Here is a 57,671-nt window from a genome sequence, read left to right as displayed (position 1 = left end):
GCTGATGGTTGGGCAAAAGCGTTCTTATGTGAAACATATCAAATGACCGGGGATCTGGCATCTTCGCTTTCTTCCCTTATGTTTATAGGTATGGGAGCTGGATCATTCTTTTTAGCTTACTTGCTCGAGAAATATCCAGACAAACATTATGAAGTGATTATTGCGTGTTCTTTTGCTATGATTGCTAGCTTCCTCTTACTTTTCACGCAAGCTGGTGGTTTATATATTGCACTACCTGCACTTCTTGTTATCGGCTTTGCGTCTGGTTATCAGGTAATTACTATTTACAAAGCAATAAGTTATGTGAACAGTAACTTGGTAGGCTTAGCCACAGCCATATCAAACATGATAGTTATGGTTTTTGGCTGTTTTTTTCATACAGGAATTGCAAAAATAATAGATTTATGTTGGAATGGAATGGTAGTACAAGGAAATCCTGTGTATGGTACTGAGTTACTAGTAAAAGCAATATCAATTATTCCTGTATGTTTGCTTTTAGCTGTTTTTGGATTTATGTGGTTAAAGAAAAGTTCTTATGACAAGTGTTTCAGAAAGGATTTGTGACTCTAAAAGTAGTCTGAAGTCTTTTGATAATGAAGTTTATCAATCTATAGAGAAAGAACTGCGGCGGCAAAAATCACAGTTGCAACTGATTGCATCAGAAAATTTTGCGAGTAAAGCAGTGATGGAAGCACAAGGTTCTTTTCTGACCAATAAATATGCAGAAGGTTATCCAGGTAAGAGATATTATTGTGGTTGTGAGTATGTGGATGAAATTGAAAATCTAGCTATAGATAGGCTTTGTAAGCTATTTGGTGTTAAATTTGCAAATGTTCAACCTCATTCTGGTTCTCAGGCAAATCAAGCGGTGTTTGCTTCATTACTTACTCCGGGTGATACAATACTTGGATTGTCACTGAACTGTGGTGGACATTTAACTCATGGTGCAGCACCAAACCTTTCTGGTAAGTGGTTTAAGTCGATTCAGTATACAGTTAATAGAGATACTTATCTACTCGATATGGACGAGGTAGAAAAGCTAGCGCTGGAGCATAAACCGAAGCTAATCATTGTTGGTGCTTCTGCTTATCCAAGAGAAATAGATTTCGAGCGCTTTCGCAAAATTGCGAATAAAGTTGGTGCATATCTGCTTGCAGATATTGCTCACTATTCAGGGCTTATTGCTGCAGATTGTTACCCATCCCCTGCTGAATATGCGCATGTTATGACTTCTACAACTCACAAAACTCTACGCGGTCCTCGCGGTGGAGTGATAATGACAAATGATGAAGCATTACATAAAAAAATTAAGTCTGCGGTTTTTCCAGGGTTGCAAGGTGGGCCCCTTATGCATGTGATAGCTGCAAAAGCTGTTGCATTTAAGGAAGCATTAGAGCCGGAGTTTAAAATTTATAGTAAAAAAGTTGTAGAGAATGCAAAAGTTTTAGCTCAAGCACTGCAAGAACATGGAATAAACGTTATAACTGGTGGAACTGATTCTCATATAGTACTAGTTGACTTAAGATCACAGAAATTAACAGGAAAAGACGTTGTGGATAGTCTTGAAAGGGCTGGCATTACCTGTAATAAAAATTCTGTGCCATTTGACACAGAAAAACCAACCATCACCTCAGGGCTCCGTTTTGGTACTGCTGCTGAAACAACGCGAGGACTTGAGGCAGAAGATTTTAGGGAAATAGCTAATCTAATAAATGAAGTAATTCAGGGATTAATTGATGGAAATAGTCTTGATATTGAAAGAGTAGTAAAAAATAAAGTTGAAAAGATTTGTAGTAATTTTTCTATTTATTAATTTATTTAGTATTCAAATTTCCTTTCTTTACTTTGGACTAAACTATTGTATAGTGATTTTATAGCTCCTTAATTGTATGATAAGTGTACCTAGCATAGAGAGTTGTGATTTTCACAATAAAAATGTTCTGCTCAGGGTTGACTTCAACGTTCCTATAAAAAATGAAAGAATTTGTGATACTACTCGTATTTTGAGAGCTCTACCTACCATTCAGTATTTGGCAAATGTAGGTGCAAAAGTTATTATTATCTCACATTTTGGGCGTCCAAAAGCAAAAGATAATAACCTATCGCTAAAAAACGTATTTGAAACTTTATCGCAGCTGCTGAGTAAAGAAGTGAAATTTATTGATGATTGTATTGGTGAGAAAGTACAAAGAACAGTAAATGCGATGAGTGGGGGAGATATAATATTACTAGAGAATCTGAGGTTTTATAAAGAAGAAGAACGGAATGATTCAAATTTTGCTAAAAAATTAGCATCTCTAGCAGATATATATGTAAATGATGCATTTTCTTGCTCTCACAGAGCTCATGCTTCTATTTCACGCATTACAGAATTTTTACCTTCTTATGCAGGATTTTGCTTGCAAGATGAGCTAAAGTATCTTGAGCAAGCCATATCGTTTGACGCTAAACCTATTACTGCGATAGTTGGTGGAGCTAAAATATCCACTAAAATAAAAATGCTTATAAAACTAGCAGAAAAGGTTGATTACCTTATTCTGGGTGGCGCAATTGCTAATAATTTTTTGTTATTTAATAAAGTTAATATAGGCAAGTCTTTTTTTCAAAATGGTGTTGATGATCTTCTGCACAATATTGTTGAGACGGCAAATAAAAACAATTGCAAAATAGTTGTGCCAGAAGACGTTTTGGTTGCAGTAAATTCTGATTATAGCACTGGTATTTTAAGAAAAACTGAATCCATTTTGGACGGTGATATAATTTTAGATATCGGACCTCAAACTTTAAGCACAATAAGCAGTATAATAGCAAGCAGTAAAACTCTACTGTGGAATGGACCTATTGGTGTTTTTGAACATTCAGCTTTTGCAAATGGTACAGTAGAGGTGATGAGATTAGTAAGTAATTTAACGCACAAAGGAAAATTAACCAGCGTAATAGGAGGAGGGGATAGCCTATCTGCAGTAAATGCTGCAGGTCTTACTGATAAAGATTTTACATATATTTCAACTGGTGGGGGAGCATTTTTAAGTTGGCTCAGTGGTGATAAAATGCCGGGACTGAGATTAACATCTAATTAAAACTTTTTTAAGCTGTTACTTGTACCTTAGCTTTTTTATACGTTGTGTTGTGGTTATGTCGAAAGTAGCTAAATTAATCTTATGCTTAATAATACCAGTAATAGGATTTGTTTTTTACATTAAGGAGCATTACCTCAACGATACGAGTTCACGAATTAAATTTGAGCCATTTTTCAAAACAGATTCTACAAGTCCAGACTACATTCCACCACTTCCAGAGCTGACTGATTTTGATAGAGGAGTATTAAGGGTTTGTGGAGATTGGGGAACACAGCCTGATGAAGAAGATTTCAGAATTTTGCTTGATTGTCCGCAGCATCAAGAAGTGGTGAAAAAGATATACGATAAGCTTGATCATCAGGTGATTACACCTAGTGCAGACTTGGGGTTGTTTAAAGATGAATTGACTAAGATTTGGTTTACAAATAGCGGAACTGAAAAAGAAACTATAGGGTTTGGGCATATTTTTTGTGGTGAACCAGATAGATTGGGGCTTGGTGGTATGCATTTTGTAGGTAGATATGTTGAGGCTCAAGAAGATAAGTGGGCGGGTGCGATTTGGGATAATGAATCTCTGTGCAATAAATTAGATATTAAGCCACCTGTTTACACATTTGGAATGAAATATCTAGGTAAGGATGGAGAAGTGAAAGTTAAGTGCCCAAGTGGGTACGCGTATAACCTTCATGCTGATGATATTTTAGTTTCTGCGACTAAGGCGTTTAAGGAGCTGGGAAAAGATGGAATGTGTCTATATAAAATGGAAGATGACAATTATCAATCAGTATTTGTGAGAAAGAAAGACGCTATACTCACATTCTATCCTGACTTAACACCAAAATGTAATGATAAGAGTATTAATTGTAGCTGTAGCAAGTCTTGATTGGCTGAAAAAAAAAGTAAACATTTTATGTGTATTATGCTAATTTAGTTATATTGAGGCAATTTGTAGAGCTACATGAAACTTATAGTAAAAAAATGTTTGTCTGTTTTATTTCTGTTGCTGCTTGTAGCGCCTCTTGTACATGGACAACAATCTTGTTTAAGTGATATTGAGAACGATTTTCAAGATTTGAAAACATCATTAAAAAATCCAATATTTTTAGATCCTGCACCGAATTTAAATTATGATGATAGAGAAGGCAAAAAAGTGTTGATGGTGGTGGTGCACCATACCGAATCACCAACATTAAAAAGTACAAAATACGCATTAAATTCTTCAGGGATATCAGTACAGCTTATTGTTGATAGAGATGGTAGCATTACTCTGATGGTTCCACTTGAAAAACGAGCATGGCATGCTGGTATAAGTTATGCGAAAGTTCAAGTAGATAATGTGGTTGAAGAGCTACGAAAACTGAATGATTATTCTATAGGTATAGAGATTGTAAACACAGGGCTTGAGCCTTTTCCAGAAGAGCAAATGAAATCTGTCAAAGATCTGATTTTGTACCTCATGAAGCGCTTTAAGATTAGAAAAGATATGATATTTAGTCACGCTGAGATAGGCACTATAGTATACAACTCAGCAATTGAAGGTTACGCAATGCGTAAGCCTGATCCACATAAGTTATTTGATTGGGAGTTATTAGAGAAAAGTGGTATCGGATTGCATATAGGTGATAGAATCAGTCCTCAAGACGCAAAACAAAAAGTAAATGAGATTTTGTATAAGGTAGGCGATAAGAGTGAAAATATTTTGAAATTAAAAAAAAGGTTAAACGGTTTTTTTTATAAAATACTGCCTTGGAATGATAGGGAAGGTAATATGATTTTTCCTGACAATAATGCTAATTACTCAAATGAGTTTGATGAAAATTTTGCGTGGGTTATCAATCAGTTTTCAATTCATCACTTGCCGAAAGAGATTAGAAAAGACTTGCCTCTAAAATTAGAACAGGAAGATATTTTGCCTGAATTTTTAAGCGAATATAGCAATTGTATTTTCAACAGATTCACATCTTTTAATAATAAAATTGAATCAAGTTTACAATCACCATTTTTGAATGAAGAGGATTACAAGCGTTTATTATCTTCTTTTGCAGAATATGAAAATAATATTTCTTCTACTGCATTTGCTATGCTCATGTACAAGATTAAGCTATATTACGACTCTTATCTAAGGTATAATATAAGATCCTCGCTTTATATTCCATTTAAGCTTAATGCATTTGAAAAGCTAGATATTTTAAAGAATGAAATATTATCTTTTAAGTCTATAAGCCCTGAAAAGGCTATAGAAGTCTCGAATTTGATTAATGAGTTTAGGTCGCAAGTTTTATCTAATTTCCAAAATTTTGAGAAGCAGTGGTTTCAAGAATTTAAGGACACTTGGAAACAAAAATTTATACCGAATATGGAAAAGCAAATGTCTTGGACTGCGCTGCATGAAACTGTGTTGGAATATTTAGAAAAGGCGAAGAAAGAAGTCTAATGAGTATTACAATGACCAGATGCATGGGCAGAGAAAAATAAAGGCACATGCATCTGGAAGTATACAAAAATTTCTAAATGAGATTAATATAGTATTGGGATGACAGAGTTTAAAAAATAAGTTACTTTTTTTATTTTTGGTAAAAAGTAGTCTATGGGTATTAAAATTGCACCTTCTATACTTTCAGCAGACTTTGCAAAATTAGGGGAGGAAGTAAAAAGAATTAGCGACTTGAATGTAGATTATATACACATAGACGTTATGGATGGAAATTTTGTTCCAAATATTACAATAGGTCCGAATGTTATCTCTGCGATACGTAAATATAGCAACCTTCCTTTTGATGTGCACTTAATGATTAAATCTCCTGGTGACCATATTGAAAGTTTTATAAATGCTGGTGCTGATATTATCACTATACATGCAGAAGCAGAGATACATCTTGAGAGGCTAGTAAGAAAGATAAAATCATATAAAAACAATACAAAAAAAATAATACAAGTTGGAGTTTCAATTGTTCCTTCAACTTCTCCAAGCGTGCTTGAGTATATAATAGATGAGCTAGATATTGTGCTAATTATGACAGTCAATCCTGGATTTGGAGGACAGGAGTTTATTCATTCGCAGTTGAATAAGATATCTACCGTGAGGAAAATGATACAGGACCGTAATCTTAAAACACAAGTTTCAGTAGATGGTGGAGTTAACTTTTCTAACGCAGCTGATATAATAAAAGCAGGTGCAAATATATTAGTTGCTGGATCAGCAATATTTAAAGCTGAAGACATGAAAAAGGCTATAAACGATCTTAAAAATCTTTCGTTATAACCCTACAGATAACACAAACCATTTTTGTTATCTTGTCAGTTTTAAAAATTCCTATTATCTCAGTGCTTCGACACTGAGATAATAGAAAGTAAGTTCAACCTCAATAGAAACCTGATGATGAGTCATTATTACCAGATTTTGGTCTGTTTCTATTGCTAAAACCAGAACGAGGACGAGTAGGTCTATTACTATGATAATTATCTCCAGGTTTTTTATTAAACGAGTTGTTATAATAATTATCCCTATTATTTAAACCATCTCTCCTTTCTTCATTGTAAAGCTTACCTTCAAAAAATTCACCTGTTTCTTGATCAACACGACGTCTTGATAATTTTGGACATCCACCTTTTTCAAAGTCAATTATCAAAGCTTTGAAGGTATCACCCTGTTTAAGTATATCCTCAATGGACTCTACATGTTGATTAGCTACCTCGCTTATATGCATTTTTCCTTTTCTTCCATTAAGAAATTCTAGCTCTACAATAGACTTCTCTATCTTTACAACTTTAGCATCAATTATAGAACCTTGTTCTAGCTCTGTTATTGAATCAATCATCATATTCTTTGCAGCTTCAGCTTCAGTACTACTAATGGCAAAAACAGAAACTTTACCGTCATCCCCTATTTCAATTTTTGCATTACTTCTTTCACATACACTGCGTATATTTTTTCCTTTAGCACCAATAGCTGCAGAAATTTTATCTTTATCTATATAAAATGATAACACTCTTGGTACATGATCTTTTATATCCTTACGATGTTCTGAAATTACTGCATTCATTTTTTCTAAGATATGTAATCTTCCGACTTTTGCTTGTTCTAAAGATTTTTCAACAATTTCAAAGCTTATACCAGGAATTTTCATATCCATCTGCAGTGCTGTAATCCCTTCGCTAGTTCCTGCTACTTTGAAGTCCATATCACCAAGATAGTCTTCATCGCCCAGTATATCAGAAAGTATTATATGCTCATTTTTGTCTTTGATGAGACCCATAGCAATTCCTGCAACGGGAGCCTTTATTGGCACACCTGTATCCATTAATGCAATGGAAGTGCCACAAACTGTTGCCATAGAAGAAGAACCATCAGATTCCATAATCTCAGATACTACCCTTATTGTATAAGGAAATTCAGATTTATCAGGTAAAACAGGATGAAGTGCTTTCCAAGCAAGTTTACCATGACCAATTTCTCTCCTTCCTGGTGCGCGTATAGCAGAAGCCTCTCCAACAGCAAATGGAGGAAAATTATAATGCAACATAAAATGTTCACGTCTATCCCCTTCAATGTCATCCACAATTTGCTCATCTTGTGTAGTACCAAGAGCAGTAACAACTAGTGCCTGAGTGGTGCCCCTTGTAAATAGCGCAGAACCGTGAGTCTTGGGTAGAATGTCAGCCTCAATTTCTATCTGGCGTATTTCATCATACTTACGGTTGTCTATCCTCACACTTTTCCTTCTAATCATTTCACGCACTAAAGATCTTTCAAAGCTTTTTACTGCATAAGTAATTAACTTTTCGTCTTTTTCAGCCTCTTTAAGAGTATTCAATATATTATTCCTGACTACTTCTAGAGCTTGAACTCGCTCTTGTTTTACTGTTTTTGAATATGCTTCTTCAAAGTCTTTTCGATATTTTTCAAGTCCTTGAGTTATATCTGATATATCAACAGGAGCAAAGCTTTCAGGTTTATTGCCTACTGTATCAGCAAATTCTTTTATAAGCTTAATAATAGGTTGAAGATGTTCATGGCCGAATTTTATTGCACTCAAAACATTTTCTTCAGAGAGCTCTTTGACTTCCGATTCGACCATTAAGATCGAATTTTCATCACCAGACAAAAACAGATCCAAGTTGCTTGCTTTCATTTCTTGAACGGAAGGATTGAGTATATAATTGTTATTTTCATCACAACCGACCATAACTCCAGCTATAGTAAAGTGGAAAGGAACACCAGAAATTGCAAGAGCTGCGACGGTACCTATCAATGCTGGTACTTCAGGAGAATTGACCGTATCGTAAGTTAATAGATTACATACTACACTAATTTCATCATGAAAACCTTCAGGAAATAACGGCCTTATACTTCTATCTATTACTCTTGAAATTAAAGTTTCTCTATCAGATGGTTTTCCTTCTCTTTTAAAAAAACCACCAGGAATCTTACCCATGGCATAACTTTTTGCAATAAACTGCACATTTAAAGGGAGAAAATCAACACTTTCTTCCTTCTTTTTTCGTACAACAGTGACTAAGATAGAAGTATCTCCATAATTTACAACTACTGAACCATCAGCTTGACGTGCTATTTTCCCAGTTTCTAAAGATAAGGTACGCCCCTCCCAATCTATAGATTTTTTTATAATTTCAAACATACAAAATTCCTCGATTATTTTCTAATGCCTAACTTCTCTATTAACTCTTGATAGGCTTCATTACCAAATTTACGTTTTATATAATTTAAGTGCTTGCGCCTTCTACCTATCAATATAAGTAAACCGCGCTTAGAATTATGGTCATGCTTATGCGTTTTAAAATGCTCAGTTAAATTACTGATTCTCTCGGTTAAAATTGCACACTGTACAAAAGATGAACCTGTATCATCTTCTTTAATTGCATATGTACTAATCAAACTTTTTTTCTTTTGGGATGTTATTGACATCTAAACCTCATTTCAAAATATTAAAAACACGAATAGGCTTCACATAACCATGAGTAAAACTGCAAATTGCAATAGGTACATTACCCACTATCGTACAAAAAATATCATAATTCTTTAAACCACGCAAGTTATTTAATATAATTCCTTGACCTTTTCTGATTTTCTCCGCCTCCTCTAGGGAAATTTCAATTTTGAACATCGATTTTAAAGCCGATTCAATGGGGATGATGAAACTTTTTGTATTACCTCCATCATCTTCTGCCATCCCACCTCCCTCTGTCATCCCAGTGTCAAGCACTGGGATCAAGCCTATTTCATCACGAACATTGTTTTTGACATATGCTCCTAGAATCTTTTGTCCATTACATGATTTGTAAGTATTTGTATATCTGGATCCCAGTGTCAAGCACTGGGATGACATCGGAGAGTAAGTTGTTGTGTTTTTTTTAGTAAGTTGCTCAATTGTCACTGATTCATCTTCCTTAAAATCACCTACCATCGTTCTTCTTAATTGTGTAATATGTCCAAAACAATTTAATTCAATTCCAAGATCTCTTGCAATTGATCTTACATATACGCCGCTACCGCAGATCATAGAAAAATCGGCACTATTATTTATGGTGTCCAAAAGTATCATCTTCAGTTCATGTATTTTGACTTGCCGGGGCTTTATATTCACCCTTTGCCCACTTCTTGCTAATTTATATGCTCTTGCTCCCTTGATTTTCACCGCTGAAAATTGAGGAGGAGTTTGTGTTATCTCACCAATAAAATCCTTAATTGCATAGTTTATTTGATTATATTCAGGTTTTATAGTGCTAGTTCTAATAATATCACCATCTAAATCGTCTGTAGTTGTTTGCTTTCCCCATTTGATTGTGAAATTGTATGCCTTTAAGTCACAAGATAAATACGGTATAGTTTTTGTTGCTTCACCAAGAGCGATCGGTAATACACCTGAAGCCAAAGGGTCAAGTGTTCCCAGATGGCCGGCTTTTTTTATTCCAAAAATCCTTTTAATTTGAGTTACAGCTTGTGCAGAGCTAATTCCTATTGGTTTATCAAGATTTAGCCAACCATTTACCATGTATCAATCTTATATAATTAGTTACAATTTAGGAAGTAGATAAAACATCAAGTTATTAATGAAAATACTTGATTAGTTTACATTTTTAATATACAATTAACTTTTTATAAACCTTAATTAAGGAGGAAGTTATTATGCCTACTATATGGAAATTGAAAAATATAGCACCCATAACAAAAATGAGTATTGAAAGTACAGTTGCAACTGCATCTTTAGCAGCAGCAATAACAACATTATTGATTGCTACTAAAGTAATTGCCGGACCTGCATCTTTAGCACTTATTGCTAGCCCTGTTGGAATTGCAGTTCTATTTATTGCCGCTGTATATTTTGCTGCAGCAGCTTATGCTTCATATCAGCAAATGAATGCAATAGAAAATGCTAAGGGTGAAAAAGGCGATAAGGGTGACCAAGGACCAGTTAGTGATAAAGGTGACCAAGGACTTCAAGGTACAATTAATGAAGAAGAGCTTGAAACTATGTTAAAAAATCCTAAATTTACAGAAATAATTAAAAATGCAGCTCAAGGAAAAGCAGAATAATAAATTAGCATAACCAGAGGTAGATTTTCTACCTCTTTTTATTCCTTTCATCTGAATATGTAAAAGTTACAATAGCCTATCCCACAATTCAACTACATCTTCATCAAAGTCTATTATCTCTACTTTTTTGAATTGGTAGCAGTTGTTTATGGATTGAATCCCTAGATCTCCTATAAAAGGAGTGGCATCATTACCTAAAATTTTACCACTGCGGCAGATTATCAACCTGTCGATTAAATCGTGCTTCAATAACTCTGTAACTAACACTCCTCCACCTTCAACTAATAACCTTGTTATACCAATTTCTGAAACAAGTTTTGATGCCATGTCTTTTAGGCAGACTTTTCGATCTGATGTCATTCCAGTGCTTGAAACTGGAATCCAGTTTTCACTACGCAATTGCTTGAAGTTTTCTGGATCCCAGTGTCTGGGCACTGGGATGACAGGAGGTGTATTAACTATCAAATAATTAATGTCTTTTATTTTTCTCTCTACTTCCTTATTTGTGATTACCCAAGTTATTACTTTGTCTGCAGTCTTTGCAATATTATGCTCTTTCTTCAATTTCCCTTGGCTATCGATAATTAGCCTTATTGGCGACCTGTCTTCGAGTCTTGGTAATCTGCAAGTTAAGAGAGGATCGTCATTGATAAGGGTACTACTGCCAATCATAATTGCATCATATTTTGCTCTGAGCTCATGTACCCAATTTCTCGTATCTTCACTTGTTATCCATTTGCTATCACCTGTAAATGTTGCGATTTTTCCGTCAAGAGTTGTTGCGATTTTGCAAGCTATAAATGGTCTATGGAGTTTCTTAGTGGTAAAAAAGCCAACATTTAGTTTCTCTGCTTCTTTCTGCATAATCCCTTGTTTTACTTCAATTCCTGCATCTGCTAAAGCTTTTATCCCTCCACCTGAAACTCTACTATCTGGATCAATTGCTGCAATCACTACCTTTCTTATTCCTGATTTTATGATTTCTGCAGTGCAAGGTTCTGTAACTCCAAAGTGGCAACATGGCTCAAGAGTGACGTACATAGTTGCACCATGAGTTAAGTCTTGAGCATTTTGCAAAGCAACTACTTCTGCATGTGGACGTCCACCGATTCCTGTGTAGCCTTCACCGATCACCATACCGTCTTTTACAATAACACATCCAACAGCGGGATTTGGTGCAACACTTCCAAGACTTTTTTCTGCAAGTTTTAATGCGATCGACATGAAATAATCATCGGTCATTAGAAAGAAGTCATTTCGTATGAGGTATCAAAAATTCTTCTGTGCTCGTGTATGGCAAATCTATCTGTCATACCTGAGATATAATCACATATTATTACTGAACGCTGAGATTCACAAGCAAGCTTGTTCCACTCTATAGGTAATAACCCTGGGTTTTCATAAAAGCATTGAAAAAGCTCCTGTACTATACGTTTTGCTTTGTTCATTGTTCTATTCAATTTATAGCTTCTGTATATTTTTTCCATGTTAAATTTTTTCATCTCTTTTGTGGCATTTGCAATTTCTGGTGAAAATGTGACTAGCATTGTATTTAGACCTCTTACATCTTCTACGCTTTTTATTTTGTAGTCTTTAATATTTTTTTCAGCCTGAAAAACGACATCATTTATCATAATCCCTATAGTTCTACTCAGTGATTCATGTATGAGTTTGCTCTGAGACAAATCTGAATATTCACTCCTTACGTTTTTAAACATTTTGCCAATTAAGGGAACATTAAGCAAATCTTCAATAGTTACTAAATTTGCTCTGAGTGCATCATCAAGATCATGCACACTGTAAGCGATGTCATCGGCAATTGAAGCAACTTGTGCTTCAATGCTTGAAAATTCCTCAAGTTTTAGATCATATTTTTCATTGTATTCTAATAATAGCTGATTATTTGTGTGAGATGCTGCATTTTGACCGAGTAAAGGACCGTTATGCTTTGCAACGCCTTCAATCACTTCCCAACTTAGATTCATGCCATTAAAGTCGGCATGTTTTTGTTCAAGATAAGTTAAAATCCTTATAGCTTGAACGTTATGATCAAACTTATACTTCTCCTTATCAACTTGAACTAGAGCATTCTCACCTGTGTGACCAAATGGAGGATGACCAAGGTCATGTGCAAGCGCTATGCATTCAGTGATGTCCTCATCTAATCTGAGCCTGCGTGCGATGGATCTTGCAATCTGTGCAACTTCAAGGCTATGAGTTAGCCTAGTGCGATAGTAGTCATGCTCATAATTGATAAAAACTTGTGTTTTGTACCCCAATTTCCTAAACGCATTAGAGTGAATAATGCGGTCCCTATCACGCTGAAAGCAGCTGCGATTTTCATCTTCTGGCTCTTTAAAATTTCTTCCTTTTGTTTTATTTGGAAAGCACGCGTAACTTAATAGAAAATTATTGTTTGACATGTAAAATTTGCAGTATAATAAGTTATCAATAATGAAGGGTGGTTGTTATGTCAACAGATTACAATATTAACTTAACTGACAATGCATTAAGAAAAATCCACTCCCTTGTAGAACAAGAAGGAGATCAGAGTTCTGTTTTGCGGGTTGCAGTTTCAGGTGGTGGATGCTCTGGCTTCAAGTATAATTTTCTTATGGATCAAATAAATAAAAAGATGTCTTTGGATGACGATTTTGAAGATGACGAAGATAGCGAGGATTATAGAAGCCACTCCAGTTTTAGTGAAAAAGGTAAAGATATAGTAATTAATGATGAGAATGGAAACCCTGTGTTAATGGTTGATAATTGTTCAGCGAAATTTTTAAATAATTCAACTATAGATTATACTGAAGATCTAAGTGGTTCTGGTTTTCAAATCAAGAATTCTCTCGCTAAGTCTCGATGTGGGTGTGGTAACAGTTTCTCGGTCTAATTCTCCCTCCTGGATCTTTTTATAATATGGGTAGTGGTGTAACACTAGAGCTAGCTTCTGTAAGTAAGAGCTTCAAAAAAAGTCCTACTATTGTAGAAGACATCAATCTGAGTCTTACAAGAGGGCAAGTAGTTGCATTGATTGGTAATTCGGGATCAGGAAAAACAACTATACTACAAATTGCGGGCCTATTGGATAAGCCAACTTTAGGTGTAGTGACAATAGATGGAGTAAATTGCACGCAAGCCAGCAATAAATATAAAACTCATGTAAGAAGAAATTTTCTTAGCTTTGTTTATCAATTTCACTATTTATTACAGGAGTTATCAGTGTTGGAAAATGTTATGCTTCCTCAGCTCATTGCAGGAAAAAGTAAAGCTGAAGCAGAAAAAAAATCGCAAGCAATATTGGAAAAATTTGGTCTGGAAAGTAAAGCAAGTAGTATGGTATCTGAAATTTCTGGTGGAGAAAGGCAGAGGGTTGCAATTGCAAGGAGCATTGTAAACTCTCCAAAGCTTTTACTTGCAGATGAGCCAACGGGAAATTTAGACCCAACAAATTCTTTGAATGTATTTTTGCTGTTACATTCATATGTAAAGGAAAATAACAGCTCTATGCTTATAGTAACACACAACTATATTCTTGCAGAAGAAGCAGATCACATTTTTCAGCTAAAAAACCGATCATTAGTAAAGCTGTGAATGGAAGAAACAGTACAATACAAAGCTACCTATAACTTGTACTTATTTAACCAATGATCATTAACGGAGTATAATTCGCATGAAATGCCTTCATTGCTTTTTATACACGGACTCTTTAACTTACGCTGTTTACTTAGAAAGCATCCTGACAGCATAAACATCGCTAAAACGAGAAATAATAATTGCCTAAACATAACAAGACTTTTTTTATTTATATTAATACATTCATTTCTCTCATTTGTAAAGTTAGGCATATTCTTTTACCCTTATCTCTTTTTTTACTTTTTTGGAAGAAGTGACTGCACTATTTAAGCGTAGTTTTATATAATTATCTATAATTTGAGCTACTTCCTCTTCTTTATCCCTTAAAAAGTGGTTGGTATCGTCTACTATATGGTATTCCATATGGTTATTTTTTACCGAATTTATTAACCTTTGTGCTAATTCTGTTACATCGCTTTCTTCTGAAATTGTATCATTATTACTTTGTATTATAAGTCCAGGAACTGGGCAAGGAGAGAGAAAAGAGAAATCGTACTTAGTTGCTGGAAGAGAAAGGGCAACAAAACTTACTATCTCTGGACGGCGCATTGTCAACTGCATAGCTACCCATGCTCCAAAAGAAAAACCGACTATCCAAATTGGAACGTTGTTAGAGTTATGTTCCTGAAGCCAATCAATAGCTACTGCAGCATCAGTTAATTCTCCTATACCCTTATCAAAAGTTCCGGTAGATTTTTCGACGCCACGAAAATTAATTGTCAATGCAGAAAAGTTATTATCGATAAAAGATTCATATATACTATGTATAATCTTACTATCCATACTACCGCCATATTGGGGATGGTGATGTAAAATTAGCACAACCGGTGCATTGGTATCTTTGCTTTGATGGTATCTACCTTCTATTTTTTTTGTTGAATTATTTAAAAAGACTTCTACCATGATGACTCCTAATAAAAACCTGTTTCGACAGGGATTGATAATGTAAATTGTTTATTAATTATGTATTAATTTTGCTGTTTTTGCAATAAATTTTTATTGTGTTAAAGTTAACATACATAATTGGTTGATGGTAAGTGACAAATAAGCCTGTGAGTTTATTCTCCCTGGAAGATAGTAATTACGTGTATGCTGATTATAATGCAACTGCTCCAGTGAGTAAAAATGTAAAAAAAAGTATACTTGAGATTTTGTCAAAACAAACACTAAATCCATCGTCGCTGCATAAAAGAGGACAAGAAGCGAGGAAGATTCTTAAAGAGGTAAGAGATAACGTACGTGATGCTCTTAGCATTCCAGATGATAAAGAAATAGTTTTTACGTCTGGTGCAACTGAAGCAAACAATCTCGTCATGAGAGGAATGAAAGGCTATCTGCATGTAATTTCAGCTACAGAGCATCCTTCAATTCTTAATTCTGCATATAATCCACATATAATACCCGTTAATCAAGAGGGTATTGTTGACTTTTTAGAGCTAGAAAAAATTCTAAGCGAACTTGAAGGGAATAAAGTAATAATTTCAGTGATGATGGCTAATAACGAAACTGGAGTTATCCAGCCTGTTAAGGAAATAGCTAAAATGGCACATAAATTCGGGGCAATCTGTCACACTGACGCTGCTCAAAGTGTTGGGAAAATCGAATTAAATATGGAAGATTTAGAAGTGGATTTACTTACTTTATCTGCTCACAAATTTGGTGGTATAGCAGGTAGTGGAGTTTTAATATTTGACAAAAAGCTTGTAATAGAACCTACTATAATAGGTGGTGGGCAAGAAAAAGGATTGCGTGGTGGTACAGAAAATATTATTGCAATAGTAGGTCTTTCTGCTGCATTGCAAAACATTCCAGATCTTCTATCAAAGATGGATGAAGTAGAGAAGCTGCGTGATCAATTGGAGTGTGGGTTATTAAGTCTTGTCAGTGATATCAAGATCTTTGGCAGAAATTCTAAAAGATTGCCAAATACAAGTTTCATTTATATGCCGAGAGTGAAGAATGATCTGCAGCTCATGCACTTTGACTTAAATAATATTGCAGTCAGCAATGGTTCTGCATGTTCTTCTGGAAAAGTTGGACCTTCTCATGTTTTGCTTGCAATGGGAGCAACAAAAGAGCAAGCAGAATGTTCAATTAGAATCAGTATAGGTCCAGAGGTTAAACCGCGAGACATAGAAAAAATAGTGGATTGTTGGTATAGTGTCTATAAGAAGAATGCTTTAGTAAATGCAAAAACTACTTTCACCATTCCCCTTAAATCATGATAGAGGGGATGGTGAAAGTAGTTTCTATTGCCAGAGGTTGTTATAATAGTTACATGCTGCTGAAAACCGATTTGCTTATAGTTATGGAAGAAATTCTCTAATTGCATACCACACCATTCAATTATAGTATGTCATTTTATACTTGATAAAAACGCTGTATTGTATTATAATATATCATCAAGAGATAATAAGGAGTTACATATGTCTTATATGAAAAACGAACAGGATATTCGCTCTCAGGGCGTTTATTATAGCGCTGGACTCAGGAGTTACCTAACTAAAGTATACAATTATATGGCTTTAGCTTTAGGTGTTACAGGGCTTGTTGCGTTTTTAACAGTATTTTCTGGTCTTTTCCAGGTGATTTATTCCAATCCTGTTCTATCGCTTGTGGTAATGCTATCTCCAGTTGCATTGGTGTTTTATATGTCTTTTAGGCTTCAACACCTAAGTGCTCAGTCAACACTTACTGTATTTTTTCTATTCTCAGTTTTAATGGGAATTTCTTTATCTCATATCTTTATAATTTATACTGCAGAAAATATAGCGAGAGCATTTTTCATTACATCGATCATGTTTGGTTCTATGGCTTTATATGGTAATACTACAAAAAAAGATCTGACCAGTATGGGTTCTTTTTTGATTATGGGAATCTGGGGATTAATCATTGCATCTATAGTTAATCTGTTCCTTGGGAGTAGTCCACTCTATTTTGCAATATCATTTGTGTCAGTAATAGTGTTTACTTTAATGACCGCGTACGATGCTCAGAGAATCAAAGATGTTTATTATAGGTATAATGATGGCTCAGAGGTTGCAACTACTAAGCTGGCAGTACTTGGTGCAACTAATCTTTACTTTGACTTCATCAATATATTCCTCAATTTACTCAGGTTACTTAATTTATTCAACAATAAGGATTAGATGATTTCCTTTTTAAGAGGAAACAATAAAAATTCTATAGTTTTTCTCCTAGGATCTTTAGTGGTATTGATGCTATGTCTTGCATATGCTTCGGTGCCATTGTATAGCATCTTTTGCAAAGCTACTGGATATGGTGGCACAACGAGAAAAGCAACTAATACGACAATAAATGCAACTGACCAAAAAATCAGGGTTTACTTCAATGCTGATGTAATGTCCGGTCTGCCTTGGGAATTTAAATCAGAAACTAACTACATTGATACGAATATAGGGCAAAAAAGTTTAGTATTTTATTATGCAGAAAATTTATCTGATCAATCTTCATTTGGAATGGCAGTATATAATGTCACACCTTTTAAAGCAGGTAAATATTTCAATAAAGTTGCATGCTTCTGTTTTGAAGAGCAAATGTTGCTACCAAAACAAAAAGCAGCTATGCCTGTATCCTTTTACGTAGACCCTGAAATAATGCGTGACAATAGTACAAAAGATTTAAGTGAAATAACACTATCATATACGTTTTTTAAGCTTAAATAACAAACCTTTTCCTATTGTTGATTTAAATAATAGTTATGCGACAGATCTATTTAATTGGGCAAAAGCGCTTATTTGTTTTTTGCACACTAAGTACTTGTATTGCGGTTTTTGGTATTGCGAATTCCCATTCTTCACTATTTGCTTTACAGGCATTCCAGTACTCAGTTAACTCTTTATTACTTTTTATAGAGTCTGGCATTTTACTGTGAGGTTTTTTTTCTAATGTATGCTCAATTAGAATTTTACAGCAATCCTTGCATTTCGTTGACTTATCTCTACCATATAATTTAGCAACATAGTCTAAAGCGGTATTTCCACCATAGTTTTCATTTGGGTTATCATTTACTCCCGCTTTTATGAGAGCTTTTAATATATCTGGAGAACGAGCCAAAACGCAGGCATGTAAATATCCTTTTTCATTTTGCACATTAGCTCCTGCTTTTATTAAAACTTGCGCTAAATTTGTTAAAGTGTATAATTTATAATTAATGGCAATAGAAAAAAGACTATCTATTGGAAAGCCATCATAATCTTTCAAGTCAAATTGGTGATTAATATCAAATCCTTTTTTTTCCCAAGAAGTATATAAATATTTACAATAATCTCTTTTTTTATCTAATTTTTGTATTCTATATTCTAACCTTTCTTTTATTTTTTTTATTACGTTGTTAACATCCAAATCATTATCTTCATCCACTTTGCACAACACGTTGAATAAAACACCATAAAGCCAAATTTCTCTGTTCATGATAATTTGTGCCTCAAAACTATTAACAATACGCTTATGTAGTGTATAAACTCTAAATAACATTTTGCAAAATATTAATTGCTAGATAACATAATTAAAGTTTTTGTCTTACATTTATCATGGTTAGAGCTATACAAATTAAAAAAACTGGGGGGCCAGAAGTATTAGAATTTGTAGATAAGAGCATAGGTGAGCCAAAAGATGAGGAAGTCTTAATACGTCATACAACTATCGGCTTAAATCGTTATGATTTAGAACATAGAAAAGGTATACGCAAAATTAAAGATCTGCCATCAGTACTTGGAGTAGAGGCAGTAGGAGTTGTTGAAAAGCTTGGTAAAAAAATTAGTGATGGACTTAAGGTTGGAGATAGAGTTGGATATTGCACAGCTCCTCCAGGGGCATATTGTGAAAAGCGCATTGTACACCAGAAATATTTGATAAAAATTCTGAATGATATACCTGATGAAGTTGCTGCTGCAGTGTTGTTTAAAGGTATGACAGCTCACTATTTAGTTAATCAATCTTATAAAATCAGGCCTGGTGCTTTTGTACTAGTTCATGGAGCTAATGGTGGTTTGGGGCAAATAATATGCCAATGGGCAAAGGATAAAAAAGGTATAGTGATAGGTTCTATAAGCTCTGACGAAAAAATGAAGATAGCTTTACAAAGTGGCTGCACATACGCAATAAACTACAATGATAAAGACTTCGTTTCTAAAATCATGGAGATTACGAAAAATAGAGGAGTAGGTGCAGTGTATGACCCTATAGGTTACGCTACAAGCAAGCTCTCTTTTGAATCTTTGGGTAAGTTTGGCATATATGTTTCCTATGGGCAGATATCAGGTAATGCTCCTATTAATTTCTCTTTACTTAGTTCGCGTTCGTTATTTGCAGCTGGAACTTCGATATATCACTATAAGCATGATAAATTTACATTAGTGCTTACTGCAATGGAAATTTTTGAAATGATAAGAAAAAAACTTTTAATTGTACGAATTAATAAAAAATATAAATTTGATGAAATAATAGAGGCTCATTGTGACATGGAAAATAGAAAAGTAAGTGGGATAAATATTATCAAAGTTTCTTAAATAAATTGGTAACTTAAAATAGTTATTCATTAAGTCATATCAACAGGGATTTTACATGATTGATTCTGTCATAACCAGTAAATTCATTTGATGCAGGTATGGAAGTTGATGATGTGTAGTTTGTGTTTCTAGTCCTAGCCATTAGTCAATTCTTTCCACCTAAGAATCATTTTATTAGCTTGCCTCAATGTTTCAATAGAAGGCAAATCTTCTGCGCTGAGTGGTAGGCGGACAGTTTTGTGTTTTATAAGCCCAATATCATGCAAGAGTGCTTTAGTAGGTATTGGGTTACTGGCGGTAAATAAGGCTTCACAAGTCTGTTTCCACACATCTACCTGAGAGTTTTTACTACTCAGACATTGCTTAACATATTCATGTACTATATGTGGCCAAGTGTTAGCAGCAACAGAAACCAGACCAGCCGCACCCTTAGCAGCCATATCGGGTATCATATTATCATCTCCACAAAACACCTCAATATTTGGTGCAACTTTCTTATACTGAGTTAAAGTATCAACGGTGCCACTTGAATCTTTGATAGCCCAAAATTTTTCATGACTGGATAAGTTGTGTACAGTTTCAACGTGAAGACTCACTCCTGCTCTTGATGGAATATTGTAAAGCATGGCTGGCACATGTGCTTTTTTAAGCAGCTTTTCAAACCATAAAATCTGTCCCATGATTCCGGGCTTTGTATAAATGGGAGTTGTCATTAAATAACCAGAAATAGGCATATCCTTGCAAAAATCAAGCCATTCAAGAGTCTGATATAGATTCACTCCTGGCACACCAATTATAATTTTGGTGTTTAATTTTAGCTTGCATACAAATTTAACTAATGTACGCTTTTCATACTCAGAAAGTGATAAACTTTCACCGGTGCTACCGAGCAACACTACACCATTTTTAGCTTGAGCCTGCATTGCAAGCAAGCACTGCAAACTTTGGTAATCTACGCTATCTCCATTAGAATTAAAAGGAGTAACACAAGCAGTCCATAAAAATGTAGGTTTCAATTGAAGTTATTAAAATGGTATTTCATCATCGATTAGTTCGTCTTTTATATCGTTGTCAAAACTTCCGTGTTTATCTTTTTGTTCTGTTTCATTTTGTTTGTATTCACTTGGCTTGTAATCAGAGTTTGACATACTGTTTCGTGAATCTAAAAGGGTAAGGGCACTATTAAAGTTGTATAGCACCACCTCTGTTGTGTACTTTTCAGTACCATTTTGGTCAGTCCATTTTCTAGTTCTCAGAGAGCCTTCAACGTACACTTTGCTACCTTTCCGTGCAAAGTCTTTAACAATTTTTACTAGTCCTTCACTAAAAATTACAATATTATGCCATTCTGTCTTTTCAGAGCGAGTACCAGAAAATTTGTCAGTCCAACTTTCAGAAGTGGCTATTGAAAAACTTGCCATCTCTTTTCCATTTTGTGTAGTCCTAATTTCAGGATCTTTTCCTAAATTACCAACTAATATGACTTTATTTATAGTACCACTAGACATAATTATGCTTTAAAATAAATCTCTTTATTATCTTATGTGAGAGTATTATTGTCAAATTTAATTAGAAACGCGCTTGGAGGGATTCGAACCCACGACCTTTGCCTCCGGAGGGCAACGCTCTATCCAATTGAGCTACAAGCGCAGATGTATTAGATTATTTAATAGATAAACTGTCTAAATCAAATTTTTGTTCTGGATAAAGAGTAAACATAATACCTTCATGTCTAAAATTTACATTTTTAGAATTGCTTATCCTTTCTTTTGTTATCTTTTGGTTTACAGCCCATGAAAAAGTTACATAATTTTCAGTTACTGAGTGCACTTTTAAATCCTTAGTATTTATAAACAACTTTCCATTTACCCATATTTTCCATGTATCAGGGGAAAAGTATAAAATTGAATCTAAACTGACTACTTTACAATTGAAATTTTCTTCCTCTGTAACTCCTGAAGACTGTAAGTTAAACTTTTCCATCTCACTAACTATTCTATTAACCTGCTCTTCATCAAAAAAAATGCTTTTTATGCTACCATATTGCGATAAAGTACTCTCTGCTGCCTCTTTTATTATATCGTCTCGATCTATATAGCTTAGTTTATAATTGTTGATAAAAAAACACTCCTTCGCACGCAAATTTGCTATATCAATGAAATCATTTATTTCTTGATTTCCAACTTTTAAAATACTTTTTAAGTACTTCTTTTCTATAATAATTCCATTATTAGAATAATGACAGACCATTTCATCATTGCCTTGTCTTTCTATATATACACATAAATTTTCACTATTTAACCCTAATATTTTATGCTCAATAAAATCTTCATCACTAATATGCTGTTGGCAAGAATATTTTTTACAAATCCCTATATTTTCTACAAGATCTTCACAATTGCAATATGCACTAACATTAAAAAATAGCAGCGTAAAAATAAAAAACAACTTTATATTCATCTACTTAATATGGTATACCAATCAAAAACTATACTAGCTCTCACTATCTCTATCATATTACCACTTAAAATCTGGTTTATAGCTGCAGAATCTATATTTCTCTGCTTATTCAAGGTAAGAGATCTGATCATAACATAACCAGGAAGATTTGGAATGGACTGTAGAAATAAAAAAATATGCTTATCGCTAATTGAGCTTAAATTTAGAACCACTTCACTTCTTATTACTTTTGTACGTTCACTTTTATTGTGGAGTTCAGCCTCTTCAGGTATAGAAATTGATATTTCAGGTTCTAACATGTAGTGTTTTTTATATAGCTTGTGAAGCTCAAAATTTAAATTTGTAACATATCTGCTACTATGTAAGTTTGAAGAAGAAATTCTTTTCCATAAGTCTAGGTTTTTATTTAGAACGACTTCTTTCTTTTGAATTTCAATGATCTGTAAATTAATAGAGTGTATTTCCTCAGCTGCAGTTTGATTTTTATTATAAACCTTTTTGTTATAGAGAATAAAACACGTTGATAACCCTATTAATACAATAGATAACAATAAATAATATATGCACTGAATTGTAGCTTTTCTTTTTAGTTGAGAGATAGTCATCAATCTACATTGCCTCTCCTATTTCAACATCAATAGATAGATTTTTCTCTTTAGTAGTGGGTAAGCTAGAAATACTAATATCATGAGTACGGAAATTATCGTTTAAATTTTTCTGTAGTTTCTCGTATTGATAAGAAATGTCTTGACCAGATTGAAAATTAAACCTTAAAGTTGTGGTAATATAACTTTTTGCCTCATTATAATTCCACTCAAATAATTCAAGCTCTACATCTGGTACTTTTAGCTTTTCTACATACTTAACCTGTATGAGAGGAGAGTATTCTATTTTTGATAAAATATTATTGATATTAATAAAATCGTAAACTTCATCTATCTTTTTTACATTATAGCTTTGGCTAAGTTTTATTAGTTTGTTATTTAAAGCACTCCGCTTTGCAGATAAATTATCAGCAACATTAAAATTTGAATACAAATTTTGCAAACAAAAGGTGTTAATTACAACTAAAACCAAGAGTAGGTATAGAAAATTTTGAGGAGAATTTAAATAAAGATAATTAAATAGATAAAATTCTTTAGTTTCTTTTGTGTTAAAAATATTTATTGGCTTATTCTTAAAGCTATGGAACAAAATTGTAGTATCACAAAAGCTATCTTTTTCGCATATAGCTAATTCTGCTCCCAATAGTTTACCTAGCTCATATGGAGTCAATATGTTCACACTATTCTCTGAAAAATTTATAACTGATAAACTAGATTTAATAGCTTCTGATACTATGATGCAAAGGTCGATAGGGTCATTTTTTTCAAATCCAAACTTAGTTAAAGATTGAATTGTATTTTTCACTTCCTGATATATTTCACCAGCAATGATTCCTGGTAAATTATCATTAGTAAATGGTATTAAACGTGTAAATATCATTTTGTTCTCTTTAAGAACCACTTGTCTATAGCCACCTGTTTTAGTTGCAGCAACTATAATTTTCCAGTTACTAGGATCTTTGTGTAGAATCTTTTTTGCTATACTGACTAGTTCTATAGGAAACATTAATATTCCTTTAAAGTTAGAGCCTATTTCAACAAACACGTCCAACCAATATTCTATTAAATGATTTGCTTTTGATGAAACAAATAGATACCACCAGTTTTGATTAAATTTATTCGGCTTTTCGACCAAGAGAATAGAATTTATATCGTTATTATGAGCAAAATGCTCTACTTTTGTTTTTGCTGATAGATAAGCACTAATCCTATTTACTCTTGGGATAGACTGTAGCAAATAGTTCTGATCAGTGTGATTGAGAACCAGATATAAGGATGCTTTTTTATCTGATGAGAGACATAAAATTAAGTCAGAAACAGCTTTATTATTTTTGTCCTTAGCAAAATATCTTTTATTTAAAGTATTATTTTTAAAATATAGTAACATTGTGCCTTCTTTTCCTATAGAAAGCATAAACTTACTTTTGGGTTTTGACCCAAACATATTAACAAAGTGTATACTCATCTAGAATTAAAAAGGTAATTTATTGAAATTCATTAAACATTAGATGACAATATGACTTATATTATAAGTTTTTGATAAAATTAGTAGTAATATTAACCCTTTTGTATGGTGAAGGTTTTTTATATTTTAATGTTTCTGTGCTAGACACAACTTAACCTGACAAACGAGGATTAATTATATCTCAGCTTGATATTTTATTCTCCAACAGACTGAAAATTGAATTGAGCTAAAGACTTGATTTGACGCACTTTGTTGCACATTACCATTTAGTATACTTGAACTGAACATTTTCAGTGAATCCATCTGGCATGACTGAAACTTTTGTATTCATATTTATTTTTAAGTAATTTACTAGCTCATCAACTAATATATCAGGAGCAGAAGCACCTGCAGTAATTCCTATTTTTTCTGCGCCCTGCAACCAATTTTTGTTCATACATTTATAATTATCAATCAAATAGGCTCTTTTTCCTCTGGAAATACACAGGTCTAATAAACGGTTTGAATTTGAACTGTTTTTGCTTCCTACAATTAACACTACGTCTGTAATTTTAGCCAATTTTTTAACAGCGTTCTGCCTATTTTGTGTTGCATAGCATATATCTTTTAAGTCGGGGCCTGTAATGCTTGGAAATCTGAGCTTCAGTGTAGCAATAATTTCTTTGGTATCGTCAATACTTAACGTGGTTTGTGTTACATAAGATAAATTATCTGGATCTTTGATTTGTAAATTGTATACGTCTTGCATAGTTTGCACTAGAGATATAGGATTACTTACTCTTCCCATAATTCCTTTAACTTCTGGATGATTTTCATGTCCAATTAGAATTAATTCTTTACCACTATCCTCATACCTTTTTGCCTCTTTATGTACTTTGCTAACTAATGGACATGTTGCATCAATCACTTGAACACCCTTTCTTTTTGCCTCATCCTCTATACTTTTCGACACTCCATGTGCGCTAAAGATCAATATTCCTCTATTGTCTTTAATGTCTTCTATGCTGCTTACAAAAACCACTCCTTGTTTCTTGAAATCCTCTACTATATACTTATTATGAACGATTTCGTGTAGTACATAAACTTGGCGTTCATTTTTGTATTTCTCTAAAGTGATTGCTAATATGTCTACAGCTCTTTTAACCCCTGCACAGAAACCGCGTGGCTCAGCTAAGATAATCTCCATTTTTTTTCAAATCAAGTAAGTATGTAAACATTGCTAAAAAGTAAGCTCCGCTCACTATGTTTCATATCATGACTGCTTTACTATAATTTCAAATTTATCATTACCAAGATTCTTATTAATATACCAGGAACCGTCATCTTTAATTACAAATTCAGGACCCTTGAGGTCTCTTGTTATTGTCCTTCCATTTTGGTCATCCATGGCAATATGGATATCGAATGTAGCGATGTCTAGATTTATTATAGCTTTTTTCCCACTGTATGAATTTAGACTAAACTTGCCCAACATGACATCATTAATACTCACTTCTCCTGCATAAGTATCACACTGACCATCTACACAACACTCACTTTCAATATAAAAAAGGTCTGACATATTTACATCTATAAAAAAAAGAACTAAACTTACATACTAAATATAGCTTACTGTTAATAAGCAATTACAGATTACTTTGGCTACAACAATAATGCAACTGAAAGTATAACATAATTAATTGTATAAGAAACTACACTTTAGAGAAATGGTTGTTTGGTTTTTTTATTAATTTTTTTCACCATACTGTCAATCATGTGTTTTATTCCTTGATATACAGAGTGTGTACTTTCATCACTACGCATATAAGCAGAGCAGGAAAATATATTATGCTTTTCGTCTTCTATTGATAGCTTTGTATCGCATGTTATATGTTCGCCGCCGAGCTTTTCTATCAGCTGGTCTTTGTCGTCTCCTATAGTTACCTTAATCTTACTTTCTTCTTTACCCATCTTGCTACTTAAAATTAAAACAATAATGGCTGGAGATATACATATAGTTCCTATTGGCTTTTTTGCAACAAAGAACTCTGAGACTAATCTTTCAAACTCAGGCATTACTGTTTTATTTTCAGCTGAGTCAGATAAATTTTTCGCAACTCCATATCCACCAGGTACGACTAGCATGTCAAAATTTTCAGCTTTAGCTTCTCTTAAATCATTTATCTCACCTCTTGCAATTCTTGCTGCTTCTACAAGTACATTCCTTTTTTCTTTTACTGCTTCTTTTGTTTTGTGATTCATAACTTGTGTGATATCAACATTAGGAGCAAAGCACGTGACTTCAACTTCCTGCTGATCAAACACAAGCAGAGTTAAGACTGCTTCTCTCACCTCTGTGCCGTCGAGGTGGCCGCATCCTGATAAAACCACAGCAGCTCTTAATTTTTTCTCACCCATAAAATACCTTGATTTCATATAATCTAGGTATTGTAATACAAATTCCATATTTGGAAAGGAGTAATTATTTTATGTCAATTATAATATAATTAATAATTAGTATATATAATTAGGCATGTTTATAGTTGATGAAGTTGAATATGGAACCTACAAACAGTACGTTTTTTGACATTGACTACCCAGAACTAAAAAAAGCTATTTCAGATATAATAGAAAGCATTGTACAGTTCTCACAGGAAGAAAAAAGGAAGTTGTTTGAAGCCCTATCAGAACAAGTTAAAGGGATGAACCTCAAAGATTTAGGTTTAGCGATTAATGACCAAGGCTTGCAAAAGGAGGTCAACAAAGAATTATTTATAAGATTCATTGAAGAAGGGCTTAAAGGTTTAACTCCTGAAAGTGTTAACTCAAAAATAATAGAAGGTGCATTAAAATCTGTTAATCAGCAAGCAATAGGTAATGTTATAAATAATAATAAAGGTCCACTGGACAATCTAGTCAATTATTTTAAATCAGCATCTGCAAATGAAAAAATTGGAATGGCTTCTGCTGTAATGGTATTAGGAGCAGCATTTTCTCCGCTTATTGTGCTTGCCACATTAATAGCGCTTGTGGCTATTGGAGGACGTTATGTAGGAATAGGTATAGGAAAGGCAGGGGAAAAAATAAAAGAAGGTGCGATTGAAGCAGGAAAAGCAGTGAAAAGTTCATATAAGGATTTAATAGATAAATTGCCTACAATTCAAGCAAGAGAGAATAATTTTGATAGATTACGTAGTGAATTGCTTGCAGGTATTGCAGACGATAGTAAGTTAAAAGCAGGGCAAAGCATGGAAGAAGCTAAGAATCAGAACAAGATAGTAGAAATGCTTCGAAATGAAGGGCAGCAATCTGCTATACAAGAGTTAGTAAAGAATGGAACTATTGAAAATTTTTCAGAAGCTGATATGATCAGACTTCTGGAAAAGGGCCTCAGTACTCATCTAGATGATAAAAAACCATTTGATGATCTTATAGATCAATTTCAACCTGCAATTATGGCAATTGGTGAGGGTAAAATAGAGAAGGTAGAAGAAAAAGTTAATGAGAAAGCTCAGAAAATGAAGCCAAGTCCTGAAGTGAAGAACCCAAATCTTGAACAAGTGAGTGAAGAAGGGAAAGAAGTGGGTTGATACATTTGAAGAGCGTTTTAATGTATCTGTCTATCTTATTTTGCCACCCTGCTAAGCGGACACAAAAAATTACTTCCGCATATTTTAAATCTGATTATAATGACAATTATAGATATTTTTAGAGCTCAAAAATCTATCTTTGTCTGCAGACCTTTTTATTAAACTCATAAAAAAATGTAGCGTATCCTCTTCAGGGTATACTTAATTTCTGTCATATGTGCGCTGCATTTTTTTCTAATCTTTTTTACAGGGGGATTTTATGTCCAGAATTCCAGATATTTGACCTTTACTTTAGCTAATAAAAACCAACTGGTACCTGCGGTTTTTATAGCTACGTTTCTCAAACAAGTTTCAAATGAATAGATTTCTTGCATAACTGGAATTCGAAAGTTGATGTCATTCTAGCGCGTGACGCTAGAATCCAGTCCTTTTGTGCAAAAAACGTTGTAAAGTGTTTACCAGCTTAGTTGGATCCCAGTGTCAGCTACTCTGATGACAAGACAGGTTTCAATATTTGCATGCATCTAAACAGATAAGCAATTATGGCCTTTCTTATAATAGTTCGAACGTGATAAGATATGTATTTATGTCGATAGTAGGCCAGTAGAGTATTACGATACGTTCGGATTATTGTGAAAAAGCTATACTATCAGAAAGAGGGAGACTATGCTACTCCTTTCTATCCGTTTTCTTAAGCAACCTGCTTTCAAGTCTAACACACATCTCAGTAATTATAATATCCAATTTTTGATCGTGTTTTTCCACAGGTAAATTTTTACAATATTGCTTCTCATAGGCTACACCTATAAATATTTTTCCAAGTGGCCGTAATTTTTTTATCATTTCATCATACCAACCACCGCCAAAACCTAACCTATTAAAATGATCATCAAAAGCAACAATAGGGGTAATGATTGTGTCGGGAATTATATCTTCATCTGCTTTATTCCATTCCTCAAATTTTAATAACTTATTTTTATTAGGAATTGCTACTTTATAATCTAAATCGAGTAAATGATGCATCAAAGGCACAACATTAATTTCTCCGTCTGTTGGAATGTACGCTGCTATTGTTTTACCTTTAACGCAACTTAAGTTTTTGTTAAAGAGATTAATAAGAGAATTTGCTGCATAACTAGAATAACTTTCATCAACATCTTTTCTTATGGTTCTATATTGCTTCCTTAGTTCCTCTTTGTGCTGTTTAGTGTCTTTGAACATGTTCTATCCATTTTGCAGTGAGCTTTTCTTGTAAACTATTTTGCTTCAAGCGCTCACTTAAAAAATCAAAGTCAACAAGCTCCATATCCTGGTCTTGATTACTGCAACTATAAACAAAACTTATTTCTCCTGTTTCCTTATTTATGTGTTGCTGAATACATTGAGCGCAGATTTCTTTCATCATGCACTGCATAGGAGAGTTAACTGATGATATTGCTATGTGTTTTGGTTTCAGATATGGCTTTAAAATTGTTTTTCTAGCTTCATTTATAGCTTTCATCATTTTATCAGAACCAATAGTGATGATTTTATCTATAGTGTTCAAATTAATATCTACCTTTTCTCGTTGATAAGAAACTATTGCATCAATTATATTACCATGAAAGGATTTATCCTGTTCTCTGCTTGTTTCTATCAATCCTTCTTCACATGCCCAGATTGTCACGTTTGATGCGCGTTCTATCAGCGCTCGTTTAAATACATCACTTAATTTTTTATAGCCAGCGAAATATAAAACCTTATGATTGTTTTCAAGACAAGCTTTTCCTATCGAAAATAATACTGCATTTCCAACTCCGCCACCAATCAGCATTATATTCTTCATAAACTTTTTATAGAGTAAAAAACGAAAAATATTCTCTAACTTCAATTAAACTGATAACTAACAGCTGCATTTTTACGCATATTATCCAATAACAGGTTGCTTTGTATAATAATCTTTTGTTGATACATTTCCTGTTTGATTGCTTCTATATTCACTGGATTACTCTTGATATCACATAACATCATTAGCTTTGCAGTGCTATTTTCTCTTAATTCTACTATTTCATTCGTACTTGTTTTACTAAATAAAATCTGTAAATCAGGATTTAAATCTCGCATTTTTATTTTAAATTCTTTTGCGCTTGGCAATTTGAAATCGTCTGCTAATTTGTCAAAATTTAGACAACTGACCTTTTGCTCCTTAAAATTAGAGAGTAAATTTTCTGAATCTTTAACCACAACTTGTTTTACTTTTAAAATACTTTCCAGCAGTGTATGATCGAGCTGTACCTTATCTATGACTTTTATAATAGAGTAACCTTCGCTTAAACTAATCGGACCTGCTACGTCATTGATTTCTAATCTTTCCAAAACGTCCTTGAGAGTACCTTTTAGCTGACTTAAATTAACGGTTGCTTTGCGCATCTTTATTGAAGATTCTGGATTATTACTGGTACGTAATTTTTTTACTAAATCTTCAGCCATTTTTTGATCAGGAATTACAAATTCCTGAAACTTAATAAGGTAATCAGGCTTCTCTTTTTGTTTTCTTATGTCATCCACTTCTTTATCGCTTATATTGATAAGCGGTACAATTCCTACTTCAATAATCTTGTTCCACAGCAGCTGACACTTTACTTGTTTTTTTAGGGTATTGAGATCTATATTATGCTTTTTTACGTATTGATCAACTTCATCAGCCTCAAGTTTTAAACTTTGAGTTAAGAATAACGTGATAGAATTATTTAACTCCTCGTTGCTCAATTCTATATTCATCTTCTGTGCTTCGCTAACAATGATGATTTCATCTATGAGCTGTCTTAGGATTTGAGGTTTTACTTTTTCACGATTAACACTCTGATTACCAGGCAATGAATTTATAAAGTTGATGCGTCTTTCGATATCTAAATTTGAAATTGGCTCACCATTTACATCTGCAACAATTTCAATCTCGGTTGCAAGTAACCTAAGCGGCAACATTATTAATAGTAAAATTAATATTTTATGCATATAAGGCTATTCAGCTAATAACCAATTCTATAATAAATACTGAGTGAATGCTAGCTAACTTTTAATAGTGAAAGAGAGAAAACCACTGCAATAAATACCTAAACAGTAATACACGGAAGGAGAGGGATTCGAACCCTCGATACGACTTTTCAATCGTATAACGGTTTAGCAAACCGCCGCCTTCAGCCGCTCGGCCACCCTTCCAAATTATTACTATAATATCAAGACCTTTACTGCCTGTCTAATGCTTTTAAACGCAATGTTAAAAACAACAATATTTTTTTAAGCAGCTCTAATGCAAACTAATTTTTACTTTTCTCAATGATTTCTTTTGCTTTTTCCACATTAGCCCATTCTCCAACTGTTACCGTTTTTCCCTTTTCTAAATCTTTATAATGAGAAAAGAAATGAGCAATTTTATCTAGTAGATTTTTAGGTAAGTCAGAATAGTTCTTTATATTGTCATAATAGCTATCAACACTGGAGATAGGTACGGCTAATATTTTTTCATCCTCTCCTTTTTCATCCTGAGTTAGTAATGCACCCACTGGACGCACCGATATCAAAACTCCAGGCGCTAAAGGAAATTGAGTGAGCACCAAAACATCCACAGGATCACCATCACCTGCACAGGTGTTTGGTACAAATCCATAATTGCAAGGATAAGTCATTGAAGTAGACAAAAATCTGTCAACTTGTAATAATCCGAGCTCTTTATTAAATTCATACTTTATGGGATGAGCATTTGCACTTATTTCAATTACTACATTTATTTCATCTGAATTTATCTTTATTTTACTTAAATCCATCGATTACCTCGTTATTCAAGAGAAGATATTATATAGCATACACTTTAAAAACGCTACATTTATCATTCATAAGTAGAGGGTTATGAACGATTGGGCTGTGTAGGACCATTTGCAAAATCATTAATAGTTGTATCCTTGACCGCTGAATGTGGAGGATCTTGTAGTAGTTGAAATAAGGCATATATTACCACAATAGTCAGCACTGCAGCAATTATTAGATTAGTTTGTGGATTCATTGAGTTAAACAATTTTTGTTCCATAAAGAAATAATCAGCAGCATATAATCCAACAGATAATATAAACATACCTAAAGCTAATTTACAAAATGTGTTTTTATGATTTTTGTTTTTTTTGTTACTGATAGTAGAGTTTAGTCTGCATTCACTTTGCGGCACTGAGTAATACGTATTCTCAGGGTTTGTTACTAATTGTTCAAATGCATCACTATTTTGGTTTTTTAGTAGTTGCTCTAGAGTACGTTTGATATTTTTAGGATATAGAGAATCTTGACTGTCTTGCTCTCTTGCAGCTGTAAATGTCCCGTTCAATTCACTTATACCTCTATAATTAAGTGTATACTTAGTGAACCCATTTCTATGTGGTAACTCAATTTTACTTAATACGTTTATTAACTTCAAAATGTAACTGTAATACAGTGGTGTGTTGATTACTCTAGCTTTCTCATTAATATATTGATTGAGTGATAAAATATCTCTATTTCCAGTACATGTAGAAAATATACCATAACTAGAAAACAGTAATGCTATGTCTTTATCGACTTTTATATCATGTATGGAATAATAATGATTTATTACCTCTTTACATAAGCTGAATTCTTTATCAAATTCATTTGCGTAATTTATTTTTAATAACTTTTTAACATTATTAAGTACTTGTTTCTCAAAGTCATTATTATTGTTAAATAAAGTTTCACCTTTCGGATTTGCTAAAATACTAAGAAGCTTCAGTTTTTTTTGATCTTCTGTCAATTCTACTTGATCTACAATTTCTTCTAGCAATTCCCCTAGTGCGTTATAAGTGGTAGATATTCTTCCACTTTCAACTGCAGCATATATTTTATCAATTACTTCTTGAGTATTGAGCTGAGCATTTTCTGCAAGAATTCTATAAGCTTGAACATAAATTAAAAACAGTCCTTGTAAACTAAATTTTAAGTTAAAATATTTGTCTAATGGTTCTTGTTCTTCTTTATTAATGAATTTAGATAGGCCTATATGATTTCTGTGATCCATGCAGTTATGTAAGTTAGCATGTTGAAAACTGCCTTTACGAATGAATACAGCTTCCAATAAATTGCCCTTACCAACAATTCTTATTAATTTTTCAACTTCTTTAACCATTCCTCTAGCCCACAGTATAATAATTATCTTTATAGTATACAAGGTATGGGCTAAAATAGCAATAAACTTTATTGTATGTTTACATTTTGCATTAAAAAATTAAATTACCAAGTTAAGAGCATATCCACCCTCCACCGATAACTTGTTCGCCCTTATATGCTACACAAGCTTGACCAGGGCTGATGCCAAAGTAATCATCGTTTAAAATAATACAGGCTTTGTTCTTTTCGTCAGTTGAATATATTGTCGCTAAGCTTCCTGCATGTGATGACCTGAGCTTCACAGTTACTTCCATGCCTTCTTTTGGTTGTTCTAACCAATTTAACTCTTTGACCAATATCTTTTTTTGCATTAGAGTATTGATCGGGCCTACTACAACTTCATTATTTTCTGTATGAATTCTTACTACATAAAGAGGTTCACTTTGTGCAATGCAGAGACCTTTTCTCTGCCCCACTGTAAAATTTACTATGCCGCTGTGCTCACCTAGCACTTTTCCATGAATATCTACTATTTTACCTTTCTGTACAGATTGTGGAGCTAATTTAGCTATTGTTTTACTATAGCTTTCGGAAACAAAGCATATATCTTGACTATCTGGCTTTTCAGAGATTTGTAAGCTAAAATATTTTGCTAATTTTCTTATATCACTTTTATAGAATCCACCTAGTGGAAATCGCAAAAGCTTTAACTGCTCCTCAGTTGTAGCAAACAAAAAATAACTTTGATCTTTACTTTTATCAATACTTCTGCACAACTTTACCTCACCATTTTCTTCTAATCTTCTTACGTAATGTCCTGTTACGAGCACATCCGCACCAAGATTTTTTGTGACTTGCAATAGATCACGGAATTTTACTGTTTGGTTACATCTTACACATGGTATGGGGGTTTCCCCACGCATGTAAGTATTCGCAAAATCTTCTATTACTTCTTTTTTAAATGTTTCTTCGTAATTTAAAATATAATGAGGAAAGCCAACACTTTCAGCTACGCGTTTGGCGTCATAAATATCTTGTCCAGCGCAGCATGCACCTTTTCTTGCATTAGCATTGCCATCAGTGCCATATAGCTGAAGAGTCACACCTATCACTTCGTACCCAAGGTTATACAGCAGTGCTGCAGCAACGGAGCTATCAACTCCCCCGGACATTGCAACAATAGCCTTAGTTTGATGCGGAGCTTTATCTTTTAATAAAGGTTCAATTTCAAATTCTTTTAGCATATAATTTATAAACACAAACCTGGTGTCAAGCACTGGAATCCAGTTTCTATTACACAATTTCATCGAAACAGCATACTTATTTGTAGTCAAGTTCCAGTGTCAAGCGCTGGGATGACATTTCCTGCTGGAAGTTGCCTTTAAATTACTTGGTGTGTGACGCTGGGATCTCATTTATATTACATAATTCCATCAAAACAATTCGATAAACTGCCTTCAAAAACAATTTAATCTTGCTTGAATAAAACATGGCCAAAATAGTCCATGTTTTCAAGTACTTTTCCGCTACCCAGGGCGACACAACAAAGTGGATCATCTGCAACACGAACTGGTAATTTTGTTGTTTCACTAATAACTTTACTCAAGTTGCGCAATAACCCACCTCCACCAGATAAAATTATTCCTCTATCAACTATATCAGAAGAAAGTTCGGGTGGAGTACTCTCCAGTGCAGTTCTAATAGCAGAAATTATCTGATGTATAGGCTCTATTAGGCTCTCTGCAACTTGATATTCTGATAAAAACATTTCTTTTGGCATACCACTCACTAAATCCCTGCCTTTAATTATCATTCCCTCTTTGTTGTTTTCAACTGGCAGACTGGCTGAACCGACGTTTTTCTTAATTTTTTCAGCAGTTGTTTCACCAATCAATAACTTATGATTTTCACGAATGTATGACTTTATTGCCTCATCCATAATATCACCACCTACTCTGGCAGAACGTGAATAAACAATTCCACCTAAAGAAATAATTGCAACTTCAGTTGTACCACCTCCTATGTCAACAATCATAGAACCTTCAGGTTCGGTAACTGGAAGTCCAGCCCCAATTGCTGCAGCCATTGGTTCTTCAATTAAGAATACTTCATTTGCACCAGCACTTTCTGCTGCATCTTGTATAGCACGCCTTTCAACTGGGGTAGATCCAGATGGAACACATATGATAATACTAGGCTTATTAACAGTGAATCTTGTGTTTGCGCTACGTATGAAATATTTTAACATTTCTTCCGCGCTTTTAAAATCAGCAATAACTCCGTCTTTCAAGGGCCTGATCGCTTCTATTTCTCCAGGTGTTTTTCCGAGCATCATCTTAGCTTTTTTGCCAAAAGCATAAGGAACGTAACTTCCTTTTTCTTTTACTCTTGCTACAACTGAGGGTTCATCAAGCACTATCCCCTGATTTTTCTGATAAACTAAAGTATTTGCAGTACCAAGATCTATAGCAATATCGCTAGCAAATAAACCTTTGAAAGTAAAAAAATTTCTGATTAAATTCTGAACAAAACTCATACACAACTCAAGAAAACCATTTATTGAGACAAATTATACTTTTCAGATAAGTAACTAGTGTAGCACTCAATATCTAAATCCCTACCTGTTACCTTTTTTAGCTGTTCCAAAAAGCCATACTTTGCACTATATACATTTTTAGAGAACCAATCGATAAGTAAACTGAAATCTCCTTTTACTATAGAATCTAAAAATTCGTAATGATTTTTCTTAATGAAAGAAAAAAACTGCACAGCAGCGATTAATGCTATGACTTTAATAGGAAAGTAGCCTATAACACCACTTATCCAATACTCATCTTGAAAATAAGTGTCTAGCTCATTTTTAGCTTTTACTGAAATCTTGTAATGCTTCATACCTTCCAACCATTTATCGTGTAGATCTTTAACTTCTAACGTACCATTTATTAGATCTTGTTCTAATTTAGTTCTTAGCATAATGTGAGCCAATAAACTAAATTCATCCGCATTCTTCAAAAAAGATGAAAGATTTACTTTATTGAAAATCAAATACAAATTTTCAACACTACTATTAATTTTGCCTTTTGTAGAAAATTTCTCCTTTATGTGTGGTTGAATGAACTCAATAAATTCTCTGGATGTTCCAATGATCCTTTCCATGAATAACCCTTGAGTTTCATACATAATATGTTTCGTAATTGAGCTCTTTATAGAATTTTGCGCTAAACATTTTTGATGAATTGCATAACCAGTATGCCGTAAAAGTAAAAATAAACCATAACAAAGGTCAGATTCATCATAATCGATAGGATCGTAATAAGAAATGGAAATCTCATTTGGTGTAACACTCATTTGCTGTAAGAATAAGGAACCAAGTTCAATCTGTCTCTGAACCGTAACTTTTTGTATATTAGTAACTTTATCCTTCTTCTGCTTTTGAGTTACTTTCTCTACATTTTCACTAAAAAATTTACCTAGCTTAGGAAATATTTCCTTTATGTTCTTTTCTGTGATATTAGAGTCATAGTCAGCAAGCAATGACTCATAGTTTGAGCGCTTTAATTGCTGCGATTTTATAGAAGCTGCTTCACGAGTAAGCTTAATTAGGTTAGTAAAGCATTCTTTCAGCTTTTCTAAGTTACTAATTTCAGAATTAGTTAGCCTCCATAAGTTTTGGCATTCAATCTTAGCTTTGGACAAAGATTTTACTAAATCAACAGGAATAGCACTGCTGCTTTTGTGTATCCCCTCTATTAACTTTAGCTGCTGAATATTCGCGCTCTTTTTATTCCTAAGAGCATTTGCTAATGATTCCTTTATTGCATCATGAGAGATAATTTCATGTCTGATTTCCTCTAGAAGACACATTTGTTCAACTTTGTCCTCTAGATTCAATTGGCTTTTGCTTAGTAGTTTTAGTGTGTTTTCGATATTCCTTACCTTATGTAATACTTCCTCTAAAAACTTATAAGATCTCATTTTTATTCATTGCTTTGAAACATCTACTTAATATCGTAATAGATTAATAATAAAGTTAAAAGTATATTTGCTTAAAGTACAATAAAAAATTGTACTTTTATTCTTTTATTGTACTTCATTGCTAAGAATTGAGCATCTTATCAGAAAGTTAATTATAAGATTGTAAAGAAAACATTTAGTATTTTATTTCCCTTGACTCTATTCTAGTATAGAGTGATTATTAATACTAAAATTAAAATTACGCACTATATTTTAAATTTATGGAGGTTTAGTGATGTGGAGTAGACTGATTATAATGTGTTGTTTTTGTTTACTGCTTACTGGTGTAAGTTCTTGCCCTAAAAAAGGAGTAAATACGACAAATAAAATGAATGCTGTTGTTAAGCAGATAGGTGATAAAAGAGTTTTCTTTGGTTATGATGAATCTAGTATCAGTGAAGTGAGTGCAGATGCATTACTTGACGTGATGGAAGTGTTACAAAATAATCCTGACGCAAAGGTCACTTTAACTGGTCATGCTGACAATCGTGGTTCTCACGAATATAATCTTGCACTAGGAGCTAGAAGAGCAGATGCAGCTAAAAAATTTATGGTCAGCTGTACACCTTATCTAGAAAATAGAATAAAAACTGCTTCTAAAGGTGAAACTGAGCCTTTGGTTAATGTAAAAGATGATTCTAGAAATTCCAAGTATGAGAGAGAGCATGCTAAAAATCGTAGAGTAGAATTTTCATTCTCTGGGATCAAAAGTTAATCTCCTCCGCATCCCAGTGCTGAGCACTGGGATGATGCAGTGTACAAATTCTTTGCACAGATTGTTAGTTTGCTTGTATTGAAGTTCCGTAGCGGTATAATGTAGAGAGACATAAACTACCTAACCGTCAAGAAACATAATGCGATTGGAGCTGTCATTTCAAAATATAGTTAATAAGTTTGCTTTTCATGATAATCAAGTTGCGATTGCAGTATCAGGTGGTGTAGACAGTGTAGTTTTATTGCACTTAATGATTAATTGGGCAAAAAAAAATAAACCTTCACTTCCTACAGCATTAACAGTAAATCATGGGTTACGTTTAGAATCTCAAAAAGAAGCTGATTTTGCTGTAAGCTATGCAAAAGAACTTGGGGCAAAGGAATCGTTCATATTAAATTGGGAGAAGAAAAATATTAAAGGCAATATTCAGTTGCAGGCACGAAAAGCACGGTATAACTTATTAACAAAATGGTGTAAAAATAATAATGTTAAATATTTATTTGTTGCTCACCACAAAAATGATCAAGCAGAAACGTTCTTGTTGAGATTAGAGCGGGGTAGTGGAGTAGATGGATTATCATCAATGGACTACAAGTATTTCTTAAATGGTATTTATGTATTTAGGCCGTTGTTAAATTTTAGTCGTAGTGAAATAGAAAAGTATGCTAAACTTCACCAATTAAGATGGATCGAAGATAGAAGCAATTATGACTTAAAATACAGACGAACTTTATACCGTAACTTACTTAAAGCAAGTGATAATCAAGATGTTCTAACAGAGCGAATATGCCTTACAGCACTTCATATGAAAAGAGCTGCAAAAGCGTTGATGCACTACACACGCCTTGCACTTAATGACTGCGTTAATATTCATGATCTTGGTTATATTGAAATTAAATTAGATGAACTTTATAAACTGCCAGAGGAAATAGCTTTAAGGCTTCTTCTTTATTCTATAATGGCAATTGTCAACAAGCACTATAAACCAAGGTACCGTAGCCTTATCACAATATTTAACAAAATATCGCAAAAAGATAGTGATATTAACTGTACACTCTCTGGGTGCAAAATAAGAAAATATGGAGAGAGCATCTTGATAATGAGAGAATCATCAAAGATACAGGAAATTACTGTACACCTAACATTAAATGTCCCTATTGAATGGGACAATAGATTTAGCTGTACAATACTTAGCAATCAGAAGTGTTCAGTAACTATTGCTCCGCTAAAAAAAACGCAAAAAATTCCTGAATTTCTAAAAGATTATAACTGCTGCCCTGAAATTTTTTACTCTTTACCTGTAGTGCTAAAAGATGGAAAGATGTTTGCTTATCCATGTATGAAACATAATAGTAAGAGCACTAGTGATGACGAGATTAAATATTTTATTGCCAGTATAATAAAGGAAAATTTGCTAAAGTTAACTGATATTTAATTAAGGATTACAATGAGTGGGGCAAGATTTTTTAAATTTGTAATTATTTTTCTAAAGTTTACTACTCTTTTCCAACAGTGAGAAAAATGGAAAGGTGGTTGCTTATCCTGATGTAAATTATAACGGAAAAATACGGTGATGATAAGATTCGATGCATTATTAATAGCACGATAAAACAAAATTTGGTAAGCTTGATTGGTATTTAATTAGAAATATAAATGAAAAAATTTTTAGAAGGCTTATTGATCTGGTTAGTGATTATTGTTCTTATTTCAGTTGCTTATATTCAATTTAGCGGAAGTATAGGTAAGAGTAAAACAACCATACCTTTTTCAGAATTTTTAACTAGACTAGAAGATAATGATATAGAAAATATTACAATAAGAAACCAAAGCATCCAAGGGAAGTTTAGGGATGGGTCAGCCTTTAACTCAAGTGGTGTTATATATAGTGACTTAATAAAAAGTTTGCATGATAGGAAAGTGAAGTTCTCCTTTTCAATTGGAGACTCTGCAATAGGTATAATTGGTGGATTACTTATTCAATGGGTTCCGACGCTTATCTTTATCGGTTTATTACTTTTCCTTTTTAAACAAACGCAAGCAGGAGGTAATAGAACTATAAGCTTTGGCAAATCAAAAGCTAGGCTTATGACTACTGGAAAAAAAGTGACATTTGATGATGTTGCTGGGATTGATGAAGCAAAGGAAGAGTTGGTTGAAATTGTTGATTTTCTTAAACAAAGGCAAAAATTTCAAGTGTTAGGTGGGAAGATACCAAAAGGGTGTCTTTTAATTGGTTCCCCTGGAACTGGTAAAACTCTACTTGCTCGTGCAATTGCAGGTGAAGCTAATGTACCGTTTTTTAGTATTTCTGGATCTGATTTCGTTGAAATGTTTGTCGGTGTTGGTGCAAGCCGTGTCCGGGATATGTTTGATCAAGGCAAGAAAAATGCTCCTTGTATAATTTTCATAGACGAAATAGATGCAGTAGGTAGGCATCGCGGTATTGGTCTTGGTGGCGGTAACGACGAAAGGGAACAAACATTAAACCAGTTACTGGTTGAGATGGATGGTTTCGAGTCTAATGAAGGTGTGATAATAGTTGCTGCAACTAACCGTCCAGACGTCCTAGATCCAGCACTACTTAGACCTGGTCGTTTTGACCGACAGATTACTATTTCTTTACCTGATATAAATGGGCGTGAAAGAATATTAAATACGCATATAAAGAAAATATCGATAGCACCAGATGTAAACGTAAAAACAGTTGCTAGGGGAACGCCAGGTTTTTCAGGAGCTGATCTAGCAAATTTAGTGAATGAATCTGCGCTTATTGCTGCAAGAAGAAATAAGAAAATTGTTACCATGGATGATTTTGAGTATGCACGTGATAAAGTGATGATGGGCATGGAAAGAAGGTCCTTAGTCATTACAGAAGAAGAAAAAAAGCTTACTGCTTACCATGAAGCTGGTCATGCAGTAGTTGCAGTGAATATGCCTGCTTCTGATCCTATACACAAAGCAACAATTATTCCACGTGGTAGAGCACTCGGTTTAGTTATGAGACTACCAGAAACAGATAGAGTGTCCCTCACAAGAGAAAAGATGCTAGCAGATATAACTGTTGCAATGGGTGGACGTGTGGCAGAAGAGCTAATTTTTGGCTATGATAAAGTCACAAGCGGCGCATCTTCAGATATAAAACTAGCATCAGATTTATCACGTGCTATGGTGACAAAATGGGGAATGAGCGACAAAATAGGTCCGATCTATCATAATTGCGAACAAATTATGCATGGTTCTGAGATAATTTCTGAAGATACGTTAAAACTTATAGATGAAGAAGTGAAGAAAGTTGTGTCTTCATGTTATGAAGAAGCAAAGCATATCTTGACTAAGTGTAGGAAAGATTTGGAGCTAATTGCTGAAAATCTACTGGAGTTTGAAACTTTAACAGGCGATGAAATCAGTGATATATTAAGTGGAAAAAAAATTGTCAGAAATGAAAACGAAGGCAAAAAAGAGATAAGGAGATCCTCTCTCTAATTAGATCTGACTTTGATTTAACTGCTAAAATAAAAATCTTTAACCAAGAACCTAAACTACAAAGCTATAATTAAACCTCTGTATTTTACCAATGAACTTCCTTGAACATTTCTTCAATTTTTTTCTAAATAACTCTTTGCCTATTTAAATAAGTATGTTCAGTATTAGAGCTTTCCAGACCGCTACTAGGAGAAAGATTAGGTTCTTGACCTTTAAACATCTCTATTAGCTTTAATACAGGAGCAGTTCCTGCTACAATAGCTCCTATAACAGCAGTAGCACCCATGATGAGAAGAATCGGTTCTGCAGTGGTGATCACACAAAGCTCAATACATAAACCAGCAATGACCATACCAACCATTATACCAATGAAAGCACCTACAATTATGGATGAAACTACACCAATTAATTGTCCTATTTTTGAACTAAGTGGTACTTCTCTTTCACGTCTAACAAAATTTGGCTGCATTCGCCTTCCCGCTCTTCTTCGTTCTCTCATTATTGTATATTCATCCCTATTTTCGGAGAGATTTAGTGATACTTCACTTGGCTGCATTTGTTCTCCTGGTCTTCTTGTATTTTCACTTCTGTTTCCAGAGAGATTCAGTAATAGTTCTCTGTCAGCTGCTCTATCAAGATCTCTGATGTTATTTAGTATCTCTTGCATTCTTTGCCTTACTATCTTTTCACCCCTGTTGCTAAGGCGAACTCTCTGAGGGTGATTTAGAACATGATCTAATCTCTCATAGTTCCTTGCCCTTCTTTCATTCACGTTTTCAAAGAAGTGAAAATTCAGAAATGTCTCTCTTTCACCGCCAACATAACCTCTTGAATTTCGCTTTGATCTTCCTCCAACATCCTTAATTGTCTTTTCAAATTTTAATAGCGACTTGTTGTTTAGTCTAACATGATCCTGAGAATCACAAGCAACGATCCAGTCTAAAATTGGCATTTTTTGACTATCAAATCCTGTACCATGTTCTATATCATCATTAATGTGTTCTTTTATTTTTTTAATTATCTCTACTGCTCTTGTTTCCATAGCTTCTATGGCGCTATCTTCACTTTCTATGAGTATATTGAAAACAATTCCTAATAACTCCTGTTGTAAATCCTTTCGTTCTTTAATATTCATAATTAGCCTCAACTTTTATATGCTATTTTGCCAAAATAATTCTACCAAATAAGTAATATATATACAATAATTCTCGTTTAAAAATTTTTTTACATTGGCCTATCTAAGTTATGTTTTAGGATGTAAAAGCTTCTTACTTTAATAATTTATTAAAGTAAACCATATATGGATTGCTATTTAGGAGCAGCTGTTGTACTTTAATCAGAAGGTACAGTAATGTAAGAAGGAGGTACTTTATGTCTTTAAAAAATGAAATTTCTGAGTTGATAGAGCAACAGCTTGGCATTAAATATCATGACAATTGCTTAGCTTACACTATCCATAATTCGGCTGCAGGTGAAATATCCGATTCTATTGCTCTTTGCATAGTTGGCTGTGGCGATTGTGAGATTAAGTATCAAGGTATTGCTAATTCATTTAACATAACGAAAGAAGAAATTAACCAAAGTAATATAGAAAGCATAAAAAATAAGATAGAAAGTGAAGCTAGAAAAGAAGGTAGTGAATTTTCCGAGTTGATTTCTAAAATGGATCAATCGCTGAAAGAACAAAGTGAAAAGTCTATTATACAAATTTTAAATTCATCTGCTGAAGAGATGTTAAGGAGTTTTTGTGGTAGTTCTATACAGAGAACAGAGGATAAAGAAGTTAGTCTGTCCTCTGCTTCACATGAAGAGCCTGCTACAGAAGATTCGGAAACTACTGTTAATTCTGATCTTTTATCAATTTAACCAGCTCCTCATATAAATTTTTTCTGTACCCAAGCTATATGCTTGTGAGAGGATAGTAAGCACTACATTTTTCTATTTCCATTATAACAGATTCGTCTATTTTCATGATGATCTTACTATTTGTACTCTGTCTAGGACTAAGCAATAGAAATAGTAGGATAACAGTAGTCAACCAAGATTCCAGCATCATGTACTAGGATGATATAAGTATCATAATTTACGATTAGATTGACATAGGGTAAAGAGTAAATTAAAAATTAAATAGATCTTTTAATGCAGAATAAATGCCTATAGAAATATTGATGCCTGCTCTTTCCCCAACAATGAGTAAAACTGGAGGAAAAATTGTAAAGTGGTGTAAGAAAGAACAAGATAAAGTTGAAATAGGTGATGTAATTGCTGAAATTGAGACTGATAAAGCCATAATGGAGTTTGAATCTGTCGATGAAGGAGTTTTGGCAAAAATTTTAGTGTCGGAAGGAACAAGTGGCGTGCCTGTAAATCAACTGATAGCTCTAATGTTAGAGGAAGGGGAAGATAAAAGCGCACTTGATTTAGCTTCTGCCATCAATACCAAGGTTGAGAAGGAGGTTGAAGCCGATTTTTCAGTATCATCCAACCCTTCGATTTCATCTAGCTCTTCAATGTCATCCCAGTGCGTGACACTGGGATCTAAAAAAGAGGATAGAGCAACAGAAAATAGAATAAAAGTAAGCCCCTTAGCTAAAAAAATAGCTCAAAATGAAGGTGTTGATATAAAGCGATTAAAAGGTACAGGTCCATATGGTCGTATCATCAAAGCTGATGTATTAGAATTTTTAGATCAAACTAAAAGCTATGAGAGATTTGAGGAAAATACAACAGTTGAAGTAAGTAATATGCGCCAAGTGATAGCGCAGCGCCTAGTTGAATCTAAGCAAAATATTCCACACTTTTATTTAACTGTAGACTGCCACGTTGATAAGCTAATATCGCTCAAAAATGAGGTTAATTCAGCAAATGAAAACAATAAAGTAACAATTAATGACTTAATTATAAAAGCTGTGGCTTTCAGCATGAAAAAATTTCCTGATATAAACTCATCGTGGATAGATACTAAAATAGTAAGATACTCAAATATAGATATCTCAATTGCTGTAGCGCTTGAGGATGGACTGATTACTCCTATAGTAAAAAATGCTGATGAAAAAAGTGTTTTATCTATATCAAAAGAAGTGAAAGATTTAGTAAGTAGGGCAAGATCTGGAAAACTAAAGCCTGAAGAATTTCAAGGAGGAGGATTTACTATCTCCAACTTAGGCATGTTTGGTATAAAAACTTTCAGCGCTATAATCAATCCACCGCAATCTTGCATTATGGCTGTTGGTGAATCTAAAAAACAGCCGGTTGTTATAGGTGAAAAAATAGAGATAGCAGAGATAATGACAGTTACTCTCTCTGTTGACCACAGAGCAGTTGATGGAGCACTCGGAGCAAAATTTTTAAATGCCTTTAAGTACTATATAGAAAACCCTACGGTGATGCTTCTTGAGCCTTTATTATTATAATAAAATTAATACCTCTTAATTTATACTTTTATTAATTGATAGGTTTAGAGGTAAAATATGACTGATAAAAAGATAGAAAAACGTAGTATATTTTTTAATGCTGCAAAATCAAAATTTTCAAACGATAGGTTTCAAATAGATTCCTCATCTAATGAGTCAATAGATACCATTGGTAAAAAATTTAAGTATGAAGTGAAACTTCCAGGTGTTATTCACACTACAACAAGAAAAAATAATGTTGGAAGCGGATTAAATGAGTTAGATCTAAGAAAGAAAAATGAAAACTCTTTCAAGACATCAATAAAGAATATTGAAGAATCAGATAGTAAGAGAAACCAAAGTCATTTGCTGTCTCAGGAAGACTCATTTCCAGAACTACCAGCATGTGCATATAAGCCAGCACTGCTGCCAAAACCATCAAAAGAAAAAATAAAGGAAGCTGTAGATAAAATGCGCAATAATAGAAAAGCTCATAATTCTGCAAGTGTTGAAAATGGTGTTAGTTCAGACAGGTTCAAAGTGCGCCCGTTCTTATGTAGTGATATAGATGGATATGTAGCTCCTGACAAACGTGACCGTAATCTAGAAAGGTGTAGGGTTACACATGATAGCAGTAAGTTTGAAGCACAAATGGAAAGAAAGCATGGGTTTCAATCAGATCCAAGTGTTAAGCATGTAAAGGCTGATACTGTAGTATGTTCTATTACTAAAGGTCATGACAAAAAAGGCGTTAAATCTGATGTCTCATATACACAAGAGCCTACATCAGAAATGTCTAAGGTAATGTGAGAGAATTAGCAAATAGGTTCCGTGGCTAATCATTATTGGATTTTTTGAATAACAATTGCTTAAGATTTTATAAACTGTGCATATAGTACTCTATAAGAGAAAGAGAAGTGTGACAACTTCTCTCTTTCTTAACCACTTGCTGAAGAACGTTTATCTTCTGTGGCATCTGGTGATGGAGCAACTAATCTACTCAAAATCTCATCTTTTGGTCCCATAGCATAAATAACCCCATCTGACATGACGATCACTGTATTGACTACAGATAGTAGCTGTAGCTTATGAGTGATGATAACAGTGGTAGTATTTTGCTCTCTTGCAACATTGATTGCATTAATCAAGCGCGCCTCTCCATTACTGTCTAAGTTAGCATTCGGTTCATCAAGAACTAAAAGCTTAGTATTACCATAGAAAGCCCTTGCAAGTCCAAGAAGCTGTTTTTGGCCACCAGAGAGTATTACTCCTCCAGGTCCTCCTATTGTTGTATCATACCCATTTGGTAAGCTCAGTATTAATTCATGTATTCCTGCAATTTTTGCTGCTTTGATTATTTCTTCAGGATTTGGATCTGGTCTCATGCGGGCAATATTAGCTTTAACGCTCGTGTTAAATAACTCAATATCTTGAGGTAAGTAACCAACATAATTACCAAAGTTCTCTCGATTCCAAGTATATACATCAGCGCCATCTAGTCTGACTACACCTGATATGGGTTTCCAAACACCAACGGTTAGTTTTGCAATGGTCGACTTACCAGAAGCACTTGCACCAATAACACCAACAACATCCCCTGGTTCTATTACAAATGAGATTCCTTTTACTGTTGGCTTATTGCTTCCATAAGGAGTAAAAAATACCCTATCAAATTCCAACTTCCCTTCAGGCTCTGGTAGAGCCATAGTTTGCTCTCTTTTTGGGGATGTTAGTATAAGTCTTTGTAGCCTCTCATATGACATTCTGGCTTGATTTAAAAACTTCCAAGTATGAACTGCTGCATCAAATGGAGCCAATACTCTACCCATCAAAATCGAGGCAGCAATAATGCTACCGGCAGTTTTGTGAGCTGTGATTGCGAGTAATGCACCTGTTCCAATTACTGAAATTTGGAGAGTTGAACGTAAAAATTTAGTAATACCAGTAATTACATTAGAACGATTCTGCGCTGTAACTTGCATTGCACGATTTTGATCATTCCGTTTACACCAATCAGAAACTATAAATTCTGACATGCCCATAGCTTCAACCACCTCTGCGTTTCTTGTTGCAACATCTATAGCATTAATATTGCGTATAGTTTCTTCATTGGTTTCTCGCAATATACGCTTAGTGGCAAGTTCATTCCATACTGCCATTGAAACTAATATAATGATCCCGGCAATAGCTATAAACCCTGTAGAGGTATGTATCATAAAGATCACAACAAGGTAAATTAGCGACCATGGAGTATCGAACAGTGAAAATATACCATTTCCTGTAATGAAATTTTTTATTACTCCAAGATCTCGTATTGCTTCACCGCTGGAAGTTGAGCTCTGCACTGACGTTAGCCTGATTGACCTTACTATTAGATCTGGTGTTGCAGTTTTATCAATCCAGTCGCCAATTTTTGCCATGGCTAAATATCGGCAAGTTTCAAGCATTGCAGAGCACGCAAACGCAGATAAAGTAATAATTGTCAGCATAACTAGTGTTGATACACTCTCGCTCGATATCACTCGATCAAGTACCTGAGAAGTATAAAGTGGCAAGAATAACATTAACGCATTAATCCCTGAGCTAAACCAGAAAATGAACCAAAACGCACTCTTGCACTTCTCTAGACAAGTATATAGTATACTTTGCTTTAATTCCTTTTTTATTGACGGAGTGATTTCCACAATCTTCCTTTTTATTTAATTATATGTACCATATATAGTTTTTATTTCAAAAGTATTAACAGTTATTGCCTTACCATATCATTAATGTAATAAAATATTAATGATATGCGAATATAAACTTTTTCATGGAAATTTAGCAAGGCTATCTAATTTCTTCTCTACTATAACCTTATACGATAGCCTTGCCAATTGTTCTACGTTTTTCTTATCTACTACTCAATGACAGTTTACTAGAATGCTTACTATTACTCCTCTGAAAGTTGATGCTATCAGAGTCAGTGACTACAATCTGCATCTCTTTTCCTCTTTCTATATGATCAGGAAGTATTCCATATTCCAATACTCTACCTGTAAATTATCTTTTGCTCATACAAGGTGGACTTGAATATACCCTTGGTCTATATTCCAATCCTAAAAAGTCTGTTTCTTTAACAAAAATCCCTGTCTCAGGGTTAGAAAATGTTGCAGACGGAATTTTATTAGCTACCTTCTTACTCACAGAAGGTAGCTTATTTTCACTACTATCACTCACATGATGCGCTGCGCTATGGTTGTTACCACACTCTTCTCTTAAGGTTGAACAGCTTGAATTAAAAAAAGTCGGAAATATAAAACACCCATTGATATCACCAAATTGTTTTATCAATCTATAATTTTCTTTATTCATTCTTGTGATATTCTCTTGATTAGCACCTTCTGATAAGCTTGATGAAGCAATAAGATCTTCTTTTTTCTTACTAAAGATATTGACTCTTTTTAGCTTGGTTGCAACATTCTTGAATTTGTTTTTCGGAGCTTTTGGTTTACTTTCTGAATGCTCATTTATAGTTATAAAACATGATGCACTATCACATTTGTCCATTATATCTTGTGCTCTACTGTTGCGCCTTTCATACAGACCAAGTTTTTTTGTTAAATCATTCAAAAAAAATGAACTTCTTCTGCTTGTTAAAGACTTATCTGAAAATGGTGCTGTACTACCACTTCTACTCATTTCCTGAAAAGGAGTATTGAGTTTGTTTTTACTCTCTAATCTAGCTTCATGCGTAAGTTTGTTAAGCATGCTTTCCAATCGTGAAATGTCTTCTGCATGCTTTGTTGATTGTTCCAATATTGTGTTGTATTCTTCCAAACTATGAACTTCTACTTTTGCCTTGATTGATTTGCCTGTTATCTCTTCAATTGTTTTTATTTTCTCAGTATAGTTTTCTATTTCACTTTTAAGTGGTTTTTTTCGAAGGCCAACTAATAAATTAGACAAGAAAGATATAAGTGATATTAAAGAACAGAAAATGGAGATACAGGTAACAATTTTCTCCACTGTAGATCCTGATTGATCAGATAGTATGCAAGATGAAATAATGATGCCTACTATTGGTGTAAGCACATTAGTAATACGTAAAACTATTTCCCTTTTTTCTTGATAATCTATTTCAAATTTATCATATTTCCTTTTTCTGTCTTCCTTTATTTCATAAAAAGCATCTAAAAATAACCTTAAGATATTTGCATCACTATGTTCAAGAGCATAGTCTAAAGATGTTTTTCCTTCATTATCTTTTATGTCAAAATTTAGTTTCTTATTTACAATTTTCTTTCTGTTGCTGATTCTTGGATATAATAAGGCTTTAGTAGCTTTTTCCCTTAAGTGTTCATTTTGTTTACGCTTTTCTAAAACTAAATTTTTCAAGAATTGATCTTGCTTAAAATCTTCATCTACAATTCTTGCAAAATCATTATCATTTATTACAAGATAGTGTAATGGTGTTCTTCCAGATTTAGATACAACATTAAACATTTCCTCAGTATAGGGATCATGATGATCTGTCATAAAATATTCTATTACCTCAGCATTAAGGCTCATGGCAGCTAAATGTAGAGGTATAAGCCCTTGACTGTTTGTGTGAAAAAGTGATACTGTATTCCTAATAGTTGACTTAGCAATACTTTCAATAACATACTGAGAGCATCCTATGCCGTCGGCAAGAGCAGCCATGTGTAACGGTGTATTGTCGTTTTCATCATATAACACTTTGATGCTAGCAGCCACCTTTTTACCTACAAGTTCTTTTGCCACAAATTCAAGACATTCCTTATTGCCGCTCAAAATAGCTGCAAATAACAACTTTTTTTGTGTATTTTCTTCTGAAAAAATACTAATTGGGATTTTTTCTACCAAATACTTAACGCATTCTACTCTTCCACTGAGAATAGATAAGTCTAGTAAAGTTTGTCCATCCTCATTTTCCTTACTTAATATTTCTCCCACACTCTCTTTTTTAAAAAGGTGCTCAAGGCATGATTTATTACCAACACGTGCTGCCATATGAAAGACGGTGTCACCGTTGCTATTCTCACGCAAAACCTCTTGATAAACGTCAAATTTCTTCTCTTCCAACTTTTTTTCTATCATGCTTAAAAACGATAAATCAAGTTGGGCAGCAAAATGTAAAGGGGTGTTTCCTTTGTTATTACTCTTATTTACTTGCATGCCTCTGTTTATTAATAGACTCACACATTTTTTTCTTAGTTCTGTTTCTGTATTACTCGATAGAGCTAAGTGTAGGGCCATATTTCCTTTGCGTGTTTTTGTGCTTAAATCGTAATCAGGAAATTTCTTGAGTAAAAAGTTTAGACAATCATACTGCCCGTACATTGCAGCTAAATGTACAAGATCTCTTCCATACTCACCTTTGGATTCAAGCATGCTATTTTCTATATTTTCATGAAATAGCTCTATACAATATGCATTACCATGTATAATAGCAATATGTAAGGGGGTATTACCTTGTTTATTCTGAACAATTTTTGCACCTGATTGAGTAAACAATTCTATTAGCTGTTCATTTCCATGTTTTGCAGCTATATGCAATGGGGTGTTACCATCTACATCTTCTCGATTAGTTTCACTTTTTAGTCTACCTAACAGTCTTAGATGCTTTATAAGAAAATTTATAGCATTTTCTTGAGTTTCTGAGTTACCTGCAATCTTATGAAGAGGATTCTCACTATATTGATTTTTTAAAAATTGTACTTGATTATTAATGAAGAATTTTATGCACTCATGATTCCCAGATTGTGCAGCAAAGTGTAATGCGTTATTTCCGTATCTATCTGTTTTAATTTTCTCCCTCTCAAAAATTCCTTTTGCTGTAAGTACTTCCCCTAAATACTTTAGGAGGCTAAAATTTCCGCTTCTAGCAGCATAGTGTAATTCACTCTTATAATTGATAGTACTAGTAAAATGTGCTTCATTTTCTATGAGAGTTTCAAAGCATTCTTTATTGCCAAATTTAGCCGCATAATGTAGCGGTGTTTTACCAACTCTATCTTTACTCCTTACTGCTTCTTTAACATTAAAATCAAAACTTTCTATCACAAGACGTAAAATATCTTCTTTACCCGACTCAGTTAAATAATGTAGAAGTGTTTTATCATTACTATCTGCAAAATTCTCCAATTTTATAATCAATTCTTTGCCCATACCAAGAATTAGAGATACAGCTATTTCAACATGAATATCATAATTCCTATTTTTCTTTTGTTCTTCCTCAATTCTTTCAATAGCCACTGTTAATAGCGAAGAACCATCATTACTTGTTATATTCCATCCATCTTGACGAAATTTTTCAGCTAATGAATCACTTATATTTTTTGCTAAAATCTTGCTTTTTATATGATCAAGATTATTAGTATATATATTATAGTTTTCTTCTTGAGTTATTTTATTAATATAATCATATATGCTTATTAGATCTTGCTTATTGACTTCATCTTCTGAATTGCCTTGTAATGAAGAAAGGTCAGTCTTACTAATTGCTCTGGCTATACCAATGGTTCCCACAGCAAATAAACCTGAACTGAGTGTCTTTGCGCTTGTACTAAATTTAGCTTTGAAAACATTAGTAACTGTGTCAAATTTATTTTTGAACATACTGTGCCTCATAAATAATAATGCCGGTAGTGAATAAGGCTTTAGTAGATACCACTGTAATTTTTAAGCCTACAAAAATTTACCAGCGGCCGCATTATATAGTAGATAATTTTTTGTGCTAGTAATATTTTTCTAATTCCCACTTTGGCCTTGGTGCAAAGTCAAGAGAGTCTACATAGTTTCTCTGTAACCTTTCAATTCCTGTCCATCCAACCATCACTGCATTGTCTGTGCATAAATTGCTTGGAGGAGAAAGCACGTTCAAGTCTATGTGCTTTTTTAATCTCTCTTTCAGGAAATGATTTGCTGCAACTCCACCAGTAACTACAAAATCATTAATTTTAATATTTAAGGATGAAGCAATAATAATTGCATTTTTGACTCTATCAAGTAGTATGTCGCTGACACACTCTTGAAATGAGGTACACATATCACACACATCCTGTTCATTCATTACAAGTTCTCGTATTAAGTTTTTTACTGCTGTTTTAATTCCAGAAAACGAAAAGTCACATCCAGAGCGTTTTGTCATCGCCCTTGGCAGTTTAAATCTCATACCATCACCTTTTTTAGCTAATTTTTCAATCAACGGACCTCCTGGATAGCTTAGACCCAGTGTCTTAGCAACTTTGTCAAATGCTTCTCCTAATGAGTCATCAAGCGTTTCTCCAAGTTTGATGTATTTACCTACATCCTGTGCAATTAAAAATTGGCAGTGACCACCTGATATCAGCAGGACTAAAAACGGAAATTCAACCTCATATAGTAGCCTAATAACTAATGCGTGTGCCTCTAAGTGATTAACTGCAATAAACGGTTTTTGTGCTGTATGCGCAATTGCTTTAGCCATCATTGTACCAACTATTAATCCACCTATGAGTCCTGGTCCTGATGTTGCTGCAATTGCATCCAAATCACGAAAATTAAGGTTAGATTTTTCCATAGCACTTTTTATTAAACCACTTAAATGCTTCATATGAGCGCGTGATGCTATTTCAGGAATCACTCCACCGCACTTTTTATGCTCTGCCTGAGAAAGAATTTCCTGAGCAAGCACTTGCTTATCACTATTTACAACTGCTGCTGCAGTTTCATCGCAACTTGTTTCAATCGCTAAAATGGTTTTCATATATATTTGAACTCTTTAAATTGCGAGAACTATAACTTGAAATGTTGAAGAAGTTAACTATATTCTGCTGAGCTAATTATCATCTTCAAATATAGAACCAATTTTTTTGCTTCCAGGAGAAAATTTATTAGTCCAACTGCTTTGTACTTTGTTTATATCTTTAAAAGCAGTTTTATCGCTATATTCCTTTACTTCTTTATCTATTCTCTCCATTATTTGTAGATCTAGGTAGCTCTTTTTCCATTGGTTAGTAGCAAGAAATACTCTGTTTAAATCTTGAGTGCGAATTAGATATTCTTTATCTTTAGGATAAACTTCCTGAGCCCAAGCAAACAGCTCAAAATAGCGTGCGAATAACTCAGACGCACGTGATTTTGGAGTTTGATAAGCTTGTATCTCTTCAAATATAATTTGACCAATAATTTTTTGTACCAGAATATTTGACTGCTTTAAGTTCTGCTCAATATCCTGATAAACTTTATAGAGAAATTCTTGCTCTAAGCTTAAGTTCAGTTCATTTTCAACCATATGTGAAAGTTCATGTACTATGATGTAAGGATTTGACCTTCTTAGCACAATAACATACTTATTTAAACCAGAAGAACGAATTGTCTTACACACTCCCTCTTCCATATCCACTAATCCTTCTTGATATATTTCAAACGAGAGTCTATTTTGCTTTATTAGTGACAAAGTGAGGTTTAATATATTTCTAAACTTCTCAAATTGATAGAGATATTTGACATATTGTATTACGTTTTCACTATTTCCTACTTGAGTTGCTTGTTTTATTAAGTTCCTGATTAGCATGCTTCATTATTAAAGGAATTTTCTTTATGCTCAAGAATTATAAAGTGTTTTCAGGAAGTATAGCTAAAAAAGTTTAATTTACTTACATTCCGCTGCTTATTATTAGCCAAGAGGTATCACGTCAGTATGACTTAGGAATGTACTAGATATAAAAGTGCAATATCAAATATATTTTACTAAAAATCAATCAACTTTTCACATGTTTGCTCTTCATAAAAGAAGCTCAATATTATCGTAGTACCAAGTTTTGCTTCACTTTGAATGTTGAAAGTCCCACCCATTAACTCTACTAATTTCTTGCTTAGAGGTAATCCGATACCTGTGCCTTCGTTTCTATATCCCGAATCTGCTTGGCCAAAAACGGACATAACTTTATATATGTCCTGCTGCATTATCCCTATTCCATTATCATGAAACTCAATAGTTAATAAATTTTTTTCTATATTCTCTTTAATAATCATTCTTATTAAACCACCTTGAGGAGTGAATTTGATTGCATTTGATAACAAATTTATTATAACTTGCTTCATTCTTTTGGGATCGGCGATAACTAATAATTGTTTATCAGATATCTCTTTCTTTAAACTAATACCTGTTTCTTTTAGTTTAGGTGATAACATTTTTAAGCACGAATCTATTATCTTATTCAGATTAAACTTCACTTTCTCTACTGTTAAACTACTTGATTCAGCTTTAGAAAAATCGAGCACATCATTAATCAAAGCAAGTAAATGTGTACCAGCATTATATATATCGTCTACGTATTCCTTGTATTCAGAGTGATCTACCGAACCTAAAGTTTCATTTTTGATCAACTTTGCAAATCCAATAATAGCATTAAGAGGTGTACGCAACTCATGTGTAACACTTGCAAAAAATTTTATCTTATTTGCATTTTCTTGCTCTAATGCCTCTTTAACCCTTTGTAATTCAATATTAGTTTTATGCTGCTTGGCTAGCATTTGGGTGTTGGAAAGGTGCAAATAAAGCATTATTAGTATTAAGATAACTAGTAATAAGCCCATTAATATTGAAAATAGACTATATACCATAATATAAGAGTCATTATAGCTTTGAATGATCTTCAAAAAAAATGAAGGCTTAATGTCATCTTCATGAAATATAGGGAAAGTAGAAGTTAATGTATTTCCTGTAGCGTAAAATATTTCTTGATTGCTTAGCAATTTATCAATTTCATCATTTGTAAGCAACTGCTCATAGTTATGACCTTGAGTATTAAAATTACTGAAAATTACTCTGGCATTTTGATCATACAGTATTAAGCTAAAATTTCTTGCTTTGCTTACTGATTGTAACAATTCAGCACGCAATTTTACCAACTGGTTTATGTAATCAAAACTGTTATATTTAATATGATGTTTTTCTATTAGTAAATAATGATATTTTTTTATTATACTATTTTCCAATAGATCTTTTAAGTTTGCATTTGAATTACGGTAAAAAGAAAGAAAATTATTCTTTAATGAATAATTGCGGTATATTGTGCCCAATAAAACCACAAAAATTAATAAGAATAGTGAGATAATTTTTGTATATCTATTTGTTTTTAGTGTAGTAAACATTGATTTACTTAATTTATACATATTCTTCTCATTGTGAAATAACGTCTTTTATGGTATTAATAAAAAATTAGCATATCATACTTTTATGACAATTTCTCCTATCTTCCCAGTTTATTCTCCTATTAACATAAATTTTTCTTATGGCAAAGGTATTTACTTGTATGATATCGATAATAAGCGCTATATAGATTTTCACTCTGGAATAGCTGTTAGCAGTTTAGGTCATGCCAACCCACGATTAACTGATGTCCTAAAATTACAAGGAGAAAAACTATGGCATATATCAAATACCTATAATATATCTACTGCCAACAAATTTGCAGAAAATTTAATAAACAATAGCTTTGCTAATACTGTATTTTTTGCAAATTCTGGATCAGAAGCAGTGGAATGTGGACTTAAAATCGCTAGGGCCTATCAAAATGGAAAAGGTAATAAAAATCGCTATAGAATTCTAACATTTCATGGTGCATTTCATGGAAGGACATTTTTAACTTGTGCAACAAACGATAGACAGAAATTTTCTGAATTACTGAATCCTTATATTGACTGGTGTGATAACATAGAGCCCAATATTGAGAGTGTAAAGAAAGCAATTTCTAATGGCATAGGTGTTATATTAATAGAACCAATACAGGGACAAGGTGGTATTAAAGTAATGAGTGAAGTCTTCATGAAAGAGCTAAGAGAACTATGTAACGAAAACGACATACTGCTATTTTTTGATTGCGTTCAGTGCGGTGCTGGTAGGACAGGAAAGTTATTTGCATATGAACACATAGGAATTAAGCCTGACATATGTGCTCTTGCAAAAGGAATAGGAGGAGGTTTCCCTCTGGGGGCTTGTCTTGCAACTGAAAAGGTTGCTAAGTACATGGCGGTCGGTATGCATGGTTCTACTTTTGGTGGTAATCCACTTGCAACTTCAGTAGGTAATGCTGTATTGGATGAATTGCTCAGCCCTGGCTTCTTAGAAAATGTTGAAATTAGAGGTAAGTCTTTAAAAAACAAACTAGAGGACTTAGCAAGCAAGTTTCCAATGATAGAAGAAGTGAGAGGAAAAGGGTTGATGCTAGGAATAAAAGTAAAAATGAATAATCAAAAATTTGCAGAAGAGCTAAGTCACCGTGGTTTACTTACTGTTGGAGTAACATCAGATAACGTTGTAAGAATCTTGCCTCCACTCATTATCACTGAAGAAGAGATTGACGAAGGCATTGAAATCCTCACTCAGTATTTATCTGAAAAGTTCTAGTTAAAAACTAAACCTTCCTGCTCACTAGTTGTTGGCTGTATCAAAATTGCAGATAAAGCAGTAGCTACAACTTTATCAGCTACTTCATTTGTACACTTTGCCTTTTCCTGTTCTCTTATCAGTGTAAGCTCATTTATATCACTTAATGAATCAAATTTTGTTGCATCTTCAAATATAAAAGATTGCACGGCACTCTTCTCAACACCTAAGAAAGCACCATTACCAAACGATAATGCCACATCTAATAACTTCTGCATTAAACTGTTTTTAACAATGAATTTAAATAGCTCCCCTAACACAACTGGTACTCCAAAAGTAAAAAATGCTCCTCTCACTAAATAGGTCGTTATTTCATATAACAATGCACCACACAAGAATGCCAGTGGTCCAAATACTATAAAACCGCAAAGTAAAGGCAATGGCATGGTCTGACCTGATGATATTCTACCTATAAGCTCCATTGAAATTATAAACCCAATAAGTAACATAGCTCTACCTAGATATGTCCTTTCTTTAGAGCGTTTGTTAAAGTTTTTCTCACGTAACTTAGAAAAATCATTGTTAACTCTGACTTCAAAAATATTATGATTGGTTTTTAATTTGAGCTCTAAGTCCTCTATTCCATGATGCCACTTATGACACCTTACAATTTCATCAATTATCGTACTAACTTGATTATTGATTTTGTATAATTTGCTTTCTTGATATAAGTTGCCTTGATAATACTTTTCTCTAAATTCCACGCAGTTTAAATTCTTTAAATCACATAAAAAATCTTTAATTTCTTGTGCCATTTTATCAGTATTACCTATGTAGCCTATAGCTTTTAAAATTGTTACCAAGTGTTTATTTTCAATTTGAGCAATTGTTCTATCTAATGCACGTATATATTGCTTGGATTGAAAATATGAGATGATTTTTTCTTTACATCTATCCTCATTGCCTTCGTACAAACTATTTCTTTTGAAACTGCTGTCATGTTCTTTGGCAATTTCTAATGCATGAGCCAATACATTTTGCGCCTTCACACTACTTTCACAGTGACAGTTTCTGATTATGTGTACATACGCTCTTGCACTGGTATCTCCAGATTTATCTATATTGTACGCTTTAGCCAAAAAGACTAAATAGTCAAACCCTGCCCAAAGATAATACATTACCTTTGTTATAGCACTCCCCACAGAAAATAAAGCTGAGCGTGTGGAAGATAATTTACCATTGTTTCTAATTCTATCTTCATATGAACGAAGGTATTTCTCTGTGCTCTTTAAGATCTTATGCAAGTCCTCCTCTGTCTTTTTAATATCAAAATCATTGATATCATGAATTTTTTCGTACGCCTCCTTTATCAAATCACTAGAAAACTTCTTCAGAGCTAAATCATCAATATTTCCTAATGCATCAATATTTTTACTAATATAGATTTCTATTTTTCTTCCAAGTTCTTCTCCCATTCTATTTTTTAGCAACTTATTGTATTTATTAGTAGCTGGAAACAAAACTTTCTGACAAAATTTCTGTGGTTCGTTTTTAAAATTTGCTAAGATCTTATTCACAAATAGCTCAACTTTTTCACCTGCAGCAACGAAAAACCATGATTGTCTGCTCTCATTACGCTCTCTATTT

General features: G+C 33.6%; 51 protein-coding genes and 2 tRNA genes (2 of these 53 running past the window's edge). 21 read left to right on the top strand and 32 right to left on the bottom strand.

Features of this window, described 5'->3' with window-relative positions; genetic code table 11:
• The 6 genes from EJB00_RS06075 to rpe all read left to right on the top strand — a co-directional run.
• Positions 1 to 564: the end of an MFS transporter gene (locus EJB00_RS06075; RefSeq protein WP_135353037.1), read on the top strand. The gene continues 672 nt to the left of window position 1, outside the view; 564 of the gene's 1,236 nt are visible here — the last part of the coding sequence; its start codon lies beyond the left edge, outside the window; it ends in the stop codon at positions 562 to 564.
• Positions 536 to 1,813: a serine hydroxymethyltransferase gene (glyA, locus tag EJB00_RS06070; RefSeq protein ID WP_015588075.1), complete on the top strand. Its 1,278-nt coding sequence runs from the start codon at positions 536 to 538 to the stop codon at positions 1,811 to 1,813. The genes EJB00_RS06075 and glyA overlap by 29 nt, the downstream gene beginning before the upstream one ends.
• A 79-nt stretch (positions 1,814 to 1,892) precedes the next feature.
• Positions 1,893 to 3,080, top strand: coding sequence for a phosphoglycerate kinase (locus tag EJB00_RS06065; RefSeq protein ID WP_179948603.1), 1,188 nt, complete (start codon positions 1,893 to 1,895; stop codon positions 3,078 to 3,080).
• Positions 3,081 to 3,135: 55 nt separating this feature from the next.
• Complete coding sequence (locus tag EJB00_RS06060; RefSeq protein WP_015588073.1) at positions 3,136 to 3,963, top strand: EndoU domain-containing protein; 828 nt, start codon at positions 3,136 to 3,138, stop codon at positions 3,961 to 3,963.
• Between the two features lie 75 nt (positions 3,964 to 4,038).
• Positions 4,039 to 5,514 carry an N-acetylmuramoyl-L-alanine amidase gene (locus EJB00_RS06055; RefSeq protein ID WP_015588072.1) on the top strand — a complete coding sequence of 492 codons (1,476 nt, stop codon included), beginning with the start codon at positions 4,039 to 4,041 and terminating at the stop codon, positions 5,512 to 5,514.
• Between the two features lie 153 nt (positions 5,515 to 5,667).
• The gene (gene rpe / locus EJB00_RS06050; RefSeq protein ID WP_015588071.1) at positions 5,668 to 6,342 is read left to right on the top strand and encodes a ribulose-phosphate 3-epimerase; all 675 of its coding nucleotides are present in this window, start codon (positions 5,668 to 5,670) and stop codon (positions 6,340 to 6,342) included.
• Between the two features lie 100 nt (positions 6,343 to 6,442).
• Here the strand turns inward: rpe and pnp are convergent, their stop codons facing one another.
• From pnp to truB, 3 genes are read right to left on the bottom strand one after another with little or no spacing between them, the layout of a single operon-like run.
• A complete protein-coding gene (pnp, locus tag EJB00_RS06045) occupies positions 6,443 to 8,719 on the bottom strand; it encodes a polyribonucleotide nucleotidyltransferase (protein ID WP_015588070.1) in 2,277 nt (758 codons plus the stop codon).
• A gap of 14 nt (positions 8,720 to 8,733) precedes the next feature.
• Positions 8,734 to 9,006 (bottom strand): 30S ribosomal protein S15, encoded by a 273-nt coding sequence (gene rpsO, locus EJB00_RS06040; RefSeq protein ID WP_015588069.1) that lies wholly within the window; start codon positions 9,004 to 9,006, stop codon positions 8,734 to 8,736.
• A 7-nt stretch (positions 9,007 to 9,013) separates the two neighbouring features.
• On the bottom strand, positions 9,014 to 10,093 hold the full coding sequence (truB, locus tag EJB00_RS06035) for a tRNA pseudouridine(55) synthase TruB (RefSeq protein WP_135353039.1): 1,080 nt from the start codon (positions 10,091 to 10,093) through the stop codon (positions 9,014 to 9,016).
• Positions 10,094 to 10,227: 134 nt separating this feature from the next.
• On the opposite strand from truB, the gene EJB00_RS06500 reads away from it, so the two are divergent.
• Positions 10,228 to 10,635, top strand: a complete 408-nt coding sequence (locus tag EJB00_RS06500) for a hypothetical protein (RefSeq protein ID WP_015588067.1) — start codon at positions 10,228 to 10,230, stop codon at positions 10,633 to 10,635.
• A 66-nt stretch (positions 10,636 to 10,701) separates the two neighbouring features.
• On the opposite strand, the gene ribD is transcribed toward EJB00_RS06500, so the two are convergent.
• Both ribD and EJB00_RS06020 read right to left on the bottom strand, forming a co-directional pair.
• Positions 10,702 to 11,877, bottom strand: a complete 1,176-nt coding sequence (ribD, locus tag EJB00_RS06025) for a bifunctional diaminohydroxyphosphoribosylaminopyrimidine deaminase/5-amino-6-(5-phosphoribosylamino)uracil reductase RibD (protein WP_135353040.1) — start codon at positions 11,875 to 11,877, stop codon at positions 10,702 to 10,704.
• A complete protein-coding gene (locus tag EJB00_RS06020; protein ID WP_015588065.1) occupies positions 11,877 to 13,058 on the bottom strand; it encodes a deoxyguanosinetriphosphate triphosphohydrolase in 1,182 nt (393 codons plus the stop codon). The genes ribD and EJB00_RS06020 overlap by 1 nt, the downstream gene beginning before the upstream one ends.
• 47 nt (positions 13,059 to 13,105) lie before the next feature.
• On the opposite strand from EJB00_RS06020, the gene EJB00_RS06015 reads away from it, so the two are divergent.
• Both EJB00_RS06015 and EJB00_RS06010 read left to right on the top strand, forming a co-directional pair.
• Entirely contained in the window at positions 13,106 to 13,528 is a 423-nt protein-coding gene (locus EJB00_RS06015; protein ID WP_015588064.1) for a HesB/IscA family protein, read from the top strand.
• 26 nt (positions 13,529 to 13,554) lie between these two features.
• Positions 13,555 to 14,229 (top strand): ABC transporter ATP-binding protein, encoded by a 675-nt coding sequence (locus EJB00_RS06010; protein WP_015588063.1) that lies wholly within the window; start codon positions 13,555 to 13,557, stop codon positions 14,227 to 14,229.
• Positions 14,230 to 14,475: 246 nt separating this feature from the next.
• Here EJB00_RS06010 and EJB00_RS06000 read toward each other — a convergent pair whose 3' ends face one another.
• Positions 14,476 to 15,174, bottom strand: coding sequence for an alpha/beta hydrolase (locus EJB00_RS06000; protein WP_015588061.1), 699 nt, complete (start codon positions 15,172 to 15,174; stop codon positions 14,476 to 14,478).
• Positions 15,175 to 15,308: 134 nt separating this feature from the next.
• Here EJB00_RS06000 and EJB00_RS05995 point away from each other — a divergent pair, with 134 nt between their 5' ends.
• From EJB00_RS05995 to EJB00_RS05985, 3 genes are all read left to right on the top strand, one after another.
• A complete protein-coding gene (locus tag EJB00_RS05995; protein WP_135353042.1) occupies positions 15,309 to 16,496 on the top strand; it encodes a cysteine desulfurase family protein in 1,188 nt (395 codons plus the stop codon).
• Between the two features lie 201 nt (positions 16,497 to 16,697).
• Positions 16,698 to 17,420 carry a Bax inhibitor-1/YccA family protein gene (locus EJB00_RS05990; RefSeq protein ID WP_015588059.1) on the top strand — a complete coding sequence of 241 codons (723 nt, stop codon included), beginning with the start codon at positions 16,698 to 16,700 and terminating at the stop codon, positions 17,418 to 17,420.
• A complete protein-coding gene (locus EJB00_RS05985) occupies positions 17,421 to 17,957 on the top strand; it encodes a cytochrome c oxidase assembly protein (protein WP_015588058.1) in 537 nt (178 codons plus the stop codon).
• Between the two features lie 46 nt (positions 17,958 to 18,003).
• Here EJB00_RS05985 and EJB00_RS05980 read toward each other — a convergent pair whose 3' ends face one another.
• Positions 18,004 to 18,705 carry an ankyrin repeat domain-containing protein gene (locus tag EJB00_RS05980; protein ID WP_135353043.1) on the bottom strand — a complete coding sequence of 234 codons (702 nt, stop codon included), beginning with the start codon at positions 18,703 to 18,705 and terminating at the stop codon, positions 18,004 to 18,006.
• Positions 18,706 to 18,824: 119 nt separating this feature from the next.
• On the opposite strand from EJB00_RS05980, the gene EJB00_RS05975 reads away from it, so the two are divergent.
• Positions 18,825 to 19,802, top strand: a complete 978-nt coding sequence (locus EJB00_RS05975) for a quinone oxidoreductase family protein (protein WP_135353044.1) — start codon at positions 18,825 to 18,827, stop codon at positions 19,800 to 19,802.
• 134 nt (positions 19,803 to 19,936) lie between these two features.
• On the opposite strand, the gene dapA is transcribed toward EJB00_RS05975, so the two are convergent.
• The 9 genes from dapA to elbB all read right to left on the bottom strand — a co-directional run bounded on the left by dapA (position 19,937) and on the right by elbB (position 26,729).
• Positions 19,937 to 20,818: a 4-hydroxy-tetrahydrodipicolinate synthase gene (dapA, locus tag EJB00_RS05970; protein ID WP_015588055.1), complete on the bottom strand. Its 882-nt coding sequence runs from the start codon at positions 20,816 to 20,818 to the stop codon at positions 19,937 to 19,939.
• A 9-nt stretch (positions 20,819 to 20,827) separates the two neighbouring features.
• Entirely contained in the window at positions 20,828 to 21,310 is a 483-nt protein-coding gene (gene ssb, locus EJB00_RS05965) for a single-stranded DNA-binding protein (protein WP_015588054.1), read from the bottom strand.
• Between the two features lie 68 nt (positions 21,311 to 21,378).
• Positions 21,379 to 21,452: transfer RNA gene (locus EJB00_RS05960), tRNA-Arg, on the bottom strand.
• A 12-nt stretch (positions 21,453 to 21,464) separates the two neighbouring features.
• Entirely contained in the window at positions 21,465 to 22,262 is a 798-nt protein-coding gene (locus EJB00_RS05955; protein ID WP_015588053.1) for a hypothetical protein, read from the bottom strand.
• Positions 22,259 to 22,867, bottom strand: coding sequence for a hypothetical protein (locus EJB00_RS05950; protein WP_015588052.1), 609 nt, complete (start codon positions 22,865 to 22,867; stop codon positions 22,259 to 22,261). Before EJB00_RS05950 ends, EJB00_RS05955 begins: the two co-directional genes overlap by 4 nt.
• 4 nt (positions 22,868 to 22,871) lie before the next feature.
• Positions 22,872 to 24,311: a hypothetical protein gene (locus tag EJB00_RS05945; RefSeq protein WP_179943660.1), complete on the bottom strand. Its 1,440-nt coding sequence runs from the start codon at positions 24,309 to 24,311 to the stop codon at positions 22,872 to 22,874.
• Between the two features lie 280 nt (positions 24,312 to 24,591).
• The gene (gene ispH / locus EJB00_RS05940) at positions 24,592 to 25,518 is read right to left on the bottom strand and encodes a 4-hydroxy-3-methylbut-2-enyl diphosphate reductase (protein WP_015588050.1); all 927 of its coding nucleotides are present in this window, start codon (positions 25,516 to 25,518) and stop codon (positions 24,592 to 24,594) included.
• Positions 25,519 to 25,584: 66 nt separating this feature from the next.
• Positions 25,585 to 25,893: a hypothetical protein gene (locus tag EJB00_RS05935; RefSeq protein ID WP_015588049.1), complete on the bottom strand. Its 309-nt coding sequence runs from the start codon at positions 25,891 to 25,893 to the stop codon at positions 25,585 to 25,587.
• A 137-nt stretch (positions 25,894 to 26,030) separates the two neighbouring features.
• A complete protein-coding gene (gene elbB, locus EJB00_RS05930; protein ID WP_015588048.1) occupies positions 26,031 to 26,729 on the bottom strand; it encodes an isoprenoid biosynthesis glyoxalase ElbB in 699 nt (232 codons plus the stop codon).
• A 140-nt stretch (positions 26,730 to 26,869) separates the two neighbouring features.
• Here elbB and EJB00_RS05925 point away from each other — a divergent pair, with 140 nt between their 5' ends.
• Complete coding sequence (locus EJB00_RS05925) at positions 26,870 to 27,901, top strand: hypothetical protein (protein WP_135353045.1); 1,032 nt, start codon at positions 26,870 to 26,872, stop codon at positions 27,899 to 27,901.
• A gap of 669 nt (positions 27,902 to 28,570) precedes the next feature.
• Here EJB00_RS05925 and EJB00_RS05915 read toward each other — a convergent pair.
• The 9 genes from EJB00_RS05915 to EJB00_RS05875 all read right to left on the bottom strand — a co-directional run bounded on the left by EJB00_RS05915 (position 28,571) and on the right by EJB00_RS05875 (position 37,021).
• The gene (locus EJB00_RS05915; protein ID WP_015588046.1) at positions 28,571 to 29,122 is read right to left on the bottom strand and encodes a 5-formyltetrahydrofolate cyclo-ligase; all 552 of its coding nucleotides are present in this window, start codon (positions 29,120 to 29,122) and stop codon (positions 28,571 to 28,573) included.
• Positions 29,106 to 29,726, bottom strand: coding sequence for a ferredoxin reductase domain-containing protein (locus EJB00_RS05910; protein ID WP_135353046.1), 621 nt, complete (start codon positions 29,724 to 29,726; stop codon positions 29,106 to 29,108). The genes EJB00_RS05915 and EJB00_RS05910 overlap by 17 nt, the downstream gene beginning before the upstream one ends.
• 41 nt (positions 29,727 to 29,767) lie before the next feature.
• The gene (locus tag EJB00_RS05905) at positions 29,768 to 30,895 is read right to left on the bottom strand and encodes a SurA N-terminal domain-containing protein (protein WP_015588044.1); all 1,128 of its coding nucleotides are present in this window, start codon (positions 30,893 to 30,895) and stop codon (positions 29,768 to 29,770) included.
• Positions 30,896 to 31,008: 113 nt separating this feature from the next.
• A tRNA-Ser gene (locus EJB00_RS05900) sits at positions 31,009 to 31,099 on the bottom strand.
• Positions 31,100 to 31,197: 98 nt separating this feature from the next.
• A complete protein-coding gene (ppa, locus tag EJB00_RS05895) occupies positions 31,198 to 31,704 on the bottom strand; it encodes an inorganic diphosphatase (RefSeq protein WP_015588043.1) in 507 nt (168 codons plus the stop codon).
• Positions 31,705 to 31,784: 80 nt separating this feature from the next.
• Positions 31,785 to 33,065 carry a WD1261 family protein gene (locus tag EJB00_RS05890; RefSeq protein ID WP_135353047.1) on the bottom strand — a complete coding sequence of 427 codons (1,281 nt, stop codon included), beginning with the start codon at positions 33,063 to 33,065 and terminating at the stop codon, positions 31,785 to 31,787.
• A gap of 112 nt (positions 33,066 to 33,177) precedes the next feature.
• Positions 33,178 to 34,290 carry a tRNA 2-thiouridine(34) synthase MnmA gene (gene mnmA / locus EJB00_RS05885; protein WP_135353048.1) on the bottom strand — a complete coding sequence of 371 codons (1,113 nt, stop codon included), beginning with the start codon at positions 34,288 to 34,290 and terminating at the stop codon, positions 33,178 to 33,180.
• A 224-nt stretch (positions 34,291 to 34,514) separates the two neighbouring features.
• Positions 34,515 to 35,582, bottom strand: a complete 1,068-nt coding sequence (locus EJB00_RS05880) for a rod shape-determining protein (protein WP_015588040.1) — start codon at positions 35,580 to 35,582, stop codon at positions 34,515 to 34,517.
• A gap of 20 nt (positions 35,583 to 35,602) precedes the next feature.
• A complete protein-coding gene (locus tag EJB00_RS05875; RefSeq protein ID WP_015588039.1) occupies positions 35,603 to 37,021 on the bottom strand; it encodes a gluzincin family metallopeptidase in 1,419 nt (472 codons plus the stop codon).
• A gap of 274 nt (positions 37,022 to 37,295) precedes the next feature.
• On the opposite strand from EJB00_RS05875, the gene EJB00_RS05870 reads away from it, so the two are divergent.
• From EJB00_RS05870 to ftsH, 3 genes are all read left to right on the top strand, one after another.
• Positions 37,296 to 37,775, top strand: coding sequence for an OmpA family protein (locus tag EJB00_RS05870; RefSeq protein WP_015588038.1), 480 nt, complete (start codon positions 37,296 to 37,298; stop codon positions 37,773 to 37,775).
• Between the two features lie 139 nt (positions 37,776 to 37,914).
• Positions 37,915 to 39,210, top strand: a complete 1,296-nt coding sequence (gene tilS / locus EJB00_RS05865; protein WP_015588037.1) for a tRNA lysidine(34) synthetase TilS — start codon at positions 37,915 to 37,917, stop codon at positions 39,208 to 39,210.
• A 218-nt stretch (positions 39,211 to 39,428) separates the two neighbouring features.
• On the top strand, positions 39,429 to 41,258 hold the full coding sequence (gene ftsH / locus EJB00_RS05855; RefSeq protein WP_015588036.1) for an ATP-dependent zinc metalloprotease FtsH: 1,830 nt from the start codon (positions 39,429 to 39,431) through the stop codon (positions 41,256 to 41,258).
• A gap of 124 nt (positions 41,259 to 41,382) precedes the next feature.
• Here ftsH and EJB00_RS05850 read toward each other — a convergent pair whose 3' ends face one another.
• The gene (locus EJB00_RS05850; RefSeq protein WP_015588035.1) at positions 41,383 to 42,393 is read right to left on the bottom strand and encodes a hypothetical protein; all 1,011 of its coding nucleotides are present in this window, start codon (positions 42,391 to 42,393) and stop codon (positions 41,383 to 41,385) included.
• A gap of 236 nt (positions 42,394 to 42,629) precedes the next feature.
• Between EJB00_RS05850 and EJB00_RS05845 the strand changes: the two genes are divergently transcribed.
• The 3 genes from EJB00_RS05845 to EJB00_RS05835 all read left to right on the top strand — a co-directional run bounded on the left by EJB00_RS05845 (position 42,630) and on the right by EJB00_RS05835 (position 45,460).
• Positions 42,630 to 43,124 carry a WBM0748 family T4SS-associated protein gene (locus EJB00_RS05845; protein WP_063630816.1) on the top strand — a complete coding sequence of 165 codons (495 nt, stop codon included), beginning with the start codon at positions 42,630 to 42,632 and terminating at the stop codon, positions 43,122 to 43,124.
• Between the two features lie 284 nt (positions 43,125 to 43,408).
• On the top strand, positions 43,409 to 44,671 hold the full coding sequence (locus tag EJB00_RS05840; RefSeq protein ID WP_015588033.1) for a pyruvate dehydrogenase complex dihydrolipoamide acetyltransferase: 1,263 nt from the start codon (positions 43,409 to 43,411) through the stop codon (positions 44,669 to 44,671).
• Between the two features lie 57 nt (positions 44,672 to 44,728).
• Complete coding sequence (locus EJB00_RS05835; RefSeq protein WP_225416271.1) at positions 44,729 to 45,460, top strand: hypothetical protein; 732 nt, start codon at positions 44,729 to 44,731, stop codon at positions 45,458 to 45,460.
• 128 nt (positions 45,461 to 45,588) lie between these two features.
• Here the strand turns inward: EJB00_RS05835 and EJB00_RS05830 are convergent, their stop codons facing one another.
• From EJB00_RS05830 to EJB00_RS05810, 5 genes are all read right to left on the bottom strand, one after another.
• On the bottom strand, positions 45,589 to 47,334 hold the full coding sequence (locus EJB00_RS05830) for a type I secretion system permease/ATPase (RefSeq protein WP_015588031.1): 1,746 nt from the start codon (positions 47,332 to 47,334) through the stop codon (positions 45,589 to 45,591).
• Between the two features lie 355 nt (positions 47,335 to 47,689).
• Complete coding sequence (locus tag EJB00_RS05825; protein WP_135353049.1) at positions 47,690 to 51,268, bottom strand: ankyrin repeat domain-containing protein; 3,579 nt, start codon at positions 51,266 to 51,268, stop codon at positions 47,690 to 47,692.
• 118 nt (positions 51,269 to 51,386) lie between these two features.
• Positions 51,387 to 52,397 (bottom strand): tRNA (adenosine(37)-N6)-threonylcarbamoyltransferase complex transferase subunit TsaD, encoded by a 1,011-nt coding sequence (tsaD, locus tag EJB00_RS05820; protein ID WP_015588030.1) that lies wholly within the window; start codon positions 52,395 to 52,397, stop codon positions 51,387 to 51,389.
• 72 nt (positions 52,398 to 52,469) lie between these two features.
• Positions 52,470 to 53,207: a WD_0702 family putative metalloprotease gene (locus EJB00_RS05815; RefSeq protein ID WP_015588029.1), complete on the bottom strand. Its 738-nt coding sequence runs from the start codon at positions 53,205 to 53,207 to the stop codon at positions 52,470 to 52,472.
• Positions 53,208 to 53,383: 176 nt separating this feature from the next.
• On the bottom strand, positions 53,384 to 54,811 hold the full coding sequence (locus EJB00_RS05810; RefSeq protein ID WP_135353050.1) for a sensor histidine kinase: 1,428 nt from the start codon (positions 54,809 to 54,811) through the stop codon (positions 53,384 to 53,386).
• Between the two features lie 64 nt (positions 54,812 to 54,875).
• Here EJB00_RS05810 and EJB00_RS05805 point away from each other — a divergent pair, with 64 nt between their 5' ends.
• Complete coding sequence (locus EJB00_RS05805) at positions 54,876 to 56,045, top strand: aspartate aminotransferase family protein (RefSeq protein WP_015588027.1); 1,170 nt, start codon at positions 54,876 to 54,878, stop codon at positions 56,043 to 56,045.
• Here the strand turns inward: EJB00_RS05805 and EJB00_RS05800 are convergent.
• A protein-coding gene (locus tag EJB00_RS05800) for a hypothetical protein (protein WP_225416270.1) crosses the window boundary here: on the bottom strand, positions 56,042 to 57,671 show its 3' portion. Its footprint extends 1,703 nt past the window's final position; the window shows 1,630 of its 3,333 coding nt (coding positions 1,704–3,333); the start codon falls outside the window, past its right edge — the gene reads right to left on this strand; the stop codon is at positions 56,042 to 56,044. The two genes, EJB00_RS05805 and EJB00_RS05800, sit on opposite strands and share 4 nt — an antisense overlap.

Source organism: Wolbachia endosymbiont of Drosophila mauritiana (assembly GCF_004795975.1).
In the GTDB taxonomy this organism is placed as follows: Bacteria; Pseudomonadota; Alphaproteobacteria; order Rickettsiales; family Anaplasmataceae; genus Wolbachia.
The sequence above is the reverse complement of the archived record's forward strand: the minus strand, read 5'-3'. Positions and strand labels throughout refer to the sequence as shown.

Coding starts and splice junctions, on each gene's coding strand:
- glyA (WP_015588075.1), top strand. CDS start 536: ATGACAAGTGTTTCAGAAAGGATTTGTGACTCTAAAAGTAGTCTGAAG.
- EJB00_RS06060 (WP_015588073.1), top strand. CDS start 3,136: ATGTCGAAAGTAGCTAAATTAATCTTATGCTTAATAATACCAGTAATA.
- EJB00_RS06055 (WP_015588072.1), top strand. CDS start 4,039: ATGAAACTTATAGTAAAAAAATGTTTGTCTGTTTTATTTCTGTTGCTG.
- rpe (WP_015588071.1), top strand. CDS start 5,668: ATGGGTATTAAAATTGCACCTTCTATACTTTCAGCAGACTTTGCAAAA.
- pnp (WP_015588070.1), bottom strand. CDS start 8,719: ATGTTTGAAATTATAAAAAAATCTATAGATTGGGAGGGGCGTACCTTA.
- rpsO (WP_015588069.1), bottom strand. CDS start 9,006: ATGTCAATAACATCCCAAAAGAAAAAAAGTTTGATTAGTACATATGCA.
- truB (WP_135353039.1), bottom strand. CDS start 10,093: ATGGTAAATGGTTGGCTAAATCTTGATAAACCAATAGGAATTAGCTCT.
- EJB00_RS06500 (WP_015588067.1), top strand. CDS start 10,228: ATGCCTACTATATGGAAATTGAAAAATATAGCACCCATAACAAAAATG.
- ribD (WP_135353040.1), bottom strand. CDS start 11,877: ATGACCGATGATTATTTCATGTCGATCGCATTAAAACTTGCAGAAAAA.
- EJB00_RS06020 (WP_015588065.1), bottom strand. CDS start 13,058: ATGTCAAACAATAATTTTCTATTAAGTTACGCGTGCTTTCCAAATAAA.
- EJB00_RS06015 (WP_015588064.1), top strand. CDS start 13,106: ATGTCAACAGATTACAATATTAACTTAACTGACAATGCATTAAGAAAA.
- EJB00_RS06010 (WP_015588063.1), top strand. CDS start 13,555: ATGGGTAGTGGTGTAACACTAGAGCTAGCTTCTGTAAGTAAGAGCTTC.
- EJB00_RS06000 (WP_015588061.1), bottom strand. CDS start 15,174: ATGGTAGAAGTCTTTTTAAATAATTCAACAAAAAAAATAGAAGGTAGA.
- EJB00_RS05990 (WP_015588059.1), top strand. CDS start 16,698: ATGTCTTATATGAAAAACGAACAGGATATTCGCTCTCAGGGCGTTTAT.
- EJB00_RS05985 (WP_015588058.1), top strand. CDS start 17,421: ATGATTTCCTTTTTAAGAGGAAACAATAAAAATTCTATAGTTTTTCTC.
- EJB00_RS05980 (WP_135353043.1), bottom strand. CDS start 18,705: ATGAACAGAGAAATTTGGCTTTATGGTGTTTTATTCAACGTGTTGTGC.
- EJB00_RS05975 (WP_135353044.1), top strand. CDS start 18,825: ATGGTTAGAGCTATACAAATTAAAAAAACTGGGGGGCCAGAAGTATTA.
- ssb (WP_015588054.1), bottom strand. CDS start 21,310: ATGTCTAGTGGTACTATAAATAAAGTCATATTAGTTGGTAATTTAGGA.
- EJB00_RS05955 (WP_015588053.1), bottom strand. CDS start 22,262: ATGAATATAAAGTTGTTTTTTATTTTTACGCTGCTATTTTTTAATGTT.
- EJB00_RS05950 (WP_015588052.1), bottom strand. CDS start 22,867: ATGACTATCTCTCAACTAAAAAGAAAAGCTACAATTCAGTGCATATAT.
- EJB00_RS05945 (WP_179943660.1), bottom strand. CDS start 24,311: ATGTTTGGGTCAAAACCCAAAAGTAAGTTTATGCTTTCTATAGGAAAA.
- ispH (WP_015588050.1), bottom strand. CDS start 25,518: ATGGAGATTATCTTAGCTGAGCCACGCGGTTTCTGTGCAGGGGTTAAA.
- EJB00_RS05935 (WP_015588049.1), bottom strand. CDS start 25,893: ATGTCAGACCTTTTTTATATTGAAAGTGAGTGTTGTGTAGATGGTCAG.
- elbB (WP_015588048.1), bottom strand. CDS start 26,729: ATGGGTGAGAAAAAATTAAGAGCTGCTGTGGTTTTATCAGGATGCGGC.
- EJB00_RS05925 (WP_135353045.1), top strand. CDS start 26,870: ATGGAACCTACAAACAGTACGTTTTTTGACATTGACTACCCAGAACTA.
- EJB00_RS05915 (WP_015588046.1), bottom strand. CDS start 29,122: ATGTTCAAAGACACTAAACAGCACAAAGAGGAACTAAGGAAGCAATAT.
- EJB00_RS05910 (WP_135353046.1), bottom strand. CDS start 29,726: ATGAAGAATATAATGCTGATTGGTGGCGGAGTTGGAAATGCAGTATTA.
- EJB00_RS05905 (WP_015588044.1), bottom strand. CDS start 30,895: ATGCATAAAATATTAATTTTACTATTAATAATGTTGCCGCTTAGGTTA.
- ppa (WP_015588043.1), bottom strand. CDS start 31,704: ATGGATTTAAGTAAAATAAAGATAAATTCAGATGAAATAAATGTAGTA.
- EJB00_RS05890 (WP_135353047.1), bottom strand. CDS start 33,065: ATGGTTAAAGAAGTTGAAAAATTAATAAGAATTGTTGGTAAGGGCAAT.
- mnmA (WP_135353048.1), bottom strand. CDS start 34,290: ATGCTAAAAGAATTTGAAATTGAACCTTTATTAAAAGATAAAGCTCCG.
- EJB00_RS05880 (WP_015588040.1), bottom strand. CDS start 35,582: ATGAGTTTTGTTCAGAATTTAATCAGAAATTTTTTTACTTTCAAAGGT.
- EJB00_RS05875 (WP_015588039.1), bottom strand. CDS start 37,021: ATGAGATCTTATAAGTTTTTAGAGGAAGTATTACATAAGGTAAGGAAT.
- EJB00_RS05870 (WP_015588038.1), top strand. CDS start 37,296: ATGTGGAGTAGACTGATTATAATGTGTTGTTTTTGTTTACTGCTTACT.
- tilS (WP_015588037.1), top strand. CDS start 37,915: ATGCGATTGGAGCTGTCATTTCAAAATATAGTTAATAAGTTTGCTTTT.
- ftsH (WP_015588036.1), top strand. CDS start 39,429: ATGAAAAAATTTTTAGAAGGCTTATTGATCTGGTTAGTGATTATTGTT.
- EJB00_RS05850 (WP_015588035.1), bottom strand. CDS start 42,393: ATGAATATTAAAGAACGAAAGGATTTACAACAGGAGTTATTAGGAATT.
- EJB00_RS05845 (WP_063630816.1), top strand. CDS start 42,630: ATGTCTTTAAAAAATGAAATTTCTGAGTTGATAGAGCAACAGCTTGGC.
- EJB00_RS05840 (WP_015588033.1), top strand. CDS start 43,409: ATGCCTATAGAAATATTGATGCCTGCTCTTTCCCCAACAATGAGTAAA.
- EJB00_RS05835 (WP_225416271.1), top strand. CDS start 44,729: ATGACTGATAAAAAGATAGAAAAACGTAGTATATTTTTTAATGCTGCA.
- EJB00_RS05825 (WP_135353049.1), bottom strand. CDS start 51,268: ATGTTCAAAAATAAATTTGACACAGTTACTAATGTTTTCAAAGCTAAA.
- tsaD (WP_015588030.1), bottom strand. CDS start 52,397: ATGAAAACCATTTTAGCGATTGAAACAAGTTGCGATGAAACTGCAGCA.
- EJB00_RS05815 (WP_015588029.1), bottom strand. CDS start 53,207: ATGCTAATCAGGAACTTAATAAAACAAGCAACTCAAGTAGGAAATAGT.
- EJB00_RS05810 (WP_135353050.1), bottom strand. CDS start 54,811: ATGTATAAATTAAGTAAATCAATGTTTACTACACTAAAAACAAATAGA.
- EJB00_RS05805 (WP_015588027.1), top strand. CDS start 54,876: ATGACAATTTCTCCTATCTTCCCAGTTTATTCTCCTATTAACATAAAT.